Source organism: Acidimicrobiales bacterium (assembly GCA_016794585.1).
Lineage (GTDB): Bacteria > Actinomycetota > Acidimicrobiia > Acidimicrobiales > DATDAH01 > JAEUJM01.
On record JAEUJM010000031.1, the window covers coordinates 56477 to 114147 of the forward strand.

Consider the following 57671-nt stretch of genomic DNA (forward strand, 5'->3'; position numbering starts at 1 on the left):
GCGCCGAGGCAGAAGTGGGCCCCGCCGCCGCCGAACGCGATGTGGTCGTTGGGGGTGCGGGTGATGTCGAAGGTGTACGGGTCCTCGAACACCTCCTCGTCGCGGTTGCCCGACACGAACCACATGGCCACCTTGTCCCCGGCCTTGATGGTCTTGTCCCGCAGCTCGTAGTCCTGGGTGGCCTGGCGGCGGAAGTAGAGGACGGGCGAGGCCCACCGCAGGATCTCCTCGATGGCCGAGGGCAGCAGCTCGGGCTGCTCGCAGAGCAGGGCGAACTGGTCGGGGTTGGTCATCAGGGCGTGCATGCCGTGGGCGGTGGCGTTGCGGGTGGTCTCGTTGCCGGCCACCGCCAGCAGCAGGATGAACAGCTCGAACTCCTCGGAGGTGAGCTTGTCCCCGTCGATCTCCGCGTTGATGAGGCGGGTGACGATGTCCTCCCGGGGGTCGCTGCGCCGGGCCTCGCCGAGGGCGGCGGCGTACAGGTACAGCTCGGCCGCGGCCCCCTGGGCGATGGCCCGGTTGTTCTCGTTCTTGTTGTACTCGGGGTCGTCGGCGCCGACCATCGCGTTCGACCACTCGAACAGCAGGTGCCGCTCTTCCTGGGGCACCCCCATGATCTCGGCGATGGCCTGGAGCGGCAGCTCGGCGGCGAGGTCGGTGACGAATTCGCACTCGCCCCGCTCGATCACGGAGTCGACGATGAGCTCCGCCCGGTAGGCGAGGTGGGACTCGATCAACCCGATCATCCGGGGCGTGAACCCCTTGTTGACGAGCAACCGGTACCGCGTGTGGCGCGGCGGGTCGGTCATCACCATGATCTTGCCGCGCATGTCGATGGAGCTCTCGTCGGCGTCGAACTCGTGCAGCGTGATGCCACCCTTCTCCGCACTGAACGTCTCGTGGTCGCGGTTCACCTGGACCAGATCGGCGTGCTTGGTGATCGACCAGAAGCCGGGTCCGTCCGGTTCGGGCGTCCAGTGGACCGGGTCCTCGGCGCGCAGCACCTGGAACATCTCGTGGTGCTGGGCGCTGACGAAGCGATCGAGATCGCAGAGGTCGACGTCTTCGAGCTTCATGGCGTGGTCATCCCCCGGGGTGGCGTCACAACGGTGACCCGTCGGCCGCCCTCGACCGGAATCCACCGTCGGCCAGAGGCTACCCGCGGCGCGGGCGGCCCCGATCCGGTTCACTTGACTCGTGGACATCACCGACGAGCGGGCACCGATCGACGTGTGCGACGAGTGCGGGTTCCGTTGGGACGAGTACGACGACGAGACCGCGGTCAACGCCGTGCGCCTCGGCGGCGCGTTCTACCAGGGGATCCTCGAAGGCGTCGACCTCGAGCTGGCCAACACCCGGCCGGCGACCGACACCTGGTCGATCCTCGAGTACGTCGACCACGTGCGCCAGGCCTTCGCGATCTGGCGCGGCCGCACCGAGGTGCGGGTCGGGCGCGACGGCGCGAGCGTCCCCGAGTACCGGGGCTTCCAGCCCGACCAGACCCGGTTCGCCGACGTCGAGGCCACGATCGCGGCCATGGACGTCGAGGCCGTGGCGTTCTTCGACCTCTACCGACACCTCGCACCGGACGAGTGGGCGCTGACCTCGGAGGCCCGCCTCGGCCTCGTCGACCAGCACTGGATCGTCCGCCATCAGCTCCACGAGGTGCTCCACCACGGCCACGACCTCGGACGCCTGCGCCACCGGTTGTCTGACGGCGTCGCCCACCAGACGGGCACCATCCACCAGCTCAACGTGAGCGGCGGCGGCGTGCCCAAGCTCTCGGTGACGGAGGCCGAGGTCGGGTTCCGCGGCCTCGCCGGCGACCAGCAGAACGACAGGGTCCACCACGGTCGACCCTTCCAGGCGGTGTGCCTCTACGGCCTGGACGTCATCGAGGCACTCCGGGTCGAGGGCCACCCCATCCAGCCGGGCTCGGCCGGCGAGAACGTCACCGTCGCCGGCCTCGACTGGGCCTCGCTGCGGCCCGGTGCCCTCGTGGCGATCGGCGACGAGCTGCTGCTCGAGCTGTCGTCGTACGCCACGCCGTGCGCCAAGAACGCCGGTTGGTTCACCGGCGGCGACTTCCGCCGCATGGACCAGGACCGTCACCCGGGTTGGAGCCGCCTCTACGGCACCGTCCTGCACCCTGGCACGGTGCGCACCGGCGACGCCGTGGTCGTCGAGCCCGAGCGCTGACGCCGGGTCAGCCGCCCTGCTGTTGGAGCAGCTCCAGCATGCGGGCCATCTGCTGGTGGACGGTGTTGACCGCCTGAAGCGGGCGGATCATCACCCGGAACTCGACGATCCTGCCGTCGTCGTCGCAGCGGATGATGTCCACGCCGTTGACGTACTTGCCCTCGACCGTGGTCTCGAACTCGAGCACGGCGGTGTCGCCGCTCAGCACCTTCTTCGTGTAGCGGAAGGCGCCGGGCGGTCGCTCGGCCTCGTCCCGTTCGACGGGCGCGCCGGCGCCGCCACCCTCGCCTGGCAGGGCCTGACCCGCCGCCTCGAGGTAGAGCTTGGTGACCGCCTTGCCCTCCTGAGGCGTGAACACGATGGGCGAGAAGAACACCACGTCGTCGTGCAGCAGCTCGTCGAGCCCGCCCGCCAGCTCCCCCCGCAGGTGCGCGTGCCAGCGGTCGATGACGTCCACGATCGGGTCGGCGTCGCTCATGGGTCCGACCGTAGTGGCGACTCCTCACCCGGGGAGACTGTCGCACCCCCTTCCTACGTTGGGGCGCATGGCGAAACCACCCGGCCCCCGTTCGCCAGACGGCGACGACGACCCGGTCCCGCTCGGACTCGTGCTCGACCTGGACGAGGCCTTCCGCGTCCTCGAAGCCCTCGAAGACGCCCGCCTCGAGCTTCGGGAACGTCACGCCGGGCTCGGTCTGCAGGATGAGCTCGCAACCGTCGTGCGCCTGCTGCACCGTAGACTCGGCCTCGACGAAGGAGGCGTGCGATGAGTGAGCCTGAGCCGCTGCTTCCCGCCGAGGCGGCACGACGCCTGGGTGTCGAGACCCGCGTGGTCATCAAGGCCATGTACGAGGAACGGCTCCCACGCGTTCGCCTCGCCGACGGCACACTGGGCATCCCCGCAGAGGCGCTCGAGTCGTTCGAGCACGCTTGACCCAGTTCTTCTGAGGCCGCGGCGAAACGCACAGGGGTAGCGTTCGGCCATGGGCGGGGGGCCGATGGGGACGGTGACGTTCCTGTTCTCGGACATCGAGGGCTCGACCCGCCTGTGGCAGAGCCACTCGGCGGCCATGCAGGCCGCGCTCCCCCGCCACGACGCGCTGCTCCGGGCGGCCTTCGCCGCCCACGACGGACAGGTGTTCGCGACCGGCGGCGACGGGTTCGCGGTGGCGTTCGCCCGCGCCGGCGATGCGCTCGCCGCGGCGGAGGAGGCGCAAGCCGCCCTCGCCGCCGAGGACTGGCCCGACGACGCGGTGCTGCGGGTTCGCATGGGCATCCACACCGGCGAGGCGGTCGAGCGCGACGGCGACTACTTCGGGAGTGCGGTGAACCGAACGGCCCGCCTCATGGCCCTCGCCCACGGCGGCCAGGTCGTCTGCACGGCCACGACCCTCGGCGTGGTCGAGGACCCGCCCCCCACCCTCGACCTGGGTGAGCACCGCCTGCGCGACCTGCTGGCCCCCGTCCACGTGCACCAGGTCGGCACCGAGCCGTTCCCGCCGCTGCGGTCGAACGCCCTCGTCCCGACCAACCTGCCCACGCCGGCCACCGACCTCATCGGTCGCGACGACGACGTCGCCAGACTCGTCGCCGACCTCAGCGATCACCGCCTCGTCACGATCACCGGGGTCGGCGGGATGGGCAAGACGCGCCTGGCGGTCGAGGTCGCCGCGGCGCTCGCCGGAGAGCACCCCGACGGCGTCTGGTTCGTCGACCTCGCCCCCGCCCTCGACGGCGGCGACGTGGTCCGTGCCGTGGGCTCGGCCATGGGCGCCACCGGCGCGTCGTCGGGCACCGACGCCCTTGTCGACCACCTGGCCGGCCGCACCACGCTGCTCGTGCTCGACAACTGCGAGCACGTGATCGACGCCGCCGCCGACCTGGCCGGGCAGATCCTGGCCCGGGCCCCCGAGGTCCGCCTGCTGGCCACCTCGCGCGAGCCGCTCGACGTCGCCGGCGAGACGGTGAAGCACCTCCGCCCCCTTGCGCTCCCCGACCCGGCGACGCTGGTCGCGACAACGGCCGACTACCCCGCGCTCCGACTGTTCGCCGAGCGCGCCGCGGCCGCCCGCGGCGGCTTCACGATCGACGAGCACAACCTCGACGACGTCGTGGAGATCTGCCGGCGCCTCGACGGGGTACCCCTCGCCATCGAGCTGGCCGCCGCCCGGGTGGGCGCCATGTCCACCGCCGACATCTGTGCCCGCCTCGGCGAGCGCTTCCGGCTCCTCGCCGGCGCGCGCCGCGGCCACGAGCGCCACCGCACCCTGCTCGCGACGGTCGACTGGTCCTACGGCCTGCTCGACCCCGACGAGCAGCGGGTCTTCCGCACGCTGTCCGTGTTCGCCGGCAGCTTCGGCCTCGCCGACGCCGCCGCGGTGGTGGCGGGGCCCGACGGCGACGAGTTCACCGTGCTCGACCAGGTCACCCGGCTGGTCGAGCGCTCCCTCGTCAACCACGACGGCGAGACCGGCCGCTACCGCCTCCTCGAGACGCTTCGCCAGTACGGCGACGACCGCCTCACCGACGCCGGCGAGGCCGAGGAGGCCCGCACCCGGTTCGCCGACCACTTCCTGGCGATGGCGCTCCGGGAAGGCCCCCGCATGGGCGGCGCGGACCACGACGAGGCCCGGGCGGTGCTCCTCGCCGCCATCGACAACCTCCGCGCGACCGCCGAATGGCTCGGAGCGACGGGCCGCGTCCAGGACCTCGCCGCCATGGCCGCACCGATGTGGACGTTCCTCAGCCAAGAGGCGCCCGCCGAGACCATCGGGTGGTTCCGCCCCGCCCTCGACGCCGGCGCCGAGCTCGACCTCCAGGTCCGGTACGACGCCCTGTGGTCGGTGGCGTCGAACACCATGATCGCCGGCAACTTCACCGACGCCCTCGCCCTGCACGAGCAGGTCCGAACGCTGACCGCCGAGCACCCGGAGATCGCGGAGTCGGGTTGGGCCTACCAGGTGCCGGTGCTGGTGGCGATCTTCACCGGGGATCGCAACGACCTGCGTGCCTCGGCCGAGCGCATGCGGCAGGTGGCCCTCCTCCGTGGCGACCCGACCGCGGAGACGTTCGCCCGCGGCTGCCTCCTCCAGATGGAGAATCCGGACGACCCTGCCTTCGAGGCTGCCACCGAGCAGCTGCTGGCCGACGCCCGGGCCATCGGCGGCCCCGTGTGGTGGGGGTCCACCATCGGCCTCCTCACCGGCGCGTTCCTCGAGGACGAGCGGGCGGTAGCGCAAGCGCCCGCGCTGCTGTCTCTGATCGACCGCGACCCGGGTTGGCACGACAGCGGCTCGACCATCGAATCGGCCATCCTCAACAGCCGGTCGGCGGCGCTCGCCATGGTGGACCCCCCTGCGGCCGTCCCGGTCCTCGCCGAAGCGACCGTCGTCACCGACCGCCTGGGTGCTGTCGCGGCCAAGGCCGACCAGGCCCTGATCGCCTCGTACGCCGCGCTCCGCCTCGACGAGGCGGAGCAAGCTCGGCGCCTCTACCGCCACCACCTGGCGGTCGCGCCCTTCGAGGCGCCCTTCTACGCCTGGATGCGACGCGACCTCCTCGACGGGTTCGCCGCCGCCGGCTTCGGCCCGGACGACCTGACGCCCGAGGCCCTGGGCCGCCACGAGCTCTTCGCCCTGCTGGTCGAGCTCCAGCAGCGCCATCCCGTCACCGGCGGCTGAGCGGGCCGCCGGGCGGTCGCTTCGTCGATCAGCCCGGCAGGTCGAGCAGGACGGCCACGGTCTCCCGGACCTGGGCGAGCACCACGGGGCCGACATTGCCCAAGCTGCCGGCGATGCGAGCGGGAACGACCGACCGCACGTGCTGGCACTGCGCGGCCGAAGCGACGTCCAGACCGTTGCCGTGACTCACTGCGCCGCCGGATTACCGTCGCCGTCGTGCGCAACCCTCACGCCGGCCTGCCCTTCACCGCCGAGGACGTGAGCGACGACGAGCTCGCCGCGCTCCTCGAGGACGTCTCGGTCCCCACCCTGCTGCTCTCGTGCCTGCACATGAGCGGCGACGCGTCGATCCTCGACGGGCCGCTCCGTCCCCAAGGCCTGTTCCTCAACGACTACCAGGGCTACATGAGCGAGGAGGACCAGGCCGCGGCCCGGGCCTTCGCCCTGGAGGTCATCAAGGGCTGGCGGGACCGAGGCTGCCCCGAGCCCGAGCCACTCGACCGGGACCTGATCCACCGGATGATGGACTGGCTGGTCTGCGAGGAGGTCCCCGACGAGTACGTCGAGATGCTCCTCGAGGAGATGGAGCTCGACGGGGGCGACGCCCGTGCCGTCGAACCGCCCGATCCCGAGGCCGCCGCCGCCCTGCCGGTCGTGATCATCGGCTGCGGCATGTCGGGCCTGCTCGCCGCGATCCGCCTCCAGGAGGCCGGCTTCCCCTACGTGATCGTCGAGAAGAACGAGGGCGTCGGCGGCACCTGGTGGGAGAACCGCTACCCCGGCGCCCGGGTCGACGTCGGCAACCACTTCTACTGCTACAGCTTCGAGCCCGCCGACCACTGGACCGAGTTCTTCGCCCAGCAGCCCGAGCTCCAGGCCTACTTCCAGCGGGTCATGGAGAAGCACGGCGTCGACCAGCACGTGCGCTGGGGCACCGAGGTCACCGGCGCCACCTGGGACGACGACGCCAACACCTGGTCGGTCGCCCTCGACTCGGGCGAGACCCTCACCGCCCGGGCGGTCATCAGCGCCGTCGGCCAGCTGAACCGACCCTTCCTCCCCGACGTCCCCGGCACCTTCGACGGGCCCTCGTTCCACACCGCCCGCTGGGACGACTCGATCGACCTGACCGGCAAGAGGGTGGTCGTGATCGGCGCCGGCGCCACCGGGTTCCAGCTCGTGCCCGCCATCGCCGACCGGGTCGGCCACCTCACCGTCATCCAACGCACCGCCCAGTGGATGTTCCCCAACCCGAACTACCACGAGCCCGCCGGCCCCGGCGTGCAGTGGGCCGTGCGTCACCTGCCCTTCTACGGGCGCTGGTTCCGCTTCCTCATCTTCTGGCCGGGCTGCGACAAGGGCCTGCTCACCGCCCAGGTCGACCCGACCTGGGAACACCAGGAGACCGCCGTCAGCGAGATCAACGACCTCACCAGGGTCATGTTCACCGACTGGATCACCAGCCAGCTCGAGGATCGCCCCGACCTCGTCGAGAAGTGCGTGCCGGACTACCCGCCCACGGGCAAGCGGACGCTCCAGGACAACGGCAGCTGGCTGAAGGCCCTGTGCAAGCCGAACGTCGAGCTCGTGCGCGCCGGCGTCGACCACCTCGAGGCCGACGGCGTGGTCGACAGCGACGGGGTCAAGCACGTCGCCGACGTCATCGTCTGGGCCACCGGCTTCCGGGCCAACGACATGCTCCTGCCGATGCACATCGTGGGCCGCGGCGGCGCCGACCTCCGCGAGCGGTGGGGCATCCGCCCCCGGGCCTACCTCGGCATGACCGTGCCCGACTTCCCCAACTTCTTCATGCTCTACGGGCCCGGCACCAACCTGGCCAGCGGCGGCAGCTTGATCTTCCACTCCGAGTGCGAGGTCCGCTACATCGTCCAGTGCCTCGAGGCCCTCGCCGACCAGGGGCTCGCCGCCATGGAGCCCCGACCCGACAAGTACGACGAGTGGTACGAGCGCTGCCAGGCCGAGCTGAAGATGACGGTGTGGGCGTCACCGCACATCGAACACAACTTCTACAAGAACGCGGAGGGCGAGGTGCACGTCCTCAGCCCCTGGCGCCTCGTCGACTTCTGGCGCTGGACCCGAGAACCCGACCTCGACGACTTCCTCTTCACCGAAGCCTGAACACCGGCGACGCCGCCCCACATCGAAGCCCACCCTCGCTACAAGAACGCTGAGGGGGACGTGCACGTCCTCAGCCCCTGGCGACTCGTCGACTTCTGGCGCTGGACCCGAGAACCCGACCTCGACGACTTCCTCTTCACCGAAGCCTGAACACCGGCGACGCCGCCGTGCTAGGAAACGGCGCTGCGTTGCACGAGGGGAGCGGCGGTGGGCACGAGGCACGGGTCGGGTGGCGAACGCTCGCCCCGTCGCGCCAACGGCGCGCTCGTCCGCCTCGTCACGGCACACCTGCTGGTCGTCATCACCGAGTGGGCGTCGGTCATCGCGGTGCTCGTCTACGCCTTCGAGCGGTCGGGGGCCGGCGCCACCGGTCTCGCCTCCCTCGCCCTCCTGGCACCGCAGGTCGTCGGCGCACCACTGGCCGCCGCGCTCGCGGGACTCCTCCCACCCCGCCGCCTGCGGGCAGCCGGCCTCGCCGTGCAGGTCGCCGGGTTCGCCGCCGCGGCCTGGCTCGCGTCGGTGGACGCGCCGGTCGGTGCGGTGGTGGCGGCGACGGTCGTGTCGCTGGTCGCGCTGGGCACCCTCCGGCCGACCGGCGCCGTCCTCCTCCCCGCCGCCGTTCGCACCACCGCCGAGCTGACCCGAGGCAACTTGTGGATGTCCCAGGCCGAGGGGATCAGCGCGCTCGCCGGGCCCCTGGTGGCCGCCGGCCTGCTCGCGCTGGGCGGTCCGTCGGGTGCACTCGCCGGGTGCACGGCGCTGGTGGCCATCGCCCTCGCCCTGAGCCTCGCCGGGGGTCGCGGAGGAGGGCCCTCGACGACCTTCCACGAGGCGTCGTGGCGACCCGGCCCCGTGCTCGCGGGCGCCATGGAGACCCTGCGGACCCGGCCTCGGACCATCGCCATCCTCGCCGTGGTGGCCGCCCGAAGTGCCGTCGTCGGCTTCCTCGACGTCGCTCTGGTGGTGCTCGCCTTCGACGAGCTCGGGCTCGGTGCCAGCGCCCCTGGTCTCCTCGGTGCGCTCGTCGGCACCGGTGCGCTCGTCAGCGCGGGGGTCGCCGCGCTGCTCGTGCGCCGCGGCCGACTGGCGCCGTGGCTGGCGATCGGACTCGCCCTGTCCGCCACCCTGTGCCTCCTGCTGGCGATGGCCACCACGCTGCCGGTCGCCATCGCCGTCCTGCCGGTGCTCGGGCTCCTCGCGGCCCTGCTCTACGGCTTGGGCACCATCCTGCTCCAGCGCTCCGCCGACCCTCGCGTCCTGGGCTCACTCTTCGCGCTGGTCGAGCTCGTCGGCGGCGCCGGCCTCCTGGCCGGCAGCGGGACCGCACAGGTGCTCATCGCCATCGACGGGGTGACCCTCGCCCTCGTCGGGCTCGCCGTCGTGCTCCTGGTGGTGCTCGTCCTCGTGGGTCGACCCGTGTGGCGCGCCGACGCTGACGCCGACGTCCCCGTGGTCGAGATGACCGTGCTCCACGAGCTCACGATGTTCGCAACCCTGCCACCCCTCGAGCTCGAGTCGGTCGCCCGGGTGGCCGAGCCGGTCACCGTGGCGAAGGGCGAGGTCGTCATCCACCAGGGCGAGATCGGCGACCGCTTCTACGCCGTCGTCGACGGTTCCTTCGACATCACCATGGACGGCGACCACATCCGGGTGGCCCGCCGGGGCAGCTGCTTCGGCGAGGTGGCCCTCCTCGCCTCGGTGCCACGCACCGCCACCGTGACCGCCCTGGAGCACGGGCGACTGCTCGCCATCGACCGGACCCCGTTCCTGGTGGCCGTCACCGGTCGGGACGCCGCGCTGGCCGCGGCGTGGTCGTTGGTGCAGGAGATGCCGGTGGCCTCCCGGTTGCCCGGCGACCCGGTCATCACCGCCGACGGCGACGAGAGGGACTGAGCCGGCGCCCGGTCAACGCCGCAGCCATGGCATCACCCGCCGCCGGCGAGCGCGGCGAGCAGCGCGGCCTCGCCCTCGAAACCGTGGGCACGTGCGTCGGCCCCCGCTTCGAGGATCAGGCCGCCGGCCTCGGCGCGCTGCCCATCGGCCAGGAGCGCGGCCGCCAGGAGGCGCCTCGCTCGCACCGACTCGAAGGGCGCACCCATGTTGTGCGCCCGGGCCGCCGCCTCGCGCAGGAGGTCGACCGCCTCGTCGACCCGACCCCGTGCCAGCGCCAGCTGCCCCAGGTTCGTGGCCACCAGCCCGTAGCAGAGCGAGCCCGAGGCGGTGATCCCGAGCCGATCGCGGAACGGCGACAGCTCGTCGATGCACCGCTGCTGCCAGACCTCGTCACCCACGCCAACGGCCAGCTCGGCGACGATCTGCACGGTGGTCAGCCAGAAGTAGTCGAGCGGAGGTGAGTCGAGCGCCTCGAGCACCCCCGCCGCCTCTTCGATGTCGCCGGTCGCGACCAGCGCCAGACCCAACGGCGCCGCCCAGTTGGTCCCGACCCGGGAACGGGTCTCGATCATCGTCCGCAACGTCGGGACCAGGGCCCCGAACGTGCCCTGTTGGAGGGCGAGCATCCCGGTCTGGATGGCCCACGTCCCCGCGGTGTCGGCGTGGGTGGCCTCGTAACGGCTCACCAGGTCGTCGACCTTCCCCTGGACCTCCGCGCCGCAGGCGGTGATCTCGAGGGAAAGGAGGAGGCGCTCGACGAGGAACGCGAAGTAGGGGTTCTGGCTGGCGGTGACCACCTCGCCGAGGCCTTCGAGGAGATCCCGGGCCTTGGCCAGCCACCCACGCTCGGTCGCCCCGATCGCGGCGAAGAAGGCCCCGAAGAACTCCAACTCGACGCTGCCCGACGCCCGCGCCATCCGACCGACCTCGACCGCGATCTCCTGGCGGCGCTCGAACGTGGTCGGGTCCCACAGCGCGAGGTGCTCGGCCACGAGGACCGATCCGATCAGCTCCGGGTCACCGATGCGACGGGCCCGTTCATCGGCCTCCGCGAGCAACGCCACCCGTCGCGGTCGGTCCGGGTCGAAGCTGAGGTGGGAGGCGAGGGTCGCGAGCACGAGGACCCGGCGCCGGTCGTCGGCCGGGAGCAGACCGAGGGCGTCCTCGCACAGCTCGACCAGCTCGGCGGGCACCTCGCCGGCGATGTGGAAGAAGGTCCCCGGCCACACGCTGGCGATGGCCGCCTCGGCCACGATGTCGACGTCGCCGAGGCGGCGACCGAGCCGGGCGGCCTGCTCGACGTCGGCGAGGTACCCCGACTCGGCCAGTGCCCGGCGGGCCAGGCCGCGGCCGAGCAGCGCGCGGGCGAGGGCGGCCGCGTCCTGCGCCGGGGCCGAGCCGTGGGCCTCGACGAGGTACTGGTAGCGGTCCCGCGCCGATTCGTAGGCCAGGGCCTCGAGGTCCCGACGCGCCGCCCGCTCGAGGCTCTCGTCGGCACGGTCCGCCACCCCGGCCTCCCGCCAGTGGTGCGCCAGCTCGTCGTGATCCTGGCGACCGAGGTGGACGATGGCCTCGGCCACCCGACGGTGGGTGAGGGCCCGCCGGCTGGCGCTGAGCGAGTCGAACAGCGTCGCCCGCACGATGGCGTGGGCGAAGGCGAACCGGGCGATCCCCACCTCCCGCAGCAGGTCGAGACGGGCGACCTCCTCGCTCACCTCGAGCACCTCGTGCTCGGGGCGGCCGGTCACCTCGGCGAGGAGCGTCAGATCGAACGACATGCCGATCACGGCGGCGATCTCCAGGAGCTCCGACGCCGCCGCGGGGAGGCGCGCCAGGCGTTGCACCACCACCGCCCGGACCGAGTCGGGGATGGGGAGGTCGGCGGCGGCACCCTCCTCGACCAGCCGTTCGAGCTCGCCGGTCGCCGAGAAGTGCTCCAGGAGCTCACAGGTGAAGAAGGGGCTGCCCCCGCTCTCCTCCAACAACCGTGCGGCGAGGGCAACCACATGAGGTGTGGGGGCGAAGGGCACGCGCGCCGCCACCAGGTCGCTGATGTCGGCCCGGTGCAGGGGGGTCAGCGACACGGTGGTGGCGCTCGGGTGGGTGCGGAGCTCGGCGAGGAGCTCGGCGAGCGGGTGGTCGGGAGCTACCTCGTCCGGGCGCACGGTGGCCAGGACCAGGAGCGCATCGTGTCGGGTCCGCCCGAGGAGGTGACGCAGGAGCTGGATCGAGGGCTGGTCCGCCCACTGGAGGTCGTCGACGACCAGCACCACCGGCTGCGCACGAGCCAGTCGATCGACGAGGTCGGCCACCGCCTCGAACAGCTCGAAGCGGGCGGACGGGGCGGCGTCATCGAGGCCGGCGGGCCGGCGCGACGGGAACAACCGCCCCAACGGCCCGGCGCCGTCGGCGACCGCACCCGCCAACTCCTCGTCCACTGACGCCGCCTCGCCGAACGCCGCCGCGAAGGGGTGGTAGGGCAACGCCAGGTCGCTGTCGCAGCCGCCGGCGAGGACCAGCGCCCCGTCGCCGTGGGCCCGATCGGCGACCTGGGCGACGAGGCGCGACTTCCCCAGCCCCGGTGATCCGGCCACCACCACCGTGGCCGCCGCCCCCGAGCGGCACTCCTGCCAGCGGGTCATGGCCCGGGCGAGCTCGTCGGACCGACCGACGAGCGGGAACCGCCGGTCGACGGTGACCGCCGGCGGGAGGGGCCGTAGGGCGGCAGGCAGCACGTCGACCACCCGAACGACCGTCACCGGCTCGTCCAATCCCTTCAGGACGAACGAGCCCACGTCTTCGAACTGCGCGTCGGTGCGTCGCTGGCCGAGGCGTTGCACGAGGGCGGTGGCGAGGATCTCCCCTGGTGCGGCCATCGGCTCGAGTCGAGCCGCCTCGATGGCGGCGATGCCGTGGGCCTCGTTGCCCTCGATGACCACCTCGCCCACACTGACGCCGATGCGGATCTGGAAGGGGCTCACCGCTCCCGGTCGCTCGCCGTAGGCCGCCACCCCCCGCTGCATCTCGATGGCGGCGGCGAGCGCCGCCGAGGCCGTGGCGAAGTCGGCCTTGACCCCGTCGCCGGTCCACCGCAGGACCCGTCCTCCGTGGGCGGCGACCGCCGAGCCGACGAGTGCGTTGTGGTCGCGGCGCAGGGCGTCGGCGCGGTCGTCTCCCAGTCGCTGGCGGAGCCCGGTCGAGTCGACCACGTCGCTGAACAGGACCCCGCGCAGGGCGGCGTGGCGGCCCTCGTCCATCGGGCGACGCTACCGCCTCCTCTGCTTCCGCTCCGGTGAAGTCTTGCGGGGCACCCGGCCGGGGTCACGACCCCTCGGCCGAGCGAGGCAGACTGCGGCGATGGCCGCACCTGAGACCCCCGTCGGCGGCACGGTCGCCCCGGGCTTCGAGCCGGTCCGCGACGCGTTCACCACCAACTTCGCCGAGCGGGGCGAGGTGGGTGCCGCCGTCTGCGTGCGGGTCCGGGGCGAGGTGGTGGTCGACCTCTGGGGCGGGTGGGCCGACGAGGCCCGCACCCGGCCGTGGCGCAACGACACCCTCGTCAACGTCTACTCCGTGGGCAAGGCCGTCGCCGCCGCCCTGGTCCTGCGGCTCGTCGACGAGGGCCGCCTCGCCCTCGACCAGCCCGTGGCCGACGTCTGGCCCGAGTTCGCCGCCGGCGGGAAGGCCGGCGCCACCGTCGCCCACGCCTTGTCCCACCAGGCCGGGGTCCCGGCGATCCGCGAGCCGCTGACCAACGCGGACCTGTGGGACTGGGACCGCATGACCGCGGCGCTCGCCGCCACCGAGGCCTGGTACGAGCCGGGGAGCCGGCTGATCTACCACACCAACACCTACGGCCACCTCGTGGGTGGGCTCGTCCACCGGGTCACGGGGGAGCGGCCCGGCGAGCACCTCCGGTCGGTGGTCGACGCCCGGGGCCACGACCGCCCCGTCGACTACTGGATCGGCGTGCCCGACACCGACCTCGACCGGTGCGCCGACGTCGTGTGGGCGCCCCGCGGGTCCGGAGGTGAGGGTCTCGCGGCCGAGGTCGACCCCGACACGCTCGACGATGACGCCCGGCTCCTCTGGCTCGCCTACTTCAACCCGCCGGGCTACTCGTCAGTGGGCGTGGTGAACACCCGCAAGTGGCGTCAGACCCAGGTGCCGTCGACCAACTCCCACGCGTCGGCGCGCGGGGTGTGCGATCTCTACGCCGCGATCCTCGGCGACCTCGGCTCGGAACCGCTCGTCTCCCCGGCCTTGCTGGCCGACGCCACCCGTCCGTGGGTCTCGGGGGAGTGCCCCGTGCTCGGGGAGGTGGGCACCTTCGGGCTCGGCTTCATCCCGACCAACCCGCGCCGCTCGTTCTTCTCGAACCCCCGCAGCTTCGGCCACTTCGGCACCGGCGGCGCGGTCGGGTGCGCCGACCCCGACGCCGGCGTGGCCTTCGGGTACGTGATGAACCACGTCATCCCCCGCTGGCAGAGCAGTCGCAACCGCGCCCTCCTCGACACGACGTTCGCCTGCCTCTGACCCCGCCGGGGCGGGACCGCCGGTCAAGCGCCGACGTCGGCGCGGCGGAGACGGTCGCTCAGGGTGCTGGCGACGTGGCGCACGACCAGTGGGTGGCGCACGAAGGCCCGGTAGCTCTCGGGCCCCGCCACCAGGACGTGGAGATCGGTCGCGGCGGTGACCGTGGTGTCGTGGGGCAACTGGTCGCGCACCGCGACGTCGCCGATGACGTCGCCCGCGGCCACGGTCCCGAGCACCCGGCCGGCGGCCGTCACCGTCGCGGCGCCCGACAGGACGAGCACGACCTCGTGGCACAGGTCACCCTCGGCGACGAGGACCGCGCCGGCCGGGAGGTGGAGGTCATCCACCAGCGGCGCCACCGAGGCGAGGTCGCGCGGACGGACCGCGGCCAGGCTGGGGAGGCGCCGGAGCAGGTCGACCTTGGGGTCGAGCGCCTTCATGCGACTGCCTCCCTCTGGACACCGACCACGAGGCAGGTCGTGGTGGCCGTGGCGATGAGTCGGTCCTGCTCGTCGACGAGACGTCCTTCGGCGGTGGCGACGGTGCGACCCCGGTGGACGAGATCGCCGTACGCCCAGAGGCGGGTGCCGTCGAGCGGCGCCGAGCGCAGGTAGCGCACCGACAGGTCGAGGGTGGTCGCCATCGCCCCCGGGGGTAGGTCGCTGAACACGGCGCAGGCCATGGCCGAGTCGAGCAGCGTGGCCGCGATCCCCCCGTGCAGCGTGCCCTGCGGGTTGCCGAACGCCGGCCGGGTCGCCGCGGTGAACACGACGTGCCCCACCCCCAGGTCGTCGATGGCCATGTCGAGCAGGCCGGCCACGCCCACCGCTTCGGGGCCCCGCTCGCGGATGCTCGCCAACTGCTCGAGCCCCGTGGGCCGACCCCCCTGCATCACATCCTGAAGTGAGTTCATAAACGGAACGTAGTACGTTTTGAAAACGAACTCACTATGACTAGGGTCACACCCATGCGTTGGAGTGAGATCGGCGAGCAGGCGTGCCCCGTGGCCAAGTCCCTCTCGGTGCTGGGCGACCGGTGGACGATGCTCGTCCTGCGCGAGGCGTTCTGGCGGGTCCGCCGCTTCGAGCAGTTCCAGGAGCGCACCGGCGCCCCCCGCCCCGTGCTGGCCGAGCGCCTCAAGATGCTGGTCGACGAGGGCGTGCTCGAGCGCCGGCCGTACTCCGAGCGCCCCGTCCGCTACGAGTACCGGCTCACCGAGAAGGGCCTCGACCTCTACCCGGTCGTGATCTCACTGCTCGAGTGGGGCGAGCGGTGGATGACCGACCCCGCCGACCCGCCCGTGGTCGAGCTGCGCCACCGCACCTGTGGGCACCTCACCCATCCCCAGCTGGCCTGTCCCGAGTGCGGTGAGTTGCTCACCGCCCGCGACGTCGAAGCCGTCGACCGCCGCCCCGACGTCCCTGCCCTCAGCGCCTGACTCGCCGTCGGCGCGAACCGTCCCCCGGCGCGACCAGACTGGGGCTCGTGGCTGCTGACGAGATCGACGCCTACCTCGAGAACGTCCCCGAGCCGGGGCGGAGCACCTTGGAGGAGATGCGGCGGCGCATCCTCGCCGTCGTCCCCGAGGCCGAGCAGTGCATCTCGTACCAGATGCCCGCGTTCCGGGTGCCGGGCCCGAAGAAGGGCAAGGGGAAGGTGGTGGCCGGCTTCGCGGCGTTCGCGAAGCACCTGAGCTACCTGCCCCACAGCGGCACCATCCTGCCGTCACTCGACGCCGAGCTCGCCGGCCACCAACGGACCAAGAGCTCGCTGCACTTCGCCTTCGACGAGCCCCTGCCGGCCGACCTGGTCGCCACCCTGGTCCGCGCCCGTCTCGCAGAGATCGAGGCCACGGGCCACTGAGCCCGGCGGCGGGATCAGCGGTAACGCTCGACCAGCTCGCGGCCGATCTCACCGAGACGGCGGCGGAGCTCGTCGGGGCCCGTGACCTCGATGGCGGCGCCGAAACCGGCCAGCTCGCCGGCGAGCGCACGGAGATCGTGGCCCCGTACCTGCACCTCGATGCGGCCGTCGGGCGCCGGCCCGCCGACGGTGAGGCGTCGCCCCAGCACCCACTGTGCGAGCGGCACGACCTGGACGGGGGCCAACGCGTGGGCCACCGCGGGCAGGCGCAACTCCTCCACGCGGTCGCGCACGGCAGCCCATGCGGCGCCGAGGTCGAAGTCCGCCGGGCGCTCGGCCGGCGCACCCGTGCGCCGCGCCGACCGGATGCGGTCCACCCGGAAGGTGCGCTGGCCGTCGACGGTGGCCGCCACCAGGTACCACCGCTCTCCCTTGGCGGCCACACCGAGCGGCGAGACCTCCCGGAGGCTGGGCGCGCCGGTGCGGTCGGTGTAGCCGATCTCGATCTGCACTCCGTCGATCACGGCCTGCTGCACCTCCCCCAGCAGCGGCGGATCGTCGGCCCCATCGGGGCGTCGGTCGCCCCATCCGACGGGATCGACCACCAGCGAGCCCGCGGCCGCCTCGGCGCGGTCCCGCAACGGTTCGGGGAGCGCCCGGACGAGCTTGCGCAGCGCCGCCCGGACCTCAGGTGAGGCCGAGCTCGGGCCGGCCACGAGGAACAACGCGCGGACCTCCGGCGCCGAGAGGCCCGACAGGTCCAGCGAGCCGCCGCCAGGCGCCACCCGCCGCCCCGACCGGCCACCGAGTACACGGGGATGCCCGCCATGCCCAGGGCCTCGAGGTCGCGTCGGGCGGTGCGCTCGGACACCTCGAGCTCGGCGGCCACCTCCGCCGCGGTGACCTGTCCCAGGCGCTGGAGCATCAGGAGGACAGCCACGAGGCGATCGGCACGCACATCCTGATCTTCTCATCGAAACTGGCCATGAGGTGTCCAGTTCTCTTCGCGATGGTGCCCTCATGACCATCACCGAGACCATCGACCACCTCCCCTATCCCGCCACCGACCCGCGGGGGGTCTTCCTGCGGGCCTGGGCCGTCGCCACCGACGTCGCCACCGGCGTCGGAGAGGGCGACCTCGGTCGCCCGTCGCCCTGTCCTGACTTCGACGCCGCCGCCATCCGCGGTCACCTCCTGGCGGTCGGCCGACGAGTCGCCGCGCTCGGGCGAGGCGAGGACTCGTTCTCCGTGGAGGACGAGATCACAACGGTCGACGGGGACGACTGGGCCGCCGCCTACCGCGAGGCGGGAGACGCAGTGACCACCGCGTGGGCCGACGACGGCACGCTCGAGCGCACCATCGTCCTGCCCTGGATGGAGGGATCGGGCGCCGTCACCCTCGCCATGTACACGAGCGAGGCGGTGGTCCACACCTGGGACCTCGCGATGGCGACCGGGCAGGCCCCGACCTGGGACGACGACGTGCTGACCGTCGCGTTCGTCGCCCTGCAGATGGGGCTGCCCGACGAGGGCCGTATCGAGGCCTTCGAGGCGGCCCGGGCCAACATGCCCCCCGGCACCGAGGACTTCGCCTACCCGTTCGCCGCCGCCGTGGCGGTGGGCGACGACGCCAGCGGCATCGATCGCCTGGTGGCCTGGAGCGGCCGCGACCCCCACTGGTCGGCCTGACCGCGCCACCCCACCAGCGCGGGTGGCGCCGGCCCGCGAGCCGGCGCCACCCGGGTGCGGTAGTACTGGGTCGTGCGTCGCGGGACGATCGATCGGGTCACCGCGGAGGACGCTGTGAGCCTGGCCACCGACGTCGGGCCGGTGCCGATGCAGGTCGGGGTCGTGCTGCTGCTCGAGCCGACCGAGCCCCTCGACGTGGAGGAGGTGCTCTGCCTCCTCGACGACCGGGTGCGAGGGGTGTCCCGGCTGCGGCGCGTGCTGCGGTCGACCCCGCTGGGGTGCGGACGCCCGGTGTGGGTGGACGACCCGCACTTCGACATCAGACGCCAGACACAGGCGGTGACCTGCCCGGCCCCCGGCGACGAGGACGCGCTCCTCGAGGTGGCGGCAACCGCGGTCACCACGCCGCTCCCCCGGGACCGGCCCCTGTGGCAGATCACCGTCGTGACGGACCTCGCCGACGGCGCGGCGGCGCTGGTCGTCGTGTTCCACCACGTGCTCGCCGACGGCATCGGCGGGCTCGCCGTCCTCGCCCACCTCGTCGACGGCGCTCCGCCCGCCCCTCCGACTCCAGGGTTCCCCGAACCCGCGCCCACCTTCGCGACCCTCGCCGCGGACGCCTGGCGGAGACGGGCGCGCTCACTCGTCCGGGTCGGGCCGTCGGTGCGACGGCTGCGTGCGGCGGTGGCCCAGCTCCGCGGATCGGGCGGCGGCGCCCGGCCGGTCCCGTCTTCACTCAACGCCCCGACCGGGCCTCGCCGGGCCTTCCGGGTGGCCCGCGCCCCCGTCGCCGACCTGCATCGGGTCGGGCATGCCCACGGCGCCACCATCAACGACCTCGTCCTCACCGCCGTCGCGGGCGCACTGCACGACCTCGTGCACGCCCGGGGCGAGGCCATCGACCGCTTCGTGCTCTCCGTCCCGATGTCGTCGCGTACCGAGGCCTCTGCGGACGCGCTCGGCAACGAGGTCGGCGTCGTGCCCCTCGAGCTCCCCGGCGCAGGCCCCTGGCCGGACCGCCTCGCCGAGATCGCCACGGCCACCCGCATCGCGAAGTCGCGGCCCCGCGCCGCGACGGGGGCAGTCATCAACCCGATGTTCCGCACGCTCGCCGCCCTGCACCTGTTCCGGCACTTCATCGACCGCCAGCACCTGGTCCACACGTTCACCACGAACGTGCGCGGCCCGGACGAGACCCTCCGCCTCCTCGACGCTCCCCTCACCGTTGCCCTGCCGCTCGCCGTCGTGACCGGCAACGTCACCGTGTCCTTCGCCACCCTCTCCTATGCGGGCACCCTGGCCGTCACCGTCATCGCCGACCCCGACGCCTGCCCGGACCTCGACGACCTGGGCCGGCTGCTCCAGTCAAACCTCGACGACCTCACCGCCTCGGCCTCACCGCCGCCCACGCCCTGAGGGCCCCCGGGCTCGGCGCGACCGGTCCCCCGGGCACGCGCCGATCCCGATCGGTACCGTGGCCCATGGACGAGACCGGTCCGCCGCCACCCCCACCACCGCCGCCACCCCCGCCGCCGGGGTCGAACCCGCCGGCGCCACCCTCGTCTCCCCCACCACCGCCCCCGTGGGGTGCGCCCGCCAGCCCGGATGCGATGACCCCGCAATCGCAGCGACCGCCGCGCGCTCCCTGGTTCGCCTCCGTGACCGGTCGCGTGGATCGCCGCCCCGAGCCACGCCTCGCCGTGGCACTGGCCGCCGCCGGCTGTCTCCTCGCGGTGATCGGCGTCCTCGTCATCGCCACCGACCCCCTCGTCGACAGCGGGGACGGCGACCCCAACCGCATCCCGGGCCTGCTGGCCTCGCTCCTGCTCATCGCCGTGGGCCTGGCGCTGGTGGCGATCACCCGTGACGGCCCCCTCACCACCGCCGGGGTCGTGGCCAGCGCGCTCGGGATCCCGCCCCTCCTGCTGTTCGCCACGTTCGACGTCAACGACTTCCCCCCGTTCAACGTCGACGTGGTCCTGGGCGTCTCGGCGCTGGCCTGGCTCGCGCTCTACCTCCTCCCTCCTGGCAAGGGCCACGCCTTCTACCTCGGGGCCGGGCTCTTCGGGCTCTGGCTCTATGCCCTCGAAGCGGTCGAAGGCCTGTTCAGCGCCCCGTTCGACCTCTTCAGCGCCTTCGCCTTCGGGTTCTCTCCCCAGTTCCAACCGGTGCCCGCCCCGGACGACTTCGACTCGTCGGACCCGTTCACCCAGTTCCCGAGCGAGGACCCGTTCCGAGGCTTCGACGCCCCCGACCCCACCACCCTGGCCGCCATCACCCTGTTCCTGGCGGTGGCCTTCCTCGCTGCCGCCTTCCTCCTCGACCGGCGGGGCCGTGTCGGCATGGCCACCCCCTTCACCCTCGCCGGCATCGTCCTCGCACCCGTCGGGCTGCTCTTCCTCGCGGACGATCTCGGCACCCTCGGGACGGGGCTGGCCTTCACGGCGTTGGGCCTGGCCTTCGCCACCGGTGGCGCCTGGGTCGGGCGGCGGTGGACCACGTGGTTCGGCGGCGTGCTCGTCGTGCAGGGACTCGCCACCGTGGGCTCCGAGCTCGTGGGCGACGACGCCTCGGCGACCACGGTCGGCCTGGTGCTGATGGCCCTCGGCCTCGTCGCCGTGGCGGGTGGCTGGGTCGTCACGGGCCTGCTCGGCGAGCCCTACGAGACCGTCGAAGGGCCGACACGGTTCGTGCTGGGCGCCGGCGCCGGCCGGGGCACGAGCGGCCCGGACGGGAGCGGCCAGGACCGCAGCGGCCCGCACACCTCGGGCCCGGGCGGGACGGCCCCCGGGTCGCCCCCACCGTGGCCACCGGGCCCCTCGTCCCCCTCCTCCCCGCCGTACCCGCCGTACCCGCCGTCGCCTCCGACGACGCCCGGGGCGGGATCGGCGCCCACCGCCTTCTGAACTCGCTCGACCGGGAGCGGGTCATCCGCTCCCGTCTCGCGGGCGCAGGCCCGCGACCGGCATCACCACCCAGGCCAGGGCGCCGACCAGCCCGACCGCGAGGACGGCGACGACCCCGGCCGGACGACCGAAGAGCAGGCCCATCACCACGAACAGCGCCGACCCCAGGGACAGCGCCATGAAACCGAGGCCGACGCGCAGCATGCGGATCGACCACTGGAGGCGCTTCGACCGGGACTGGCGCCGCCCCACCCGGTGGAACGCCGTCGGGGCCACGAAGCAGATCACCGCGACGACGCCGCTGAGGAGCGCCGCGGCGTAGACATCGGTCTCCAGTTCGTCGAGCTCGGTGAAGCGCTCGGCGAAGGGCGCGGTGAGCAGGAAGGCGACCAGCACCTGGACCCCCGGGAGCAGCACCCGCAACTCCTGGAGCAACCCGTAGTACCGCCGGCGCAGCTCGGGTCGATCGGCCTCGTCGTCGAGGTCCTCCGCCGACCGGTCGTCCCAGGAGTCCGCGCCTCCGTCGAGACCCTCGTCGAGCTCCCCGACACCGCCACGCCCACCCTCGTCGCCCATGTGCCCTCCCTCGTCGGTGCCCCGCCCCTACCCACTTCGAACCGACGAGTGACCCGTTCACCGCCCCTTTCACGAAGGGGGTGAACGGTGTTAACCTACGGCCTGCTCGATCGTCCCGCCGCCCCGGCACCCACCTCCGACGCGCCCTGGAGCCAGAGATGACCACCCGCCGCCGCCTCACCGCCGCTCTCGCCGCCCTCGCCCTCCTCGCGGGCCTGCTCACCACCGTCGCCGGCGCGTCGCCGGCCGCCGCCGCGTCGACGGTCAAGGTCACCAACTCCACGGCCATCCGCTGCGGGTTCGGGAACCACTCGGCCGCGACGGATTGGTACGTCCCCACCAGCGGCACCCCCAAGGGCCTCGTGTGGCTCCAGCACGGGTTCAGCGAAAACAAGGGCCACTGGTCCACCTACGCCCCCAAGCTGGCCGCGGCCGGCTACGTCGTGGTCGCCACCACGCTGCCCACCGCCAACCTCTTCGGCTGCACGGTGCAGAACGTCGGGAACAACAAGACCTTCCTCAACAACATCGCCGGACTGTTCGGCTCGGCCGCCGGCGGCTCGGGCGCACTGGTGTCCGGCTTCAACGACGCGGCACGACGTGCCGGCCGGAGCGGCCTGGCGTTCCCCAGCCGTTGGGCCTTCGTCGGTCACAGCGCCGGCGGCGAGGCCGTCGCCTACGTCACCAACCGCATCCGCACCAACCACGCCACGGCGTTCTCCCGCCTCGGCGGTGTGGTGCTCGAGGACCCGGTCAACTCCTTCATCGGCAGCAACCTGTCCGACGCCCTGACCGGCCTGGCCGGCTCCAGCCTCTCGGTGCTCACGCTCGCCTCGCCCCCGGGCTCGTGCAACAACAACCAGTCGGGCATCGCCCTCGTCACCCAGAAGCTGGCCAACCGACCGTTCCGCGGCGCCCAGGTCACCACGGGCACCCACATCGACGTCTTCGGCGCAGGCGCCGGGCCGCTGCTGCGCACTGCCTGCGGCACCCCGCAGACCGCCAACGTGAACGCGGTGCAGACCCTGACCTCGGCGTGGCTGGCCGACCAGATCGCCGGCACCACGACCCCCGCGTTCTACCCCGGCGGTGCCACGTACCAGGGCCTCGTCGGCGCCGGCACCATCACCACGCTCCCCTAGCCCTCACCGCCTTCCCCGAGCCCGGCGCTCCGGGCGCGGCAACCCTCCCCCACGAAGGACGATCGGCCCTTTGTGGCCGGCGCCTCCTGTGCGACGATCGCCCCTGACCGGCGGTCCGGCCCGCCGGCGAGGAGCCTCGATGGGCGACCCCACATCACTTGACGGCGGCGGCGCGTGCTGCGGCTGAGCCTGCGCACGCTGTTGGCCCACAAGGGCCGCTTCGCCATGACCACGTTCGCGGTCGTGGTGGGCGTGGGCTTCGTGGTGGGCTCGTTCGTCGTCACCGACACGCTGCGCCGCTCGGTCGACGAGCTGTTCGAGACCATCACCACGGTCGACATCACCGTGCGCGCCGCCACCGAGCTCGACTCCGGCGGTGGGGGTGGTCCCGCCAGCAGAGGCCGCATCGACCGGGCGCTGGCGGACGAGGTCGAGGCCGTCGACGGGGTGGCCGCGGCCGACGGCAGCGTGGTCGGCTACGCCCAGCTGGTGGCGCCCGACGGTGAACCGGTCACCACCACCGGAGCGCCGCTGTTCGGCTTCAACTGGCCCGACGACCCCCGGCTCAGCGCCGCCGTGATCGAGGACGGCCGCCCGCCGGAGCGCGCTGGCGAGGTGGCCATCGACCGGGGCACCGCCGACGACTACGACTTCTCCGTCGGCGACCGCACGACGATGATCGTCACCGACGGCCAGGTCGACGTCGAGGTCGTCGGGGTGTTCCGCTGGGGCGACACCAACAGCCTGCTCGGGGCCCGTCTCACGGGGATGGAGCCGGCCTGGGCCGACGAGGTGCTCGCCGCCGGCGGCCAGGTCGACACCGTGGACGTCCTCACCGACGACGGCGAGGACCCCGCCGCGGTCGCCGCCCGGATCACCGCCGTCCTCCCCGACGGGGTCGAGGCCGTTCCCTCCGAGCAGGTGATCGACGAGGGCCAGGACCAGGTGTCGGGCTTCCTGTCGATCTTCCAGAACGTGTTGCTGGCCTTCGCCGGCATCGCGGTGTTCGTCTCCGCCTTCTACATCAACAACACGTTCGCCATCGTGCTCGGCCAACGCGTCCGAGAGCTGTCGCTGCTGCGGGCCCTCGGCGCATCGGGAAGCCAGGTCGTGCGCTCGGTCGTGCTCGAGGCCGCGGCGGTGGGCGTGCTGGCAAGCGTGCTCGGGGTGGGTGTGGGACTGCTCATCGCCGGCGTGCTCCAGGGGATCCTCGCCGCCGGCGGCTTCGAGCTGCCCGAGCGGGCGATGGTGCTCGGCGGCCGGACGCTGATCGCCGCGGCCGTCGTGGGCGTGCCCATCACCATCCTCTCCGCCCTGCCCGCCGCCCGCCGCGCCGCCCACGTGCCACCGATCGCGGGCCTGGCCGGGACCGGAACCGCGGGCACCCGGTCGAAGCGGTCGCGTGTCGTCCTCGGAACCTCGCTGGTCACGGCCGGCGTCGCCATCCTGGCCGTCGGGCTCTTCGTCCTCGACGACACCGGCGCGACGTTCGCCTGCCTCGGGGTCGGGACGATCGCGGTGTTCCTCGGCGTGGCGACGCTGAGCCCGCTGATCGCCACACCGGCCTCGGGTGTACTCGGCTGGCCGCTGGCGCACGGCCGGGGTCCCACCGGGCGCCTGGCGCGGGCCAATGCCATGCGCAGCCCCGAGCGGACCGCCCGCACCGCCGCCGCGCTCATGATCGGCCTGGCCCTGGTGACCACCGCACTCGTCGTGGGCGAGTCCATGAAGCGTTCGTTCGCCGACGCCGTGTCGGGCGCGGTGACCGCGGACTACGTGATCTCCGGAGGAGACAGCTTCACCGGCTTCAGCCCCGAGTTGGCGACCGAGCTGCGGGCGCTGCCCGAGATCGGCGCCGCCACCGGGATCCGCTTCGACCGGTTCGCGTTCGACGGCAACGAGGCCGACCTGACGGCGGTGGACGCCGACGCCGCTGCGGCGGTCGTCGACGTGGACCTCGTCGACGGGTCCTTCGACGACCTGGACGCCGGGTCGATCATGATCCACGAGGACCCCGCCGACGAGCGGAGCCTGGAGGTGGGCGACACCGTGGAGGTCACCTACGCCAGCGGCGGTCCCCAGGAGGTGGAGGTGGCGGGCATCTACCGAGACGCCACCTTCGCCGGCAACTACGTCGTGGACCTCGACGTCTTCGCCGAGCACTACCCCGCCAACAACCTCGACCTGTTCGTGTTCGCCCGGGTGGCCGACGGCGTGGACGCCGCCGAGGCGCGCCCCGCCATCGAGGCGGCGCTCGAGGACTACCCGCAGGTCACCCTCGAGAGCCGTGAGGAGTTCAACGAGAGCCAGCAGGAGCAGGTCGACCAGATCCTGCTCGCGGTGAACGGTCTCCTCGGTCTCGCGCTGCTCATCGCCCTGCTCGGGATCGCCAACACCCTCGCCCTGTCGGTCGTCGAGCGCACGCGAGAGATCGGGCTGCTGCGCGCCGTCGGTCAGTCACGGCGCCAGGCCCGGCTCATGGTGCTGGCCGAGGCCCTCATCGTGTCGCTCTTCGGGACCGTCCTGGGCGTGGCCATCGGGCTCGTCCTCGGACTGGGCGCGGTGTCGGCCATGCCCCCGTCGATCATCAACACGACGGCGGTGCCGACGGCGTCGATCGTGGTGGTGGTCGTGCTGGCCGCGGTGTTCGGCCTCGTCGCCGGCCTGCTCCCCGCCCGCCGGGCGTCCCGCCTCGACGTCCTCGACGCCATCAGCACCGAGTAGCGCCCGTGGCGGCCGACGGCCGGTGCTAGAACACGTTCTATGGACGAGACCTCCTTCGAGGAGAAGGTGGCGGCGCTGATCGGCACACCGGTCGGGTCACACCAGCCGTCGGTCGGGCCCGACCCGGTGAACCAGCCCATGATGCGCCACTGGGCGGCGGCCTTCGAGGACGACAACCCGGTCTACGTGGACCCCGAGTTCGCGGCGACGACCCGCTTCGGGGGCGTGGTGGCGCCACCGCTGATGTTGCAGACCTGGACCATGGCCACGCCCAAGATCACCGGTATCGGTGAACGGGGCGGGTCGCCGGTCGAGCGCGACGACGGCGGGCCCCTGGCGGTCTTCGACGACGCCGGGTTCACCGCCACCCTCGCGTCGAACTCGGAGTTCGAGATCGTCCGCTACCTCCGCCCCGGCGACACCGTCTCGGCCGAGACGGTGGTCGAGTCGATCTCCGACGAGAAGCAGACCCGCATCGGCACGGGCTACTTCGTCACCTGGGCGACCACGTACCGCGATCAGGACGGCGAGGTCGTCGGCCGCCAGCGCTTCCGCATCCTCAAGTTCAAGCCGGGGTCGGCTTCGTGAGCTCCCGGCTCGCCCCCACGGTCACGCCCGACACGCAGTTCTTCTGGGACGGGGTCAAGGAGCACAAGCTGCTCATCCAGCGCTGCGCCGCCTGCGGCGTGCTGCGCCACCCGCCCCGACCCATGTGCCCGCGCTGCAACTCGCTCGAATGGGACACCCTCGAGTCGTCGGGGCGCGGCGAGGTCTACAGCTTCGTGCTCCCCCAGCACCCGCCCCTGCCCTGGTTCGAGCCCGGCTACGTGGTCGCCCTGGTCGAGCTCGAGGAGGGCACCCGGCTGGTGTCCAACCTGGTCGGCATCGACGGCGCCGACGCCGCGATCGGCATGGCCGTCGAGGTGGTCTACGAGACCTTCGACGACGGGCTCGTCCTCCCCCTCTTCCAGCCCGCCGGAGGGCCACGATGACCCGCTCCCCCGACGAGACCCTCCACTTCGAGGACGTCGCCGCCGGCGACGAGGTCACCACCATGGTGATCGACATGGACGCCACCCGCATCGTGGCCGGCGCCATCGCCACCCGGGACTTCATGCCCGTGCACCACGACCGGGAGTACGCCAACACGCAGGGCGCCCCCGACATCTTCATGAACATCCTCTCGGACACGGGCTACTGCAGCCGCTTCCTCACCGACTGGGCCGGCCCCGAGGCCATGGTGAAGCAGCTCTCGATCCGCCTCGGGGTCCCCGTGTTCCCCGGCCACACGCTCACCTACAAGGGGACGGTCACCGGCACCCGGGTGGGCGACGACGGTGCCGGCTTGGTCGACATCGAGTTCCGGGCAGCAGGCGACCTCGGCGACCACGTGAGCGGCACTGCGGTGGTCGACCTGCCGCGGCGGTCGACGGGCGACGCCTCCGGGGAAGCCGCCTCGTGAGCCCGTCCGCCGAGCGCCTCGGCTGGCTGAAGGACCGCACGGCCATCGCCGGCATCGGCCAGACCGAGTATTCGAAGGAGTCGGGTCGCAGCGAGCTGCAGCTGGCGTGCGAGTCGGTGAAGGCCGCCCTCGACGACTGCGGCCTCTCCCCGGCCGACGTCGACGGTCTCATCACCTTCACCATGGACACCAGCGACGAGACCGAGGTCGCCCGCAACCTGGGCATCCCCGAGCTGTCGGTGTTCACCCACGTCCCCTACGGCGGCGGGGCCGCGTGCGGGACGGTGCTGCAGGCGGCGATGGCCGTGGCCACCGGGACCGCCGACGTGGTGGTCTGCTACCGGGCGTTCAACGAGCGATCCGGGATGCGCTTCGGCGGCGCCGCCGGCCTCGGCGGAGGCGGCCTTCCCCCGTGGCTGTCCTGGTACGCGCCGTTCGGCCTGATGACGCCGGCGTCCTGGGTGGCGCTGCACTCGCGGCGCTACATGCACCGCTACGGCGTCACCAACGCCGACTTCGGGGTGATCTCGGTGGTCGACCGCCTCCACGCGTCGACCAACCCGGATGCCTGGTTCCACGAGAAGCCCATCACCCTCGAGGACCACCAGGCGTCGCGCTGGATCATCGAGCCGGTGCTCCGACTCCTCGACTGCTGCCAGGAGAGCGACGGCGGCGTGGCCCTCGTGGTGACCTCGGCGGAACGCGCCCGCGACCTGAAGCAGCGGCCCGCGCTCATCACCGCCGCCGTGCAGGGCGCGGCCTACGACACCGAGACCACCACCGCCTACTACCGCGACGACCTCACCGGCCTGCCCGACATGGCCGTCGCCGCCGACCGTCTGTGGCGGGCGTCGGGCCTCACCGCCGACGACATCACCACCGCGTTCCTCTACGACCACTTCACCCCGCTGGTGTTCATGCAACTGGAGGAGCTGGGCTTCTGCGGCCCGGGCGAGGCCAAGGACTTCGCCACGGTCGAGAACCTGACCGTCGGCGGGCGCCTCCCCCTCAACACCAACGGCGGCCTGCTCGGTGAGGCCTACATCCACGGCATGAACGGCATCGTCGAGGGCGTCCGCCAGGTCCGGGGCACCTCGCCCAACCAGGTGCCCGACGTCGAGCACGTGCTGGTCACCGCGGGCACCGGCGTCCCCACCAGCGCCCTCATCCTCGGCCAGCCGTAGCGGCGGCGTTGGCCGCCGAGGTCCGGTGGCGCGGGGACCGAGGCGCCAGGGCGCACCGGGCGGTCGGTCGACGGTCGACGGTCGACGGTCGGCGGTCGGCGGTCGGCGGTCGGCGGTCGGCGGTCGGCGGTCGGCGGTCGGCGGTCGGCGGTCGGGAGGTTGGCCGGTCAGGCGCTCAGACGCTGGGGAGCGTGAGGACGAACGCCGCGCCACCCGTCTCGCGGTTGCGGGCGACGAGCGTCCCACCGGAGAGCTCGGCCAGACGCCGGCTGATGGCCAGACCCAGACCGGCGCCGCCGCTGGTCCTCGTCCGGGAGGCGTCGGCACGCCAGAAGCGGTCGAACACCCGCTCGGCGTCGCCGCCGAGGCCGGGGCCCTCGTCCAACACCTGCACCTCGACCACCTCCTCGCCGGCGGCCTCGGCCCCACGGGCGGTCAAGGTCACCAGGCTGCCCGGAGGGCTGTGGCGCAGGGCGTTCTCGGTGAGGTTGGCGAGGATCTGCTGGAGTCGGCCCGGGTCGGCAACAACCCGCGGGCAGGTGGGGCCGGCTTCGACCTCCAGCGCGACGCCGGCCTCGTCGGCGCGGGCGCGCAGCGCCACGGCGGCACGCTCGAGAGCGGCGCCCACGTCGACCGGCTCGGGGTCGAGGCGCACCTCGCCGGCCTCGGCCAGCGCCAGCTCCTGGAGGTCCCCGATGAGGTGATCGAGCCGGTGGACCTCGTCGACCAGCACGGCGAGGTCCTCCCCCGAGGGCTCGGCGACCCCGTCGACCATGGCCTCGACGTAGGCCCGCAGGTTGGCCACCGGGCTGCGCAGCTCGTGGGCGACGTCGGCCACCATCGTGCGGCGCTGCTCGTCGGCCTCCTGGAGGGCCTCGGCCATCGAGTCGAGCGAGCGGGCCACGGCGGCGACCTCCCGGGGCCCGTCGACCCCGGCCCGGGCGGCCAGGTCGCCGCTGCCCATGCGCTCGGCCGTCGCTGCCACCGCAGTCAGCGGGCGGGCGATGCGCCGCCCGACCAGCCAGGCGGTCCCTGCGGCGACGACGAGCGCGGCGGCGCCGGCGGCGAGGTACCAGCGGTCGAGGTCGCGCCGGGTGTCGTCCATCACGTCGGAGCGGGCCCGGCCGAGGGTGTAGAGGACGGCCCGATCGTCCCCGTGGATGAAGTCGACGTCGCCGTCGAGGTCTCGGACGTCGACCGCGGGGCCATCCGGCTCGGAGTCGGCGATGAGCTCGCCGTCTGGCGTGGTGAGCACGAGGCGCTCGTCGTAGGGGCGACCGATCTCGGCCAGCAGCGGCCCGACGCCCTCCCAGGACCCCTGCTCGTTGCGGTACTCGTCGAGACGGCGGACGTCGCGCCCCAAGGTGTAGGACTCGTAGAACGCGTCGAGCTGGTCGCCGGCGCCCGTTCGGGCCACGAGGAAGGCCGCGGCGAGCGCCACGGCCGCGACCCCGACCATGGCCACCACGAGCGTGGCCCGCAGCGAGCGGCGACGCCGGCCGGGCCGCGTCACGGGGCGACCCGCCGAACACCGGCCCCGACCGCTTCGACCCGGCTGACCCCGATCATGGCGCGCGGGGAGCGGCCACGGAGCAGGCGCCGCCGCGCCCGGGTCACGGGGCCACCAGGCGGTAGCCGACGCCGGCCACCGTCTCGATGTAGCGCGGGTCGGCGGGCTCGTCGCCCAGCTTGCGCCGCAGGTTGAGGACGTGGACGTCGAGCGTGCGCGGTGCCCGGTCGGCGTCCCAACCGACCAGTGCGGTCCACAGGTCGGCCCGGCGGAACGCCCGGCCCGGGTCCCCCGCCAGTGCCTCCAGCAGCGCGAACTCCTTCGGCGTCAGCTCGAGGACGCGTCCGCCGAGCCGGGCCTCGTGGCGACGGCGGTCGACCACGAGGTCACCGACCTCGAGGACCTCGTCGTCGACGCGCACGCCGGTCCGCCGCAGCAGCACCCGCACGCGGGCCACCAGCTCGCGGGGGCTGAAGGGCTTCGCCAGGTAGTCGTCGGCCCCCAGGTCGAGGCCGAGCAGGGTGTCGTCCTCGGTCGTGCGGGCCGTGACCATCATGATGGGGACGTCGGACTCGGCCCGCAGGATGCGACAGATGTCCCATCCGTCGAGGCCGGGGAGCATGAGGTCGAGCACGATCACGTCGGGCCGGTTGTGGCGGGCCAGCTCGAGGCCCCGCCGACCGTCGTGGGCGACCAGCACGTGGTGGCCGTCGCGCTCGAGGTAGCGCCGGACGAGGTCGGCGAGGCGCTCGTCGTCCTCGACGACGAGGATGCGGCCGGCGATGGTCGGGGCGCCCACGGGTGCCGAACCTAGAGGTCCCCGACGGTGGACGCCCGCCGCGACGGGCCCTTCCGGCCCTTCCTTCCCGGGACTGAACCGGATCCGAACCGATCCTGAACCGAGCCTCCCTCACCCTGGGCCCATGACTGCTTCCCCCTCCCCCTCCTCCCGTTCCCTCCGACCCGCCGGTGCGACGTCGGTTGCCCTGATGCTGGTCGCCGCCCTCGCCCTGCTGGTCGGCCTCACGGCGCCGGCCGGCGCCGTCACCGGAGGCTCACCCGATCCCGCGGGCGGCGGCGCCCCCGAGGTGGTCGGCGGCCAGGCGGCGGTGGCCGGCGAGTTCCCGTACCAGGTCGGGCTGCTCGACCGCTACGAGCCCGACACCTACTACGCCCAGTTCTGCGGCGGGTCGCTCGTCGGCCGGTCGACGGTCCTCACCGCCGCCCACTGCGTCGAGGACATGGTGGCCGCCGACCTCGACGTCCTGGTGCGCGCCACCCGGCTGAACAACAGCGGTGTGCGCAAGCCGGTCGCCAGGATCATTCGCCACCCCCGCTACAACTCGAACACGTCGGCCTACGACTTCGCGCTCCTCAAACTGGGCTCGCCGGTCACCAACTTCTCCGGCGGGCGGGCGGGGCTCATCCCCGTCGTCGCTCCCAACCAGGCGGCGCTCTGGTCACCCGGTCGGACCGCGACCGTCACCGGGTGGGGCCTCACCTCCGACGGCGGCGATGCCAGCGCCGTCCTGCGCAAGGTGACGGTCCCCGTGGTCTCCGACAGCGCCTGCCGCGGGTCCTATGGGAGCGAGATGATCTCCTCGGTCATGGTGTGCGCGGGCCAGGCGGGGCGGGACTCCTGCCAGGGCGACAGCGGGGGCCCGCTGGCGGTGCGCAACGGCGGCGGCTGGGTCCAGATCGGCGTCGTGAGCTGGGGCTACGGCTGCGGCGATCCGAACTACCCCGGCGTCTACAGCGAGGTGGCGGCAGTCCGCCCCTGGATCCTCACCAACCTCACCTGACGCCGGCGAGCGTCTCCGGCCGGCGGGTCGGCCGGCGCTGGCCCCGGTCGGCGCGTCGACCGGCGGGCCGGAGCGCCGGGCCGGTCGGCACGTCGACACGTCGGTGAGTCGGGCCGGTCGGTGGGTTCGGTCGGTCGGCACGTCGGCACGTCGGTGAGTCGGGCCGGTCGGTGGGTTCGGTCGGTCGGCGCCCGGCTCGGCACACGAACGTGACGGGCGGCGGTGACCCTGGACGGAGAGCCCGCCCCCGGCTCGTCGTCGAAGCCGGCCGCGTCGGCCTCGCGGGCCGCCCGCCACCCGGGTCCGGATCCAGGTCAGCCGAGGTCGGCGAGGCGGCGGCGCAGGAGGCGGCGCTCGGCGTCGGTGGGCGCCGCCTCGACCGCGAGGCCGAGGGCGTCGCGGGCGTCGTCGAACGGTCGAGGCGGCGGAGCATCACGGCCCGGGCGGCGTGCCAGAGGTGCGAGCGGGCGGGCGGCTCGACCCGGTCGAGGACGGCGAGGCCGGCGGCGGGCCCGTCCACCTCGGCGCGGGCCACGGCGGCGTTCATCTCGACCACCGGGTTGGGGTGGACGTCGACCAACAGGCGGTAGAGCCGGTCGATCTCGACCCAGTCGGTGGCCTCCGGCGTCGGCGCCGTCGCGTGGCACGCGGCGATGGCGGCCTGGAGCTGGTACGGGTCGGCCACGCCCTCGGACAGGTCGAGGGAGCGCTCGAGGAGCTGAAGTCCCTCGGCGACGGCGGCGTGGTCCCACCGGGTGCGGTCCTGATCGGCGAGCAGCACCACGTCCCCGGCGCCGTCGAACCGGCTGGCCCGACGGGCGTCGGTCAGGAGCAGCAGCGCAAGCAGCCCGAGCGCCGACGGCTCGTCGGGCAGGAGGTCGGCGACGAGCCGGCCGGGGCGAATGGCTTCCTCGCAGAGGTCCGCCCGCACAGGGTCGCCGCTCCCTGCGGAATGCCCCGCGGTGTAGACGAGGTGGACCACGGCGCTCACACCGCTGAGCCGGGCGGGAAGCTCGGCGGCATCGGGGATGCGGAACGGGATCTGGGCGACGGCGATCTTCTTCTTGGCGCGGGTGAGGCGCTTGCCCATCGTCGCTTCCGGCACCAGCAGCACCCGAGCGACCTCGGCGGTCGGCAGTCCGCACAAGGTGCGCAGGGCCAGGGCCACCCGGGTGTCGAGCTCGAGCGCCGGATGGCAGCAGGTGAAGATCAGGCGCAGCTGGTCGTCGCGCACCACCGAAGGCGGCGGGATGTCCGGCGCCACCTGGGCGGCGAGGGCGGCGGCTCGCTCTTCCTTGTCGCGGCGGCTGCCCTCGCGCCGAGCCAGGTCGAGTGCCTTGCGTCGGGCGGCGACGTAGAGCCAGGCCGCGGGATCGTCGGGGACGCCGAGCCGCGCCCACACCTCCAGCGCGGCGACGGCGGCGTCCTGGGTCGCCTCCTCGGCGACGTCCAGATCGCCCAGGCTCCGGGCGAGGACGGCGACGATGCGACGGCCGTCCTCCCGGAGCACCTCGTCGAGCGACTGCTCGGGCGTCGCGCTCTCTCTGGGTGGACGCGGTGTCACCGGGAGCCCGGGCTCGACATCCCCGGTGGGCAGGCCGGCGGGCATGACCGGCGAGCCAGGCGGTACAGCGGACGAGGCGCCGTCGGCGGCGACGGACGCCCGGTGCGGCCGGCGGCGCTCGAGCCCGGCTGGCGGGCGCCGGAGCCTCGAGGGTCGGCGCGGCCGGAGCCCCGCGGGTCGGCGGTCACGGTGTCCCGATCCCGTCCGACCCGCTGGCTCAGCTCGCCCGTCGCCCGTCAGCCCATCATCGGGATGACGGGGCGGACCTCGACGGCGCCGTCCCAGGCCGCCGGGATCTGCGCGGCCAAGGCGATCGCCTCGTCGAGGTCCGCGCACTCGAGGAGGAAGAAGCCGCCGAGGACCTCCTTGGTCTCGGCGTAGGGGCCGTCACTCGTCACGACCTCGCCGCCGCGGGCGCCGACGACGCGCACGGTCGTGGCGGTGGCGGTGGGGAAGAGGGCGGCGCCGCCGCGGATGTGGGCGGCGGCGATCTCACCGAACTTGTTGTACTCGGCCGTGGTGCCGGCCTCTTCGGGCGACGACCAGTCGGCGTCACGGGTGTAGGTGATGGCGGCGTACTGCGGCATGGCGGTGTCTCCTCGGTTGCGGCCGGCGCTGATCGCCAGTCTCATCGGAGAGACGATCTGGGTGTCGACAAAAGGACACGCCTTCTTCGATTTCTCCCGCGATGCTCTTCGCCCGTCCTCGGCGGCAGTGGCGGCGGGGTCCCTGGCGGAGATGCGCCGGCGGCGCCCCGGCGCACCCGCGATACTCCAACCATGACCGTGCCCGCCCCGGACCCGGCGGCTCCCAGCCCGGGGCCGGCGCCAGTCAGCGGTGTGTCCCACCTCCAACTCGTGGTGGGCGACGTCGCTGTCTGCCGCGACTGGTGGACGAACGTCCTCGGGATGCAGACCCTCTACGAGGGGGACACTGGGGATGTGGTGGCGCTGCGCCACCGCCCGAGCAACGTGGTGATCGTGTTGTCGGCTCGGGCCGAGGGCTCCGCCGGCGCCGGGGACCGCCTCGACCACGTGGCCTTCGCCGTGCCCGACCGCGCCACGCTCGACACCTGGGTGGCGCGCCTCGACGAGCTCGGCATCGCCCATCCGGGGGTGATCGACGAGCTCGGCAACCACTCGCTGCAGCTGGTCGACCCCGACGGCATCAACGTCGAGCTGGTGGCGCCCCCCGACCGCCCCTGAACCGTCCGGCGGCGGGCCGGCGGCGGACCGGCGTGCCGGCGGCTGTGTTCTGGGAAGGCTGACGCCGCCACCACCGGCTTCACGCCTCCGAGAACCAGCCCGCCCCACGGCGCAGGGACGAAGCCGAGTCGGCACCTCCGCTTCTCGGAACGCTCAGGCCGCCGACGCCGGCTTCACGCCTCCGAGAACCAGCCCGCCCGACGGCCCAGGGACGAGGGCGAGTCGGCACCTCCGCTTCTCGGAACGCTCAGGCCGCCGACGCCGGCTTCACGCCTCCGAGAACCAGCCCGCCCGACGGCTCCCGTCCCGGGAGCACGCGGCCCGGGTCCTCAGAGCCGTCGATCGGCCGCGCCGCTCCTGGGGGCGGTGGCGGGTCGTCCGGGCGCGACCCGACACCGTGGCATTCAGGCCCAGCCGCCGGCGTAGGCCGTGAACTGCCCGGTGGTGAAGCCGCTGGTGCCGTCGAGGTAGGGCAGGCAGAAGGCGGCGAACTCTTCCATGGTGCCGAGGCGGCGCATCGGCACCTGGGCCTCGACCTTGGCGCGGACCTCGGGGTCGGTGGCGCCGGTGGCCCGGAGGAACTCGGGGAAGTCCATGAAGTTGGTGCCGACGGCGTTCACCTGAACGCCGGTGCGGGCGACCTCGTCGGCCACGTTGCGGACCAGGTGGGTGGCCCCCGCTCGCGCCGACGAGTAGAGCGGCGCGCCCGGGGTGGGTCGGGCCGCGGAAGCGCTGGTGATGACCAGGATCTGGCCCCGGCCGGCGGCCACCATCGGGTCCACCGCCGCCTTCAGGAAGTGGTACGGCGCCTCGAGGCAGCCGCGGATCACCTTGTGGAGGTCGTCGATCGTCGAGTGCACGAAGCGGCCGACCACGATCTGGCCCGAGAAGGCCACCGCGGCGTCGACCTTCCCGAAGCGGTCGAGGGCGGCGTCGATCAGTTTCGGAGCAGAGGCCGGATCGGCCAGGTCCCGCACACCGGTGACGACCTCGACCGCCACCCCGGTGGCCTCGAGCTCCTCGGCCAGGCCATCCGCCGGGTCGCCCAGCACGAGATCGTGACCGCGTGCGGCCAGGGCACGGGACAGCGCCGGGCCGACGTAGAAGCCGGAGTCGGCGATGACGGCGACACGACGTTCGTCGGCCTCGGGCGGGGTGGTGACGTCGGCCATGGTGCTCTCCTGGACTCGGCGGCTTGCCCGCAGCCTAGGTTCTGGCAGTCACTGTGTCGATTGTTCGCCGGCGTCGCCAGGTGCTCAGGGGCGACGCCGGTGTCGGGCCACTCGTGGCGTTTTGCCTGAAGTCAGGGCGACGGTCCGCACACCGGCCTCCGGCCCGATGGTCGCGGTCGGACGGTCTCGTGCTCGTGGGCTCAGGCCATCCCGTAGGCGCGCGACGCGTGCAGGCGCAGGACGAGGCGCCCGTCCGCCACCATCGCAGCGCGGTACTCGTCCCAGTCCGGATGCTCGCCCTGCAGCTCCCGGTACAGCTCGACCAACTCGTCCACGGTGGCATCGTCGGGAGCCGCCGCCACCGGGGCCAACTCGGCGTCGCCCTCAATCACCACGTACGACCAGAAGTCGTCCGCGGTCACGTGCAGCGACACCCTCGGGTCCCGGCCGGCGTTCTTGGTCTTCGCCCGATCCGCCGTCACCGAGAGCCGAATGACCCCGTCCTCGCCGAGCCCGTACGAGATGTTGGACAGCTGCGGCCTCCCGTCGGCCTTCAGCGTGACCAGCACCCCACGATGCCTCGACCCGACATACGCCAGCCCCGTCTCGAGATCCATGCCCGGCCCAACCCCCACGGCCCCACCCCGATTCCCGCCCCCCGCCGGCGCTACTGCCCGACGAGCGAACCATCGCCGGAATTTGCGACCCGATCCCTCGACCACTTCCAGAGCGACAGGGGCTCACTCTCAATCTCTTCCGTGACTCCAGGGAGCAGCGCGAGAACGGTGCACGAGAAGAGATCCCACCCGGCCTCGTCCTCCGAGGTTCCGAGAGGTCCGGCCAAGGGGTCCACAGCAACCCGCAGCATGAGCCCTTCGAGCAACGCCGTCAGCACCGCTGCGAGCGCCGGGAATGTGAACGGGGTACGGAGTCGCAGCCCGTAGACCTCGAAGACCGTGCGATAGAACTCGACCCACTCCTGAGCCACTGCTTCGTACTGAGCGGCCAAGCGATGGGCCACGTCTGAGTCGGCGTTCAACCACAGAGCGACCTGCAGTCGGAAGTCCGCGTTCCCGAAGAACTGCTCCGTATTTGCTGCACAAACCGCCTTGATGAGCTCGTGGAGGCTGATGCCGCCCGCCGCCGCTTCGCGTACCTGCGTCTCGATCGAGTCCTGCAGCGAGTAGGGGGCCGGGGACAGGATCTGCCCGAGCAACTCGGCTCGATAGTCGTCCTGGGAGTCCCAGTAGTGATACAGCGCGCCGGTCGAGACGCCAGCGCGCCGGGCGACCTCACTCAGACGGATGTGGTCGAGCAGATCAGAGCTTGGAGCGTTGAGCACCATCGCACGACCGACGTCGAGCAGACGCTGGCGCGAGGCCTGTGACCTCTGCGATCGACCCGACTGTCGCGACACAGCGCGGAGCGTATCGGCGAGCCACCAACTCCGCCTGGAGTAGACGCTCCCTACATCCGCTACCCGAGGCGGTCGCCGATCGAGGCGCGTTGTGGGACTCGGAACACCGGGCCGCGATGGCCGCGAGGCGTGATGAGCCCTGCGAACTCTGCGGCAGGGACCGGCTTCGAGAAGAGGAAGCCCTGGCCGAGGTCACACCCCAGTTCTCGCAGCACCTCCAACTCGGCCTCGGCCTCGATGCCCTCTGCGACCGTGGTTGCCCCGATACGGCGGGAGATGTCGATGATGGCGCGCACCACCGTTGAGTCTTTGGATGCCGAGCCGAGTCCATCGACGAAGCTCCGATCGATCTTGATCACGTCGATCGGGAACCGCTGGATGTAACTCAACGAGGAGTAGCCGGTTCCGAAGTCATCTACAGCGAGCCCCACGCCCAAGGCCCGTAGCTGTTCGAGCCGCTCCTTGCAGCCGCTGCCGTCCTCCACGAGCAGACTCTCTGTGATCTCAATGGTGAGGTTCCCTGGCGGAACGCCAGCCACGGAGATGGCTGTAGCGACCCCCTCGACAACTGACGGGTCGCGGAGCTGAATTGGGGAGAGATTCACATCGAGGGTGAAGTCGCTGCCGACGAGGTCCCTCTCGAGCCAGACCCCCAGTTGCCGAATCGACTCTCGGAGCACCCAAGCACCCATGGGGACGATGAGTCCGGTTTCCTCAGCCAGCGAGATGAAGGCTCCCGGCGCCAAGATGCCACGCTCGGGATGCCGCCACCTGATGAGCGCTTCGGCCCCTCGCAGGGTCTGGCCGTCCATGCCGAGAATGGGCTGGTAGTAGAGGACGAACTCACCGCGGTCGACCGCCCCTTCGAGTGCAGCCCGAAGCTCCATGCGCTCGGCGACGGTCTCGTGCATCTGCTCGCGGAAGACGGCATGAGATCCCTTGCCGTGCAGCTTGGCTGTGTGCATCGCCATGTCCGCATTGCGGATCATGATCTGCGAGGTGCGCTGACCATCTTGACGCCGGGCGATCCCCGCGCTCGCGGAAAGCGTGATGGTGCGACCGCCGAGCATCACCGGGTCCCCGATCGAGTCGAGAAGTCGCTCTGCGATTGCTGTGGCCTCTTGCTCGCTTCCAACAGGTTCGATCATGACTGCGAATTCGTCTGCCCCGAGACGAGCCGCCGAGTCCGAGAGCCGAAGACAATTGCGGATTCGCTCGGCAACGACGACCAGCACCTGGTCACCAACCTCGTGGCCCAGGCTGTCGTTGATGGTCTTGAAGTCGTCGAGATCGATGATCATGACAGCGAGGTTCTCAGGGCTTGCGTTCGGACGGTTGAGCGCCTCGCCGACCACGTTGGCGAAGGCTTCACGATTCGGGAGGCCAGTCAAGGCGTCGTGAAGGGCTTGGTGCTTGAGACTCCGCTCAAGCTCGCGATTGTCAGACACATCACGGGCGTTGAGGACAACGCCTCCCACTGCTGGTTCGGTTCGCAGGTCCGTGAGGGTCAGATCGAGCGTGTGGAGTCGGCCGTAGCGATCGGGCACACGCACCTCGGTCCGCCGTTGCGCGAACTCCGGCGTTGCCCACAGTTCCGAATAGGCCATCTCGGTCGGCTCAGCTTCCTCGAGGAGAGCAAAGGCGCTGGTACTGATGAGTTCCTCAGGCCGGTACCCGAGCGTGGTGGAGACCGACGGACTCAGATATACGAAGTTTCCTTCGCCATCAAGCACGCCGACCACGTCGCTCGAGTTCTGGACGAGTGCGCGGAACCTCGCCTCGCTGTTGGCGAGCTGGCCCTCTGCGGCGCGACGGTCGGTGATGTCTCGAGCGGTGACCACCAGACCTTGGATCTCCTCCTCGGACCGGAGATCTCGTGCGACGACCTCGACCCAACGCACCTCGTTGTCCTCACGTCCGATGCGGAGCTCGATCGGTTCAGAGGTCGACTGCTGCCGAAGCGCGGATCTGAGCATGGATAGGGCTCGCGCCCGGTCACGGTCGTCGACGAAGTCCGTCAGCGCTCGCCCGATGAGGAGGTCGGGCTCGATGCCAAGGAGGTTCCTTGCGGCCGGACTCGTAAAGGCAATTCGAGTCTCGGAGTCGATGACGCACACGAGATCTGAGGAGTTCTCGAACATTGCGCGGTACCGGCGCTCGGTCTGCTGAACGGCGAGATCACGACGAAGCTCAGCACTCTGAAGCGCGAGGCAAGCCTCCCAAGCGATCGAGTCGAGCACCCGTTCCGTTGCTCGGTCGATGTGACCCTCCGCAGTGAGCACAGCCAGCCCACGAATCGAGCCTGCGACGATGAGGGGGAACACCAGGGATTCGGTTCCATCGTCGTCGAAGACGACCTGCTCGGCGCTCAGGGAGAAGCGTCCCGGGAGGCGACAGAGACGGCCGTCCTCCAACTGGCGCAGGATCGCCGGCTCGACGTCGATGGCCAGCAGACCGGGCAGCCTCGCCTCGAGCCAGCCGGCTTCGGTAGACGCGGCGACAGCCAAGCCGTCACCGCGCTCGAGCAGCACCACAGCTCGCACAGGTCGACTCCGCTCAGCAACCTGGACGACTCCGCTCAGCACCGCCTGGGCAATCTCATCGGATTCGGCCGCGCTGACGAGGCGTTCGGCGGTCGCCGCTCGAATCCGCTCCCTCGCCACACTCCGCTCGTTGGCTCTGACCAGGTCCACCATCCTCGCGAGCACGAGCAGGGCCACGATCGCTGATCCCACGGAGGTCAGGACGATCTGGAGGTCATGGTGCGCTCGGACCTCGATGAAGAGCAGAACCGGCACGACGAGCACCGCAGCGATCGAGATCGCCAGTCGACGCTTTGTCAGGCGGGGCTCACGGAGCTCAGGACGATCTGTGAGCCTGCGGACCTCCGGGTGGAGGACGCCGGCGGCGTATGCGATGAAGGCGACAGGGAATGCATAGGAGATCAGCCATCCCGCCTGCTCCACCCCCATGTCGTGCAGGATCGCTCCTGTGTCGATCACAAACAGAACGAACATGCTGAGAGCAAGCAGGTAGTAGCTCGGATTGCGCTTACCTGGGCCCACTGCCATGAGCGCGGTCGCAACAACCAGCGCGATCGTGATCGCCGAATAGGCGCCGTCGAGAACGCGCACGTCGACGGGGACCGAGCCGTCCATCAGGAACGGAGTCACTCCGAGGGCCCAGAAGGGCAGTCCGATGAGTGCCCCGAGGAGCAGTGCATCGAGCACATCGGCGCGGTTGTTCTCATGGCGCCGGGCCCGGGCAAGCTCGAGCTGTCCAAAGAAGATGAAGATGTAACCCGCCATCACGACCATGTCGGCGGGGGACGGGAAGGGGAACGGATCGTCGACGATGGCTCCGTGGATCCCACGCACCAGGACCCCCACCACGAAGCAGACAAGCCCGAGGTAGAGAGACAGCCACACGCGCCGCTGTCGACGGTCGATGTTCTTGCGCAACCCCAGACCCGCCAGCACGGTGCACACGAAGGCGATCAGGAGCCCCAAGCTGAGCCGACCGTCCTCGGTCAGGAACGGCAGCAGCAGACACGCGCCGAGGCCGGCGGTCATCGTTGCGCGCGCGCTGGGAAGCCTCATCCCCTCTGAGGTCGGCCCAAGTACCGCCGGTGTGAGGTTCTCACCACCCCCTGAACGGGGTGGTGAAGCTGATCTCCGGGGCCTGGTCAGACCATCGGGTGACGCAACCTGCTAGGAGTTGGCTGCGGAACCCTCGGTCGTAGCCAAGCGCACTTCGTCCCCAAGGCGTTCCTGATCCAGTAGGAGCGGCGGAAGCGACACCTTCCCGGCCACACCCCGACCCCTGAGTATTTCAGCCATCGGACTGCCCTGTGGGTTCCTGACCAAGGCCCGCATGGCTTCGACATTGATAGTCAGGGGTCGGCTCTCGGGAGAGTCCAGATAGGAGGCCGCTGGAAGATCGCAGATGACTTCACACGGGGTACCCAAGGCCCAGCACAGTTCAATGAAATTCACGTCACCGATACCGATGACATTGTGGATCTCCTTCTGGAGACAGAACCAGTAGAGCCCATGAAAGAGCGCCGGGCTCACAACTCCCGCCCGATACTCGGGGAGAACGGCAATCGTCGCCTGATCAAGCGTGACCTCTGGCCTTAGCTCGATCTTATGAAATGCTTCGATATCGGCGATCTCGACGCCCCATTCGGGGCGAGCCGCCATATCAGACAAAGACTTGAATCCGCGCTCTGAGTGAAGAATGAGTCGTGTGCTGCCAGCGGGCATCGACCGTTCATGGTCGATGACGACGATGTGAGTCGAAGCGTCGTCATACGGGTCATACTCATTGGCCATGAGGGCAGCATCATTGCCAAAGAACTCGGAGAAGACCTGCAGCTCCGTGTACCTCCCGATATCGGCGAAGACACTCTGCCCGTTGATGAGGTACGTTCCGAACGGTCGCTCGTCCCGGTCCGATCGGTCCTGTACAGCCAGGAAAAGCTCCGTCATGCGCTGGACATCGTCATGACGCAGATAGGGATCTCGAGCAGTTGAAGGAAACTCGTCGAACTCGAGATCAGTCGCTCCAAAGTACGCCGCGGTAAACCGCGCCGCCTCGAGTGGATCGAACTCCTTGCACGTGTAGATGTCGACACTGAAGAACGGTCGGGGTTCGTCCCACGCGTAGAAGTGAGCGCCCGACGTCTCCCAATGAATCCAGCCCGCCCAGCCGTATCGGTCCGACTGGTGGGTGACAGGGTCCAGAAGCGTCGTCATGCCAAGCACGTCGGAGAGCTGGGCAAGGTAGGTCCTGATCGTGGCGGCAGCGATCGGAGACTCGACGTGGCCTTCGATGACCATCCGCTGCCGGTGGATGGTGGGAGCGAGATCCTTCACGCCGATTCCTCTGTTCGTGTGGCTCGGAACCGATCCCCGAGACTCGACCGGCGAGTCGCTACGTCAGGCATAGAGGGAGTCGATCTCTTCGGCGTACTTGGAGTGGATGCCGCGGCGCTTGAGCTTGCTGGTCGGCGTCAGCTCCTCCGAGTCGGGGAGCCACTCCTCGGCGAGGATCGTGATCTTCTTGACGCGCTCGGCGTTGTTGAACTGGGCCATGACATCCCTGAGGCCACGGTCGACCTCGGCCTGGACGTCGGGATTGGCGGCGAGGTCGGCGATGGTGTCGAACTCGATGTCCTGACTGCGCGCCCACGCCGGTGCGGTGTCGGGATCGAGGACCACGAGCGCCGAGACGAAGGGCCGGCGGTCGCCGATGGCGCAGGCCTGGCCGACGAGCGGGATCATCTTCAGCGCCGCCTCGAGGTTCGCGGGGCTGATGTTCTTGCCGCCGGCGGTGACGATCAGCTCCTTCTTGCGGTCGACGATGGTGAAGTAGCCGTCCTCGTCGACGGTGCCGATGTCGCCGGAGTGCAGCCAACCGTCCTCGTCGAGGGCGTCGGCCGTCTTCTCGGGCTCGTTCAGGTAGCCCTGGAAGACGTTGCCGCCCCGGCAGATGATCTCGTTGTCCTCCTCGGCCAGCTTCACTTCGCACCCGGGGATGGCGGGGCCGACGCTGCCGGCCTTCACCTTGTTGGCCGCGAACGTCATCGGGCCGGAGGACTCGGACATGCCGTAGATCTCGGCGAGGGGCACGCCGATGGCCCGGAACCAGGCCAGCAGCTCGGCGGGGATGGGAGCGGCACCCGTGATGGCGATGTCGAGCTCGTCGAGGCCCACCAGGCCGCGCACGCCCTTGAAGGCCACCTCGTCGAGGAAGGCGTACGTCTGCTCCTGCTCCTCGGTGGCCCGGCCCCAGGCCATGGCGTCGACGATGGGCTTGGCCGCCTCGACGGCGTCGTCGAACTGCTTGGCCTTGTCCGGGTCGGCGGCCAGCGCGCCGACCACGCCGGCGTGGATCTTCTCCCAGACCCGGGGCACGCCGAACATCACGTTCGGACGCACCTCACGGGCGTAGGCCGCGATCTGGCCCGGATCGGGGCACGACGTGACCTCGTAGCCCAGCCACGCCGGCTGGTAGTGGCTCGTCATGCGCTCGGCGATGTGGGCCATCGGCAGGTACGAGACGATGCGCTTGCCCAGGTAGCTGTCCAGCTCGAGCGTGCGCCGGAGGCTCTCCACCGTCCAGGCGATGTTGCGGTGGGTGAGCATCACGCCCTTCGGCGGCCCCGTGGTGCCCGAGGTGTAGATGAGGGTGGCGAGGTGGTCGGGCGTGGCGATGGTGGCGGCCGCGTCGAGGTCGACGGGCTCGTGGGCGAGCAGGGAGTCGAAGGTGTGGACGTCAGGCCCCGCGAGCCCGTCGGGGTCGTCGAGGACGATGAGGTGCTCCAGGTCGGGCAGCTCGTCGCGCACCTTCAAGAAGCGCTCCAGGAACCCGATGTCCTCGACGACGGCGACCGTCGCCCCGCAGTGGCCGGTGAGGTAGGCCACCTGCTCCGGCGAGGACGAGTTGTAGATCGAGATCGGGGTGGCCCCACAGAAGTAGGCGGCCATGTCGACCACGTGGAAGCGCGGGATGTTGCGCATCATGACCACGATGCGTGTGCCGTCCCCCACGCCCAGTGCACCGAGGCCGGCGGCGACGCGCGCCACCTGCTCGCCGTACTCGGCGTAGGTGGTCTCGACCCAGCCATCGCCGACCCTCTCGCGGAGAGCGACCAGATCGCCGTGCGCCCTGATGGTGCTCAGGAACGCCGACGAGACGGTCTGGCCCTCGGCCGCGGCGTGGATCTCCTGGTCCGTCACGGTCATCAGTTGCCCCTCCCTGGTGCCAGCTTGACTGATGGGACACCTTTGTAGCCGGTTTTTCCACAGCGTGCCTAAAGATGTGCACTCAGAGTGACGATAATGGCCGCTCTCGGTGTGAAGCGCGGCCCGCCGGGGACGCCCCGGGCCGCATCCGGCGTAGACGCACTATCTTGACCGCACAGTCAAGTTCGGGTCCCAGACCCGGGAGGAAGGAGCCAACACCGTGGCTACCGCAGTGATCGTCGACGCCGTCCGGACCCCCGGCGGCAAGCGCAACGGCAAGCTCTCCGGCTGGCACCCGGCCGATCTGAGCGCCGTGGTCCTCAACGCCCTCGTCGAGCGCAACGACCTCGACCCCGGTCTCGTCGACGACGTGATCATGGGCTGCGTCATGCAGGTCGGGGCCCAGAGCCTCAACGTCGGGCGCAACGCCGTGCTCGCCGCCGGCTGGCCCGAGACCGTTCCCTCCACCTCGATCGATCGCCAGTGCGGGTCGTCGCAGCAGTCGGCCCACTTCGGCGCCCAAGGCGTCATGGCCGGCGCCTACGACATCGTGGTCGCCGCCGGCGTCGAGGTCATGTCCATGGTCCCCATGGGCGCGTCCGCCATGGTCGCCAACGTCGGCTTCCCCTTCGGCCCCGAGATGACGGCCCGCTACGACAAGGTCGGCGGCATCGTCCCCCAGGGCATCTCCGCCGAGCTCATCGCCGAGAAGTGGGGCCTCAGCCGTGAGGACCTCGACACCTACTCGGCCGAGTCGCAGCGCCGCGCCGCCCAGGCCCGCGACGAGGGTCGCTTCGACAACGAGATCATCCCGGTGCAGGCCAAGCCCATCGACAAGGAGACGGGCAAGCTCATCGAGACCGACGAAGTCGTCAGCGCCGACGAGGGCATCCGCGAGGGCACCACGGTCGAGACCCTCGCCAACCTCAAGCCCGCCTTCAAGGAGGACGGCGTCGTCACCGCCGGCAACTCCTCCCAGATCACCGACGGCGCCGCCGCCGTGCTGATCATGAGCGAGGAGAAGGCGAACGAGCTCGGCCTCACGCCGCGGGCCCGCTTCCACACCTTCGCCCTCGCCGGCGTCGACCCGATCACCATGCTGACCGGCCCCATCCCGGCCACCCACAAGGTGCTCGAGCGGGCCGGCCTCACCATGGACGACATCGACCTCACCGAGATCAACGAGGCCTTCGCCTCGGTCGTGCTGGCGTGGGAGAAGGAGCTCCACCCGGACATGTCCAAGGTGAACGTGAACGGCGGCGCCATCGCCCTCGGCCACCCGCTCGGGTGCTCGGGCGCCAAGCTCATGGCGACCCTGCTCAACGAGCTCGAGCGCACCGGCGGCCGCTACGGCCTCCAGACGATGTGCGAGGGCGGCGGCATGGCCAACGCCACCATCATCGAGCGCATCTGAGCCCCGCCAGCGCCTGACCTCCGCCGGTGACGGCGGATCCCGCGACCTCGAGGCAACGGTGCGCCAGCGCCGTTGCCTCGAGCGCGTTCCGACCGGCTTCCGGACGTCACGGCCCCGGGCCGTGAGTTGGGGCGACGTGCCCCACGGGCGAGACTGGAGCCACCATGGATGCCGGCTCGATCGTCCGGGTGGCCATCGCCATCGCCTTCGCCTACGCGATCTGGCGCGCCGGCAAGGCCGTGCTCGGGTCCTTCGCCCGGCCCATCCCCGAGCCGCCGCCGCCCGGCGAGCTGCGAAAGGTGAAGCTCCAGTACCGCTGCGACGTCTGCGGCACCGAGGTGCGCATGACCGCGGCCAACGACCAGATGCCCGAACCGCCCCGCCACTGCCTCGAGGACATGATCCTCGTCACCCCCGTCGATGACCTGTGAGCGACGACCGGTGAGCGACGACCGGTGACCGTCGACCAGCCCCACGTGGTGCTGCGCGCCCACTCCCTCGACGAGCCGGTCGTCCTCGAGCTCATCGGCGAGCTGAACGCCGAGCTCGACGAGATGTATCCCGAGCCGGGCGCCAACCACTTCTCGTTGCCCACCGCCGACGAGTTCCTCGTCGCCTGGGACGGCGAGCAGGCCGTCGGTTGCGGCGCGGTGCGGGTCATCGAGACCGGCGTGGCCGAGATCAAGCGCATGTTCGTGCGGCCCGACCAGCGCGGCCGCCACGTCGGCGGGATGATCCTCCAGTCGCTCGAGGCCACGGCCCGCGGCCTCGGCTGCCACCGCCTCGTCCTCGAGACGGGCAACCGCCAGAATTCGGCGATGGCCCTCTACCTGCGCCACGGCTTCGCCGAGATCCCCTGCTGGGGCGAGTACCTCGACAGCGCCGCCACTAGCACGTGCCTCGGGAAGGACCTGCGCTAGTGGCCGGCCCCGCGGCCCGCAACGGCCGCGACGAGCTCCGCGACCTCGACGACGACCGCTCCGGCGCCGGTGGGCGTCGGGTGGGGCCGTCCCACGTCGCCGTGGCGGTCGCTTCGGTGGTCACCGTCGTCCTGCTCGGGTGGGTGGCGTGGTCCAAGCTCGGAGGCTCGGCCGACGCCTCCACCCCGTACGACACCGACGTCTACGTCGTGCGCAGCGGGGACACCATCTCGTCGGTCGCCACCATGCACGCCGTCACCGCCGACGCCCTCGAACAGGCGAACGACCTCACGTCCACCAGCTCGCTCGCGCCCGGCACCCGGCTCACCGTGCCCCTGCCCGAGCCGAGCGGCTCCTACCCCCAAGGGCTCGAGGGCAACGACGACCTCCTCGCCCTGCGGTCCACCTTCGAGAAGTGGGCCGCCGAGTACGACGTGCCCGCCGTCCTGCTCCAGGCCGACCTGTGGCAGGAGTCCGCCTGGGACAACTCCGCGGTCAGCTCGGACGGCGCCGTGGGCATCGGCCAGCTGCTCCCGAGCACCACGCAGTACATCAACGACACGCTCCTCGACGGAGCCGACCTGGACCCCACCGACCCGTCGGACAACATCCAGCTCTCGGCGGCCTACTTCCAGTACCTGCTCGAAGGCAGCGACGGCAGCTGGGCCGAGGCGCTGGCGTCGTACTTCGCCGGGCCCACGTCGGCGCAGAATTCGGCCTGGGACGCTGCCACCGTCGCCTACGTCACCAAGGGCATGGGCTACCTGGCCGACTTCCAGGACTGACCCCCGGGATCAGGGGGCGTCGACCTCGGCGTCGGCCATGGCCATCCGGCGATCGAGGAGCCGCTCGCTGAAGCCGGCGGCGATGGCCCAGGGGTAGGCCTTCACGCCTCCGAGATCGAGGCCGGCCTGGAGGTCGGACTGCAACACGGTGACCACCGCCACCGCCACCCCGATGCCCAGGACGAGGCGCAGGAAGGTGACGTCGAGCGGGTGGAGGAAGTCGACCACCGCGGCCCGGCCGGTCGCCCGCCGCCAAGGGAGCAGCAGGCTGAGGGCCACCCCGAGGCCGCCCAGGGCGCAGATGGTGAGATAGTTGTCGAGGTTGCGGAGGGCCTCGCCCTCGTCGGCCAGGGAGGTGGCCAGCCACGCCGCCACCGCGCCGCCGGCGATGAGCGCGGCCAACAGGACGCCGATGTGGAACAGCCCGCGCGCGGCCACGCGGGCCCGCTCGTCGTGGGCGATGGCGGCCTCGTCGACCTGCTCACGGGCGGCGGCGAGGTGCAGGCGCACCTTCTCGAGCCGGTCCGACGGCTTGAGGGCACCGAGCTGCTTGGCCAGGCGGCTGGCCTCGGCCTCGGGCAGGTGGGCCCGCGCCGCGTCCTCGATGGCGGCCGCCTCGAGGCCCAGCTCGTCGCGCCCCCGGCCGTCGTAGGACTGGCGGCGGGCGGCGCTCAGGAGGCGGTAGCTCTCGGCCAGCTCGCCGGCGACGAACGCCTGGGTGGCATCGGCCAGCAGCGACTCGGCCGCCACCGCCCACGGGGCGTCGGCCGACCGGGTGCGAGCGGTGAGCGCCTCGAGCTCGCGGGCGAAGAGGCTGAGCTGGGTGCGCAAGCGCGCCTGGTCGGCGGTCTGGTGGGCCATGCCCCGCCGGGACCCTGCCACCTTCGCGCTGAGATCGGCCAGCGAACGACTGGCACCGCGAGCCTGCTCACGGACGGCCGCGGCCAGCGCGTCGCGCCGGTCCTTGCGGTCCCGGCGGGAGCCACCGCCGGGCCGCTCGCCGCGACCGGCACCGGTGGTCCCTCCGTCGTCGTCGGCGGCGGACGCCTGCGCCGTGGCACCCTCGCGCCCGGGGCGGGCGTCCGAGACGGCCACGAGGTCAGGACGGGCGGCCGGGCCGGCGGGATCGCCGGTCTCGGGCACGTCGACGTCGGCAGGACGGGCGGGGTCGGGCATGGAACCTCCGGGGAGCTCGCTCGCAACCTACCCAATGGCCCCCGGCAACGCCGCGATGCCGGGCCGACCGCCCCACTCGAGTTATCCACAGAATCCACAAGGACTTGGGGATTCCCACAGCCTGTGGACAACTCTGGGGAGACTCACACCGATGTAACTTCCCGTCCACCTCGACGTGATCTGCCCGAAACAGTCGACGCGCGGCCGGGCACGCCGGCCGTCTGCGGGTGCGCCGCCCGTCAGTGGTACTGCGTGGCGGTGATGATCCCGCCGAGGATGAGGCCGAGGCCCCCGAGCAGGTACCAGTTGCTCGTGCCCCCGGGCACCAGGCCCAGGTAGTTGCAGAAGATCATCACCATGCCGGCACCGAGCAGCGTGAACATGAGGATCGGGACCCAGCGCGGGCTCACCTTGTACTCGCTCGGCACCGGGGGGGTGTAGCGGCTGGTGGGCGACGGGGTGGTACGCGACGACGTGGCCTTGGGGTTGCCCGAGGCGCTCGCCTTGGCCACCCCCGACGCGCCGCCCTTCGGCGTGACGCGACCACCCGAACCCGAGCCGGAGGACACCTTGCGCTTGGCGGGCTTGGCCATGGCGGGCATCGTAACCGGGCCGGGAATGGATGGCGGAGCGCCTGAGCGGCGCCGGTACGCTCCGGCCCGTGGGAGCACGGGTGCTGGTCATCGACAACTTCGACTCGTTCGTCTACAACCTCGTCCAGTACCTGGGCGAGGCCGGCGCCGAACCGCTCGTGCACCGATCGGACGCCCTCACCCTCGACGAGGCCGAAGCCCTCGAGCCGGACGCCGTGCTCATCAGCCCCGGACCGGGCCGTCCCGAGGATGCCGGGCTCTCCAACGAGGTGATCGAGCACTTCGCCGGCCGGCGCCCCGTGCTCGGCGTGTGCCTCGGCCACCAGTGCATCGGCCAGATCTACGGCGGTGACGTCGTGCGGGCCCCCGAGATCATGCACGGCAAGACCTCCGCCATCCTCCACACCGGCGCCGGCGTGTTCGCCGGCCTGCCCAGCCCCCTCGAGGCCACCCGCTACCACTCGCTCGTGGTCGACCGCGCCTCGGTGCCCGACGTGCTCGAGATCACCGCCGAGACGAGCGACGGCATCGTCATGGGCCTGCGCCACCGCGAGCTCGACGTCGAGGGCGTGCAGTTCCACCCCGAGTCCATCCTCACCCACTCGGGGCACGAGCTCATCGCCAACTTCCTGGCCCGCATCCCCGCCCCCGCCTGAGGGCCAGCGGCCCTACGGGGCGACGGTGACGGTGACCGGGTCGGGTGCGGTCGTCTGGGGCGTCGGCGGGACCGTGACCGGCGGTGACGTCGTGGTGGTCACGCCCTGCGACACCACGATGGTGACGATGCTGCCGGGCGACACGGCGGTGTCGGCCGGCGGCGCCTGGCTGACCACCTTGCCCTCGTCCTCGACGGTCCCCGCCTGACGGGTGACCGACACGACGAGGCCGAGGCCTTCGAGCAGGCCCCGGGCGTCGGCCTCGAGCTGACCGACGACGTTCGGGAGGGTGACGTCGGCGGTGCTCTCGCAGACCGTGAGGGTCACCGTCGAGCCCTCGTCCACCTTGGTGGCCGGGGCGGGGGCCTGGGCCGTGACCGTCCCGGGGGCCACGTCGCAGTCCTGGGTCGTCTCGCGGGCGCTCTCCAGCTTGCGCTGGTCGAGCAGGGCCTCGGCGTCGGCGACCGGGCGGTTGCGCAGGTCCGGCACCGTGACCTCGGCCACCGTCTCGGGGTCGAACACGCCGAGCTGGTCGGCGAAGAACCAGAGACCGAAGCCCAGCGCGCCCAGCAGGATGACGAGGAAGAAGAGGAAGATGCCGGTGCGGCGGGGCGGGTCGGGCACCTCGTCGACCGGGAAGCGAGCGGAATCGGCGTAGCTCGGCACCGGCGCGGCCACCGCGGTGGCCACGGGCGCCGCCGCCGGCAGCTGGGCACCCTCACGGAAGCGGCGCAGGTCCGAGCGCAGGTCCTCGGCGGACGGATACCGCAGGACGGGGTCCTTGGCGAGGAGCTTGAGGGTGATGGCCTCGAGCGCGACCGGGATGGCGGGGTTCATCGACCGCGGCGGCGGGGGCTGCTCCTGCACGTGCTGGTAGGCGATGGCCACCGGCGTCTCACCCGTGAACGGGGGCCGGCCGACCGTCATCTCGTAGAGCACGACACCGAGCGAGTACAGGTCGCTGCGGGGATCGAGTCGCTTGCCCTGGGCCTGCTCGGGAGAGAAGTAGGTGGCGGTGCCCATGACGGTGCCCACCTGGGTGAGCTCGGTGTCGCCGCCGATGGCTTTGGCGATGCCGAAGTCCGTGACCTTCACCTGTCCGCTGGGCTGGGCGATCATCACGTTGCCCGGCTTGATGTCGCGGTGGACGACGCCGTTGCGGTGGGCGAGGGCCAGGGCGGCGGCGATGTCGGTGGCGATGTCGGCCGCCCGATCGGGATGGAGCGGGCCCTCCCCGGCGAGGATCTCGTCGAGGGGCCGGCCCTCGATGTACTCCATCACGATGTAGTAGGTGCCGTCCTCCTCGCCCCAGTCGAACACCGCGACGATGTTCGGGTGGTTGAGGTTGGCGGCGGCCTGGGCCTCACGGCGGAAGCGCTCGACGAAGGTGGGGTCGCCGGCGAAGTCAGCGTTGAGCACCTTCACCGCGACGGGCCGGTCGAGCAACTGGTCGTGGGCCAGGTACACGACGGCCATGCCGCCCCGGCCGAGTTGGCGGTGCAGCTGGTAGCGCCCGTTGAAGACGGGCAACCCGCCGGACTCACTCACGGGCGACAGGTTACCGAGGGGTCACCTCCCGCCCGTAGTCATCCCGCCCGCCAGGTGGGGCCGGGGCTCAGCCGGCGGGCCCCTGGAGGGCCTGCTCGAGGACGGCCCGGGCGATGGGGGCCGCCACCCGGCCGCCGGTGTTCTCGCTGACGCCGGGCTGGTTCTCGACGATCACGGCGATGGCGTACTCCGGCTTCTGCCCGGGCGGCCCCACGAACTCGATCACCCACGTATGCGAGGTGTTGTTCCCGGTCTGGGCCGTACCGCTCTTGCCGCCGACCTCGAAGCCGGGGATCTGCGCGGCGCCGGAAAGGGTGCCGTCGGCGACGACGCCCAGCATGGCCTGGCGCATGGTGGCGGCGGTCTCGGGGCTGATGGGCTGCTTCCACGCGTCGATGGGCTCGTCGTCGACGACCGCCCCCTCGCCGTCGCGGATCTCCTTCATCACGTGGGGGGCCATCATCACGCCGTCGTTGGCCACCGCAGCCGCCACCAGCGCCATCTGGAGGGGGGTGGACGACACGTCGTTCTGGCCGATCGAGGCCTGGGCCAGCGCCGGCAGGTTGTCGGCGAAATCCACGGGGAAGCGGGACTCGACCGCGCCCGGCAGGTCGATCGGGGGCACCTGGTTGAAGCCGAAAGCGGCCGCCCCGTCGACCATGCGATCTGGCCCGAGGGTCTCGACGCCCATGCGGGCGAAGGCCGTGTTGCACGACACCGCGGTGATCGCGAAGAGGGTGCCGCCGCAACTGCTGCCGCCGAAGTTGGACAGCGGACGGGTGGTCTGCGGCGGCGTGTAGGACGACTCGACCGGGTAGCTCGGCTCCTCGGGCGTCACCAGCCCGCTCTGGACGCCGGTTGACCCCGTCACGATCTTGAACGTGGAGCCGGGGAAGAAGACGTTCTGGTACGACGACGCCCGCAGCGGCGAGGTGCCGCTGGCCGGGTCCAGGAAGTTGAACGCCGCCCGGGCCTCCTCACCGTCGTGGCTGCTGAGCGGGTTTGGGTCGTAGGACGGGTAGCTCCACATGGCCACGATGCCGCCCGTGTCGACGTCGAGGACGACGACGGATCCCCGCCGCTGGCCGAGCTGGTCGCGGGCCACCCGCTGCACGTCGTCGCGCAGGGTGAGGGTGACGTTGCCGGTGCGCTCGCGGTCGACGAACAGGTCGGCGAACGAGCGCAGCTCCTGCTCGAAGGTCTGACCTGCGAGCTGCTCGTTGTACTCCCGCTCGACGCCGGTGGCCCGGCCGTTGATGGGGAAGAAGCCGGTGATGTGGCCGAACAGGTCGCCCTCGGGGTACTCCCGCTGGAACTCGAAGCGGTCGTTGCTCGGCACCGAGCGGGCCACCACGACCCCGTCGGCGGTCTCGATGGTCCCCCGCGGCTGGCGCAGCGTCTCGAGGGTGCCGCGGGCGTTGAACTCGTTGTTGTTCAGCGAGTCGGCCTCGAGCACCTGGATGTAGTTCAACATCGCGAACAGGGCGATGTAGCAGGCCAGCAGGAAGATGCCGAGGCGGCGGATGCGCTTGTTCATTGGAGGCGGAGGGTCATGGGAGGCGGAGGGTCATGAGCGCACTCCAGCCAAGCCGATCGCCGGACTCACGCGGCCGCGCCCTCGTTGATGCGACGGGTCGAGTCGTCGGAGATGCGCAACAGCAACGCCAGCAGCACGTAGTTGGCCACGAGGGACGAACCGCCGTAGCTGATGAAGGGCAGGGTGACGCCGGTGAGGGGCAGCAGGCGGGTGACGCCGCCGATGATGATGAAGGCCTGGATGCCGAGCAGCGTGGTGAGGCCCGCGGCCAGCAGCTTGTCGAACTCGCGGTCCGTGGTGAGGGCGATGCGCAGGCCGGCGCCGACCATGAGCACGAAGGCCACGAGGATGAGCGAGCCGCCCAGCAGGCCGAGCTCCTCGCCGATGGCGGCGAAGATGAAGTCCGTGTCGGCAGCGGGGATCAGCCCCGGCTGGCCGAGGCCCGGCCCCTTGCCGGTGACGCCGCCCGCGGCCAACGAGAACCAGCCCTGGATCACCTGGAAGCCCTTGTCCGCAGGGTCGTCCCAGGGGTTCAGCCAGATGGTGACGCGGGTCTGGACGTGGTCGAACGTGCGCCACGCGAAGAACGCTCCGGCCGAGAACAGGATCGTCCCGAGCACGAGGTACGTGGCCCGCTGGGTGGCGATCCAGACCATGGTGATGAACAGGGCGAAGAACAGCAGCGACGAGCCGAGGTCCTTCTCGAAGAACATGACCAGCAGCGAGAACCCCCACGCCAGCATCACCGGGCCGAGGTCGCGCGGTTCGGGGAAGGCGAAGGGCCCGATCTTGAAGGTGGCCATGGAGAGCACCTCGCGCTTGCGCACCAGGTAGGCCGCGAAGGAGATGGCGAGGGCGATCTTGGCGAACTCGCCGGGCTGGAAGCTGACCGGGCCGAGGGCCACCCAGATCCGGGCCCCGTTGATCGTGCGCCCCACGCCGGGCACGAGCGGCAGGAGGAGCAGCCCGACGCCGACCACCATCAGCGTGTAGGGCGTGTCGAGGTCGCGCATGCGCCGCACGAACAGCAGGGTGAGGACGAAGCCGAGGATGCCGAGCGCGGTCCAGGTGGCCTGGAGGGCGGCCAGGTCCTTGTCGAGGCGGGCGATCCACACGTACCCCAGGCCGTTGAGCAGCGCGGCGAGGGGCAAGAGGATGCCGTCGGCCAGGGGGGCGAGCTTGCGCACCGCGATGTGGGCGCCGATGAGCAGGCCGAAGATCACGAGCAGGAACGGCACCACGTTGGCCGGGATGGAGGCCTCGGTGCCGAGACTGGCCAGCGTGTACGCGGCACCGACCACGATCACCGCCAGGACGATCAGGCCGAGCTCGGTGGTGCGCCGGTGGGCGCCGATCATGACGGCTTGGTGGTGTTGGGCGATCCCGTCGACGTGCCCGTCCCGTCGGAGCCGCCCGTTCCGCTGGACGCCTCGGGGCTCTGGCCCGACGCGCACTCGGTGGGCTCGGCGCCCGCCTTCAGCGTGCCGCACAGGTTGGCCACGAACGCCTCGGCGTCGTCGAGGGTGGCCTGGTCGGCTTCGGCCCGCACCCGGTCGACCGCCGTCTCCTTCAGGTCGTCCGCCGAGATGGCGGTGACCCGCGCCACCGTCGGATCGAAGATCAGGAAGCCACCGGGCCGGCCCTTGAAGATGGTGACCTCGTCCTGGCCGTTGAAGGCCACGTAGTACGTGTTGCGGCCGTAGTACACGAGCGCGCCCACCACGGTGGCGGCGAGGGCCAGGAGTGCCACCACGAAGATGAGCACCCGCCACGTGAAGCGGCGGGTGCGGCGGTGCTTCGGCGGTGAGCCGCCGGGTTCGTCGTCGGGGAGGTGGTCGGGCAGCGCCCCGATGAGCGCCGGCGCCCCGTCGCCGGGCGACCCGCCCTCGGGCAGCTCGACGAAGCCGGTGACGTCCACCGCCTCGGACGGGGGAGGGATGGGGGGGATGGGGGGTGGCGGCGGCACGGGCGGCGGCGGCGGGACCGGTGGCGCATCGCCGAACACCGAGACCGCCGGCGTCGGCGCCGTCGCGGGGCCGTAGGCGCCGAGGTCGGGCTCGGACGCGACGCCCACGCGTGCGACGGGCTCGTCGGGGCGGCCCGGCCCGTCGAGCACGTCGACGATGACGCAGGTGATGTTGTCGCGCCCGCCGCCCTCGTTGGCGAGGCGGACGAGCTCGGTGGCGCAGTCTTCGGGGTCGTCGCGCTCGGCGAGGACGGCGGCGATGGTGTCGGGCTCGACCTCGTTGAAGAGCCCGTCGCTGCACAGCAGGAAGCGGTCGCCGGGGACGGCCGGCAGCTCCCAGGAGTCCACCTCGACCTGGGGGTCGACCCCGAGGGCCCGGGTGATGATGTTGCGCTGCGGGTGGGTGACCGCCTCCTCGGCGGTGATGCGGCCCTGGCGGACGAGGCTCTCGACGAGGCTGTGGTCCTCGGTCATCTGCTCGAGTTGGCCGTCGCGGAACCGGTAGGCCCGCGAGTCGCCGACGTTGGCCATGGCGAGGCGCTCGCCGCCGTCCGCGCCCAGGACCAGCGCGAGGGCGATGAGCGTGGTGCCCATCCCCCGCAGCTCGGGGTCCTGGCTGGAGCGCGTGTAGACGGCGTGGTTGGCCCGGGTGACGCCGGCGACGAGGGCGGCGGTGCTGGCCTCGCCGAGGTCGCCGGCGAGGGACTCGAGGGCCAGGGCCGACGCCACCTCGCCGCCGCGGTGGCCACCCATGCCGTCGGCGACGGCGTAGAGGCGGCCGTCGAGCACGAGCAGGCTGTCCTGGTTGACCGCACGCGCCCGCCCCGTGTCGGTGACCCCGCCGGCCCGGAACGTCGTCATCTCTCCCGCTCCTGGCTCGTTCCTCGCCGGGCCGCTCGGGCCACGGCCTCGTCCCTCGCCCTCACGCGAGCTCCATCACGGTGCTGCCCACCTGGAGACGGTCGCCCTTCTGCATGACCATGGGTCCCTGGACCTTCGCGCGGTTGAGATAGGTGCCGTTGGTGGATCCGAGGTCTTCCACGAAGATCTTCCCGTCCCGGGTGAACACCCGCGAGTGGATCTGGCTGACGTAGGTGTCGTCGAGCGTGACCGAGCACCCCGCCGCCCGACCCACGGTGATCTCGTCACCGAGGGGGAAGGTGCGGCCCTTCTGGGCCGCGGGCTCGACGACCCGCAGGTTCTTGGGCGTGCCGCCACGGCGGGACGTCCGGGCGGCGCCGCCACCCGCCGAGCGGGCGGCCTCGCGCGTCGTGCGGTTCGACACCGGGGCCCCTGCGGGCGCCGCCGTGGCCACCGGTGCCCGCAGCTCGGCCCACACGGCCCGGAGGACGCGCAGGAAGAACAGGTACAAGAGCACCAGCAGGCACAGCTTGAGGATCGTGAGGAGTTGCTCCGACACTGGAAACCGAGCCTACTGGTGAGCCTGCCGTCGACGGGGTTGGGCGCGCCGCGATCCGTCGCGACGTCGGTGGGGAAGGTCTCTACCCCGACCCACAGCGGAGCGGACGCCCGGACCTTCAGGACGCTTCGAACTGCATCCGGGTGTTGCCGATGGTGATCTGGTCACCGTCGGCGAGGGCCTGCTGCGCCACCCGCACCCCGTTCACCTTCACGCCGTTGGTCGAGCCGAGGTCGACGATGACGAAGCCGTTGCCCTGGGGGCGGATCTCGGCGTGGTGACGGCTGACGTTGGGGTCGTTGAGGGTGATGTTGCACTCGGGCAGCCGCCCGATGCTGAGGGCGTGCTCGCCCAGGGGCACCCGCTGGCGGGTGGGGAGGATGAGCGAGCCGGCGCCGATGCCGCCCTCGCCCTCGGCCAACTCGGCGTCGATGGAGAACGTGCCCGCCCGGAGACGGTCGGACTCGACCAAGGTCACCTTGACCGGCCCGACGAAGCGGTAGCGCTCGTCCCGGGCGTGCTCGCGGGCGGCCTCGCAGAGCTCGGACTCGAGGCGGTCGGACATCGACGCGAACCGCTCGATGTCGGCCGCGCTGAGCCACACGGTGAACTGGTTGGGGACGATGGTGGTGCCGCTGACGTCGACCGAGCGGTCGGCGTCCATCTCGCGCGTGAGGCGGCGGCCGAGCTCGACCGGGCGCAGCCCGCTCTTGAAGGCCCGGGCGAAGGTCCCCTCCACCATGCGCTCGAGACGGTTCTCGAAGGCCTTGATCACCACGGGCGTCACGATAGCGACTGACCCTCGTGCGACGGCGGGCCGTCGGCGCCTCGTGCTGTGGCCCCCGGCAGGGCGGGCATCGACCGTCGGTGCGGCGCCGTCGAGGAGACTCGGAGGATCCGAGCCGCCACCGGGAGCGCCAGGAGATGACAGGGCACCACGCCGACACCTCGGTGACCGTCGATGGCCGAGCGGGGCACACGCTGCGCGTCACCATCGTCGTTCTGGCGATCGCCACCGTCGTCGGGCTCGTGCTGCTGCGTCCCGCGGACCGGACGGACCCCACCGACGGCACTCCGTTCGACGTCGAGCAGGCCGACGCCACCATCGTCGGCTTCTCCCTCCAGCCGTGCGCGGGCACCCTGCCCGACGACGACATCGACTGCTTCGAGTACGACATCGAGGTGACAAGCGGGCGCACCGCCGGCGACCGCGCCACGTTCCAGCAGGCCGTGGCGACCGGGGGCGTCGAGCTGCGCACCGGCGACCGGGTGGTGGTGGCCCGCACCCCCGGCGCGCCGGAAGGCGCCGAGTACGCGTTCGTGGACTTCCAGCGGGACCGGCCCCTCCTGCTCCTGGTGGCGCTCTTCGTGGTGGCGGTGATCGCCCTCGGGCGGTGGCAGGGCGTCCGGGCGCTCGCCGCCGCGGGCGGTGCCGTGGCCTTCCTCGCCTGGTACCTGATGCCGGCGCTCCTCGACGGTGTGGCCCCGCTGCCGCTGGCCCTGGTGAGCGCGTCGGCCATCGCCTTCGTGGCCATCTACGTGACCCACGGCGTGAACGTGCCGTCGTCGATCGCCCTCGCCGGAACGCTGGGCAGCCTCGTGCTGGTGGGCGTGCTCGGCCTCGTGTTCATCGACGCGACCGGCCTCACCGGCCTCGCGTCGGAGGAGAGCGCCTTGCTCCGGCTCAGCGCCGGGACCGTCGACTTCGAGGGCCTGCTCCTGGCCGGGCTCGTCATCGGTGCCCTCGGCGTGCTCGACGACGTCACCATCACCCAGGTGTCCGCGGTCTGGGAACTGCGCGCCGCCCGGCCCGACGACCCGCGCCGCACCGTCTTCCGCTCCGCGCTCCGTATCGGCCGCGACCACATCTCGTCCACCGTCAACACCCTCGTGCTGGCGTACGCCGGTGCCTCGCTGCCGCTGCTGCTGCTCTTCTCCCAGTCGAACCAGCCGCTCTCCCGGGTGCTGACCGGCGAGGTGGTGGCGGCCGAGATCGTCCGCACCCTCGTCGGGAGCATCGGCCTCGTGGCCGCGGTGCCGCTGACCACCGCCCTTGCCGTCGCGCTGCTGGCGCCTGCGGGCCGTGGGCGGCGGGCCGACGCGGGCCCCGAGACCGGTGGCGCGGGGCCGACGGGAACCGAGCTCACCGGCGATCTCGGTGGCCGGGACGCGGCCTCCGGCCCGTCCGACCCGGTGGCGCTCGCCGGTGGGCCGGGACCGGTCGACCGTGGCGACGACGACACC

General features: G+C 71.8%; 53 protein-coding genes (2 of these 53 running past the window's edge). 26 read left to right on the forward strand and 27 right to left on the reverse strand.

Features of this window, described 5'->3' with window-relative positions; genetic code table 11:
• Positions 1–1076, reverse strand: the 5' portion of a protein-coding gene (locus JNK12_15645; protein MBL8777375.1) for a cytochrome P450. Its footprint begins 178 nt before the window's first position; the window shows 1076 of its 1254 coding nt (coding positions 1–1076); its start codon is at positions 1074–1076; its stop codon lies off the left edge, out of view.
• Between the two features lie 121 nt (positions 1077–1197).
• Here JNK12_15645 and JNK12_15650 point away from each other — a divergent pair, with 121 nt between their 5' ends.
• Positions 1198–2199, forward strand: coding sequence for an MOSC domain-containing protein (locus tag JNK12_15650; GenBank protein ID MBL8777376.1), 1002 nt, complete (start codon positions 1198–1200; stop codon positions 2197–2199).
• Between the two features lie 7 nt (positions 2200–2206).
• Here the strand turns inward: JNK12_15650 and JNK12_15655 are convergent, their stop codons facing one another.
• Positions 2207–2677 (reverse strand): nuclear transport factor 2 family protein, encoded by a 471-nt coding sequence (locus JNK12_15655; GenBank protein MBL8777377.1) that lies wholly within the window; start codon positions 2675–2677, stop codon positions 2207–2209.
• Positions 2678–2744: 67 nt separating this feature from the next.
• Between JNK12_15655 and JNK12_15660 the strand changes: the two genes are divergently transcribed.
• The 3 genes from JNK12_15660 to JNK12_15670 are packed head-to-tail and all read left to right on the forward strand — an operon-like array spanning position 2745 to position 5879.
• Positions 2745–2969 carry a hypothetical protein gene (locus JNK12_15660; GenBank protein MBL8777378.1) on the forward strand — a complete coding sequence of 75 codons (225 nt, stop codon included), beginning with the start codon at positions 2745–2747 and terminating at the stop codon, positions 2967–2969.
• Positions 2966–3133, forward strand: a complete 168-nt coding sequence (locus tag JNK12_15665) for a hypothetical protein (GenBank protein ID MBL8777379.1) — start codon at positions 2966–2968, stop codon at positions 3131–3133. Before JNK12_15660 ends, JNK12_15665 begins: the two co-directional genes overlap by 4 nt.
• A 49-nt stretch (positions 3134–3182) precedes the next feature.
• Complete coding sequence (locus JNK12_15670; GenBank protein MBL8777380.1) at positions 3183–5879, forward strand: adenylate/guanylate cyclase domain-containing protein; 2697 nt, start codon at positions 3183–3185, stop codon at positions 5877–5879.
• A gap of 28 nt (positions 5880–5907) precedes the next feature.
• On the opposite strand, the gene JNK12_15675 is transcribed toward JNK12_15670, so the two are convergent.
• Positions 5908–6069, reverse strand: coding sequence for a hypothetical protein (locus JNK12_15675; protein MBL8777381.1), 162 nt, complete (start codon positions 6067–6069; stop codon positions 5908–5910).
• Positions 6070–6095: 26 nt separating this feature from the next.
• Here JNK12_15675 and JNK12_15680 point away from each other — a divergent pair, with 26 nt between their 5' ends.
• Both JNK12_15680 and JNK12_15685 read left to right on the forward strand, forming a co-directional pair.
• Positions 6096–8018 carry an FAD-dependent oxidoreductase gene (locus JNK12_15680; protein ID MBL8777382.1) on the forward strand — a complete coding sequence of 641 codons (1923 nt, stop codon included), beginning with the start codon at positions 6096–6098 and terminating at the stop codon, positions 8016–8018.
• Positions 8019–8225: 207 nt separating this feature from the next.
• Entirely contained in the window at positions 8226–9911 is a 1686-nt protein-coding gene (locus tag JNK12_15685) for a cyclic nucleotide-binding domain-containing protein (GenBank protein MBL8777383.1), read from the forward strand.
• A 32-nt stretch (positions 9912–9943) separates the two neighbouring features.
• On the opposite strand, the gene JNK12_15690 is transcribed toward JNK12_15685, so the two are convergent.
• A complete protein-coding gene (locus tag JNK12_15690) occupies positions 9944–13168 on the reverse strand; it encodes an AAA family ATPase (GenBank protein MBL8777384.1) in 3225 nt (1074 codons plus the stop codon).
• 100 nt (positions 13169–13268) lie between these two features.
• Between JNK12_15690 and JNK12_15695 the strand changes: the two genes are divergently transcribed.
• The gene (locus JNK12_15695) at positions 13269–14447 is read left to right on the forward strand and encodes a beta-lactamase family protein (protein ID MBL8777385.1); all 1179 of its coding nucleotides are present in this window, start codon (positions 13269–13271) and stop codon (positions 14445–14447) included.
• 23 nt (positions 14448–14470) lie between these two features.
• Here the strand turns inward: JNK12_15695 and JNK12_15700 are convergent, their stop codons facing one another.
• A complete protein-coding gene (locus JNK12_15700; GenBank protein ID MBL8777386.1) occupies positions 14471–14887 on the reverse strand; it encodes a Crp/Fnr family transcriptional regulator in 417 nt (138 codons plus the stop codon).
• Positions 14884–15360 carry a PaaI family thioesterase gene (locus JNK12_15705; protein ID MBL8777387.1) on the reverse strand — a complete coding sequence of 159 codons (477 nt, stop codon included), beginning with the start codon at positions 15358–15360 and terminating at the stop codon, positions 14884–14886. Before JNK12_15705 ends, JNK12_15700 begins: the two co-directional genes overlap by 4 nt.
• Before the next feature lie 54 nt (positions 15361–15414).
• Between JNK12_15705 and JNK12_15710 the strand changes: the two genes are divergently transcribed.
• Together JNK12_15710 and JNK12_15715 are read left to right on the forward strand one after the other, a co-directional pair.
• The gene (locus tag JNK12_15710; protein MBL8777388.1) at positions 15415–15885 is read left to right on the forward strand and encodes a helix-turn-helix transcriptional regulator; all 471 of its coding nucleotides are present in this window, start codon (positions 15415–15417) and stop codon (positions 15883–15885) included.
• Between the two features lie 47 nt (positions 15886–15932).
• Positions 15933–16310, forward strand: a complete 378-nt coding sequence (locus JNK12_15715) for a DUF1801 domain-containing protein (GenBank protein ID MBL8777389.1) — start codon at positions 15933–15935, stop codon at positions 16308–16310.
• A gap of 14 nt (positions 16311–16324) precedes the next feature.
• Here JNK12_15715 and JNK12_15720 read toward each other — a convergent pair whose 3' ends face one another.
• Together JNK12_15720 and JNK12_15725 are read right to left on the reverse strand one after the other, a co-directional pair.
• Positions 16325–16834: a WYL domain-containing protein gene (locus JNK12_15720; protein MBL8777390.1), complete on the reverse strand. Its 510-nt coding sequence runs from the start codon at positions 16832–16834 to the stop codon at positions 16325–16327.
• Complete coding sequence (locus tag JNK12_15725) at positions 16831–17250, reverse strand: HTH domain-containing protein (protein ID MBL8777391.1); 420 nt, start codon at positions 17248–17250, stop codon at positions 16831–16833. Before JNK12_15725 ends, JNK12_15720 begins: the two co-directional genes overlap by 4 nt.
• Before the next feature lie 80 nt (positions 17251–17330).
• Between JNK12_15725 and JNK12_15730 the strand changes: the two genes are divergently transcribed.
• The 3 genes from JNK12_15730 (at position 17331) to JNK12_15740 (ending at position 20905) form a co-directional block, all read left to right on the forward strand.
• Entirely contained in the window at positions 17331–17999 is a 669-nt protein-coding gene (locus JNK12_15730) for a TIGR03086 family protein (protein MBL8777392.1), read from the forward strand.
• A gap of 72 nt (positions 18000–18071) precedes the next feature.
• Positions 18072–19415, forward strand: a complete 1344-nt coding sequence (locus JNK12_15735) for a DUF1298 domain-containing protein (protein ID MBL8777393.1) — start codon at positions 18072–18074, stop codon at positions 19413–19415.
• 242 nt (positions 19416–19657) lie between these two features.
• Positions 19658–20905, forward strand: coding sequence for a hypothetical protein (locus JNK12_15740; protein ID MBL8777394.1), 1248 nt, complete (start codon positions 19658–19660; stop codon positions 20903–20905).
• Positions 20906–20926: 21 nt separating this feature from the next.
• On the opposite strand, the gene JNK12_15745 is transcribed toward JNK12_15740, so the two are convergent.
• Positions 20927–21481 carry a hypothetical protein gene (locus JNK12_15745; GenBank protein MBL8777395.1) on the reverse strand — a complete coding sequence of 185 codons (555 nt, stop codon included), beginning with the start codon at positions 21479–21481 and terminating at the stop codon, positions 20927–20929.
• Between the two features lie 158 nt (positions 21482–21639).
• On the opposite strand from JNK12_15745, the gene JNK12_15750 reads away from it, so the two are divergent.
• From JNK12_15750 to JNK12_15775, 6 genes are all read left to right on the forward strand, one after another.
• Entirely contained in the window at positions 21640–22623 is a 984-nt protein-coding gene (locus JNK12_15750) for a hypothetical protein (GenBank protein MBL8777396.1), read from the forward strand.
• 174 nt (positions 22624–22797) lie between these two features.
• The gene (locus tag JNK12_15755; GenBank protein MBL8777397.1) at positions 22798–25347 is read left to right on the forward strand and encodes an ABC transporter permease; all 2550 of its coding nucleotides are present in this window, start codon (positions 22798–22800) and stop codon (positions 25345–25347) included.
• 39 nt (positions 25348–25386) lie between these two features.
• Positions 25387–25935 carry a MaoC family dehydratase N-terminal domain-containing protein gene (locus JNK12_15760; protein ID MBL8777398.1) on the forward strand — a complete coding sequence of 183 codons (549 nt, stop codon included), beginning with the start codon at positions 25387–25389 and terminating at the stop codon, positions 25933–25935.
• Positions 25932–26339 (forward strand): Zn-ribbon domain-containing OB-fold protein, encoded by a 408-nt coding sequence (locus tag JNK12_15765; protein MBL8777399.1) that lies wholly within the window; start codon positions 25932–25934, stop codon positions 26337–26339. The genes JNK12_15760 and JNK12_15765 overlap by 4 nt, the downstream gene beginning before the upstream one ends.
• A gap of 62 nt (positions 26340–26401) precedes the next feature.
• Positions 26402–26809: a hypothetical protein gene (locus JNK12_15770; protein MBL8777400.1), complete on the forward strand. Its 408-nt coding sequence runs from the start codon at positions 26402–26404 to the stop codon at positions 26807–26809.
• Entirely contained in the window at positions 26806–27993 is a 1188-nt protein-coding gene (locus JNK12_15775; protein MBL8777401.1) for a lipid-transfer protein, read from the forward strand. Before JNK12_15770 ends, JNK12_15775 begins: the two co-directional genes overlap by 4 nt.
• Positions 27994–28168: 175 nt before the next feature.
• Here the strand turns inward: JNK12_15775 and JNK12_15780 are convergent, their stop codons facing one another.
• Both JNK12_15780 and JNK12_15785 read right to left on the reverse strand, forming a co-directional pair.
• On the reverse strand, positions 28169–29506 hold the full coding sequence (locus JNK12_15780) for a HAMP domain-containing histidine kinase (protein ID MBL8777402.1): 1338 nt from the start codon (positions 29504–29506) through the stop codon (positions 28169–28171).
• A 100-nt stretch (positions 29507–29606) separates the two neighbouring features.
• On the reverse strand, positions 29607–30302 hold the full coding sequence (locus JNK12_15785) for a response regulator transcription factor (GenBank protein ID MBL8777403.1): 696 nt from the start codon (positions 30300–30302) through the stop codon (positions 29607–29609).
• A gap of 190 nt (positions 30303–30492) precedes the next feature.
• Here JNK12_15785 and JNK12_15790 point away from each other — a divergent pair, with 190 nt between their 5' ends.
• Positions 30493–31305: a serine protease gene (locus JNK12_15790; GenBank protein MBL8777404.1), complete on the forward strand. Its 813-nt coding sequence runs from the start codon at positions 30493–30495 to the stop codon at positions 31303–31305.
• Here JNK12_15790 and JNK12_15795 read toward each other — a convergent pair.
• Both JNK12_15795 and JNK12_15800 read right to left on the reverse strand, forming a co-directional pair.
• On the reverse strand, positions 31298–32914 hold the full coding sequence (locus tag JNK12_15795; protein MBL8777405.1) for a sigma-70 family RNA polymerase sigma factor: 1617 nt from the start codon (positions 32912–32914) through the stop codon (positions 31298–31300). The two genes, JNK12_15790 and JNK12_15795, sit on opposite strands and share 8 nt — an antisense overlap.
• Before the next feature lie 191 nt (positions 32915–33105).
• Entirely contained in the window at positions 33106–33501 is a 396-nt protein-coding gene (locus JNK12_15800; protein ID MBL8777406.1) for a YciI family protein, read from the reverse strand.
• 147 nt (positions 33502–33648) lie between these two features.
• On the opposite strand from JNK12_15800, the gene JNK12_15805 reads away from it, so the two are divergent.
• Positions 33649–34074 carry a VOC family protein gene (locus JNK12_15805; GenBank protein MBL8777407.1) on the forward strand — a complete coding sequence of 142 codons (426 nt, stop codon included), beginning with the start codon at positions 33649–33651 and terminating at the stop codon, positions 34072–34074.
• A 404-nt stretch (positions 34075–34478) separates the two neighbouring features.
• Here JNK12_15805 and JNK12_15810 read toward each other — a convergent pair whose 3' ends face one another.
• The 6 genes from JNK12_15810 to JNK12_15835 form a co-directional block, all read right to left on the reverse strand.
• Positions 34479–35246, reverse strand: coding sequence for an SDR family oxidoreductase (locus tag JNK12_15810; GenBank protein MBL8777408.1), 768 nt, complete (start codon positions 35244–35246; stop codon positions 34479–34481).
• A gap of 200 nt (positions 35247–35446) precedes the next feature.
• Complete coding sequence (locus JNK12_15815) at positions 35447–35863, reverse strand: PPOX class F420-dependent oxidoreductase (protein ID MBL8777409.1); 417 nt, start codon at positions 35861–35863, stop codon at positions 35447–35449.
• A 50-nt stretch (positions 35864–35913) separates the two neighbouring features.
• Positions 35914–36663 (reverse strand): TetR/AcrR family transcriptional regulator, encoded by a 750-nt coding sequence (locus JNK12_15820; GenBank protein MBL8777410.1) that lies wholly within the window; start codon positions 36661–36663, stop codon positions 35914–35916.
• A 59-nt stretch (positions 36664–36722) separates the two neighbouring features.
• Positions 36723–40262: an EAL domain-containing protein gene (locus JNK12_15825; GenBank protein MBL8777411.1), complete on the reverse strand. Its 3540-nt coding sequence runs from the start codon at positions 40260–40262 to the stop codon at positions 36723–36725.
• 111 nt (positions 40263–40373) lie between these two features.
• Positions 40374–41540 carry an S-adenosylmethionine decarboxylase gene (locus tag JNK12_15830; protein ID MBL8777412.1) on the reverse strand — a complete coding sequence of 389 codons (1167 nt, stop codon included), beginning with the start codon at positions 41538–41540 and terminating at the stop codon, positions 40374–40376.
• 63 nt (positions 41541–41603) lie between these two features.
• On the reverse strand, positions 41604–43412 hold the full coding sequence (locus JNK12_15835) for an AMP-binding protein (protein ID MBL8777413.1): 1809 nt from the start codon (positions 43410–43412) through the stop codon (positions 41604–41606).
• A gap of 220 nt (positions 43413–43632) precedes the next feature.
• Here JNK12_15835 and JNK12_15840 point away from each other — a divergent pair, with 220 nt between their 5' ends.
• The 4 genes from JNK12_15840 (at position 43633) to JNK12_15855 (ending at position 46531) form a co-directional block, all read left to right on the forward strand.
• Positions 43633–44826, forward strand: coding sequence for a thiolase family protein (locus tag JNK12_15840; protein ID MBL8777414.1), 1194 nt, complete (start codon positions 43633–43635; stop codon positions 44824–44826).
• Positions 44827–44990: 164 nt separating this feature from the next.
• On the forward strand, positions 44991–45257 hold the full coding sequence (locus tag JNK12_15845; protein ID MBL8777415.1) for a hypothetical protein: 267 nt from the start codon (positions 44991–44993) through the stop codon (positions 45255–45257).
• A gap of 24 nt (positions 45258–45281) precedes the next feature.
• On the forward strand, positions 45282–45746 hold the full coding sequence (locus JNK12_15850; GenBank protein MBL8777416.1) for a GNAT family N-acetyltransferase: 465 nt from the start codon (positions 45282–45284) through the stop codon (positions 45744–45746).
• Positions 45746–46531: a transglycosylase SLT domain-containing protein gene (locus JNK12_15855; protein MBL8777417.1), complete on the forward strand. Its 786-nt coding sequence runs from the start codon at positions 45746–45748 to the stop codon at positions 46529–46531. The genes JNK12_15850 and JNK12_15855 overlap by 1 nt, the downstream gene beginning before the upstream one ends.
• A 9-nt stretch (positions 46532–46540) precedes the next feature.
• Here the strand turns inward: JNK12_15855 and JNK12_15860 are convergent, their stop codons facing one another.
• A complete protein-coding gene (locus tag JNK12_15860) occupies positions 46541–47707 on the reverse strand; it encodes a hypothetical protein (protein MBL8777418.1) in 1167 nt (388 codons plus the stop codon).
• A 239-nt stretch (positions 47708–47946) separates the two neighbouring features.
• Positions 47947–48300 (reverse strand): cell division protein CrgA, encoded by a 354-nt coding sequence (locus JNK12_15865; protein ID MBL8777419.1) that lies wholly within the window; start codon positions 48298–48300, stop codon positions 47947–47949.
• A gap of 29 nt (positions 48301–48329) precedes the next feature.
• Here JNK12_15865 and JNK12_15870 point away from each other — a divergent pair, with 29 nt between their 5' ends.
• On the forward strand, positions 48330–48956 hold the full coding sequence (locus JNK12_15870; GenBank protein MBL8777420.1) for an aminodeoxychorismate/anthranilate synthase component II: 627 nt from the start codon (positions 48330–48332) through the stop codon (positions 48954–48956).
• Between the two features lie 12 nt (positions 48957–48968).
• Here the strand turns inward: JNK12_15870 and pknB are convergent, their stop codons facing one another.
• The 6 genes from pknB to JNK12_15900 form a co-directional block, all read right to left on the reverse strand.
• The gene (gene pknB, locus JNK12_15875) at positions 48969–50504 is read right to left on the reverse strand and encodes a Stk1 family PASTA domain-containing Ser/Thr kinase (protein ID MBL8777421.1); all 1536 of its coding nucleotides are present in this window, start codon (positions 50502–50504) and stop codon (positions 48969–48971) included.
• A 67-nt stretch (positions 50505–50571) separates the two neighbouring features.
• Positions 50572–52041 carry a penicillin-binding protein 2 gene (locus tag JNK12_15880; GenBank protein ID MBL8777422.1) on the reverse strand — a complete coding sequence of 490 codons (1470 nt, stop codon included), beginning with the start codon at positions 52039–52041 and terminating at the stop codon, positions 50572–50574.
• A 65-nt stretch (positions 52042–52106) separates the two neighbouring features.
• The gene (locus tag JNK12_15885; GenBank protein MBL8777423.1) at positions 52107–53399 is read right to left on the reverse strand and encodes an FtsW/RodA/SpoVE family cell cycle protein; all 1293 of its coding nucleotides are present in this window, start codon (positions 53397–53399) and stop codon (positions 52107–52109) included.
• Positions 53396–54868 (reverse strand): Stp1/IreP family PP2C-type Ser/Thr phosphatase, encoded by a 1473-nt coding sequence (locus JNK12_15890; protein ID MBL8777424.1) that lies wholly within the window; start codon positions 54866–54868, stop codon positions 53396–53398. The genes JNK12_15885 and JNK12_15890 overlap by 4 nt, the downstream gene beginning before the upstream one ends.
• 61 nt (positions 54869–54929) lie before the next feature.
• Complete coding sequence (locus JNK12_15895; GenBank protein MBL8777425.1) at positions 54930–55427, reverse strand: FHA domain-containing protein; 498 nt, start codon at positions 55425–55427, stop codon at positions 54930–54932.
• Between the two features lie 118 nt (positions 55428–55545).
• Entirely contained in the window at positions 55546–56214 is a 669-nt protein-coding gene (locus JNK12_15900; protein ID MBL8777426.1) for an FHA domain-containing protein, read from the reverse strand.
• A 137-nt stretch (positions 56215–56351) separates the two neighbouring features.
• On the opposite strand from JNK12_15900, the gene JNK12_15905 reads away from it, so the two are divergent.
• On the forward strand, positions 56352–57671 hold the 5' portion of the coding sequence (locus JNK12_15905; protein ID MBL8777427.1) for a YibE/F family protein. 36 nt of this gene lie beyond the right edge of the window; the window shows 1320 of its 1356 coding nt (coding positions 1–1320); its start codon is at positions 56352–56354; its stop codon lies beyond the right edge, outside the window.

Coding starts and splice junctions, on each gene's coding strand:
- JNK12_15705 (MBL8777387.1), bottom strand. CDS start 15,360: ATGAACTCACTTCAGGATGTGATGCAGGGGGGTCGGCCCACGGGGCTC.
- JNK12_15860 (MBL8777418.1), bottom strand. CDS start 47,707: ATGCCCGACCCCGCCCGTCCTGCCGACGTCGACGTGCCCGAGACCGGC.
- JNK12_15760 (MBL8777398.1), top strand. CDS start 25,387: ATGGACGAGACCTCCTTCGAGGAGAAGGTGGCGGCGCTGATCGGCACA.
- JNK12_15805 (MBL8777407.1), top strand. CDS start 33,649: ATGACCGTGCCCGCCCCGGACCCGGCGGCTCCCAGCCCGGGGCCGGCG.
- JNK12_15865 (MBL8777419.1), bottom strand. CDS start 48,300: ATGGCCAAGCCCGCCAAGCGCAAGGTGTCCTCCGGCTCGGGTTCGGGT.
- JNK12_15665 (MBL8777379.1), top strand. CDS start 2,966: ATGAGTGAGCCTGAGCCGCTGCTTCCCGCCGAGGCGGCACGACGCCTG.
- JNK12_15795 (MBL8777405.1), bottom strand. CDS start 32,914: ATGCCCGCCGGCCTGCCCACCGGGGATGTCGAGCCCGGGCTCCCGGTG.
- JNK12_15670 (MBL8777380.1), top strand. CDS start 3,183: ATGGGCGGGGGGCCGATGGGGACGGTGACGTTCCTGTTCTCGGACATC.
- JNK12_15750 (MBL8777396.1), top strand. CDS start 21,640: ATGACCACCCGCCGCCGCCTCACCGCCGCTCTCGCCGCCCTCGCCCTC.
- JNK12_15845 (MBL8777415.1), top strand. CDS start 44,991: ATGGATGCCGGCTCGATCGTCCGGGTGGCCATCGCCATCGCCTTCGCC.
- JNK12_15835 (MBL8777413.1), bottom strand. CDS start 43,412: ATGACCGTGACGGACCAGGAGATCCACGCCGCGGCCGAGGGCCAGACC.
- JNK12_15745 (MBL8777395.1), bottom strand. CDS start 21,481: ATGGGCGACGAGGGTGGGCGTGGCGGTGTCGGGGAGCTCGACGAGGGT.
- JNK12_15700 (MBL8777386.1), bottom strand. CDS start 14,887: ATGAAGGCGCTCGACCCCAAGGTCGACCTGCTCCGGCGCCTCCCCAGC.
- JNK12_15655 (MBL8777377.1), bottom strand. CDS start 2,677: ATGAGCGACGCCGACCCGATCGTGGACGTCATCGACCGCTGGCACGCG.
- JNK12_15810 (MBL8777408.1), bottom strand. CDS start 35,246: ATGGCCGACGTCACCACCCCGCCCGAGGCCGACGAACGTCGTGTCGCC.
- JNK12_15825 (MBL8777411.1), bottom strand. CDS start 40,262: ATGAGGCTTCCCAGCGCGCGCGCAACGATGACCGCCGGCCTCGGCGCG.
- JNK12_15815 (MBL8777409.1), bottom strand. CDS start 35,863: ATGGATCTCGAGACGGGGCTGGCGTATGTCGGGTCGAGGCATCGTGGG.
- JNK12_15790 (MBL8777404.1), top strand. CDS start 30,493: ATGCTGGTCGCCGCCCTCGCCCTGCTGGTCGGCCTCACGGCGCCGGCC.
- JNK12_15710 (MBL8777388.1), top strand. CDS start 15,415: ATGCGTTGGAGTGAGATCGGCGAGCAGGCGTGCCCCGTGGCCAAGTCC.
- JNK12_15730 (MBL8777392.1), top strand. CDS start 17,331: ATGACCATCACCGAGACCATCGACCACCTCCCCTATCCCGCCACCGAC.
- JNK12_15660 (MBL8777378.1), top strand. CDS start 2,745: ATGGCGAAACCACCCGGCCCCCGTTCGCCAGACGGCGACGACGACCCG.
- JNK12_15880 (MBL8777422.1), bottom strand. CDS start 52,041: ATGAACAAGCGCATCCGCCGCCTCGGCATCTTCCTGCTGGCCTGCTAC.
- JNK12_15870 (MBL8777420.1), top strand. CDS start 48,330: ATGGCGGAGCGCCTGAGCGGCGCCGGTACGCTCCGGCCCGTGGGAGCA.
- JNK12_15770 (MBL8777400.1), top strand. CDS start 26,402: ATGGTGATCGACATGGACGCCACCCGCATCGTGGCCGGCGCCATCGCC.
- JNK12_15695 (MBL8777385.1), top strand. CDS start 13,269: ATGGCCGCACCTGAGACCCCCGTCGGCGGCACGGTCGCCCCGGGCTTC.
- JNK12_15800 (MBL8777406.1), bottom strand. CDS start 33,501: ATGAGACTGGCGATCAGCGCCGGCCGCAACCGAGGAGACACCGCCATG.
- JNK12_15690 (MBL8777384.1), bottom strand. CDS start 13,168: ATGGACGAGGGCCGCCACGCCGCCCTGCGCGGGGTCCTGTTCAGCGAC.
- JNK12_15890 (MBL8777424.1), bottom strand. CDS start 54,868: ATGACGACGTTCCGGGCCGGCGGGGTCACCGACACGGGGCGGGCGCGT.
- JNK12_15885 (MBL8777423.1), bottom strand. CDS start 53,399: ATGATCGGCGCCCACCGGCGCACCACCGAGCTCGGCCTGATCGTCCTG.